Here is a 57,333-nt window from a genome sequence, read left to right on the forward strand (position 1 = left end):
CCCATCGGGGCGGCGCCGCGCAGGCGCCGCCCCGGTCGGTCCTCGGCGGGGCCACGAAACCGGGCCGCGCCCGCTAGGGTCTGCCCGTGCGTAGATCACTCGCCCCGGCCCTGCTCGGCTGCCTGACCGCCCTGCTCACCGCCTGCGGCACCACCACCACCGACACCGCCTCCGCGCCGACCACCTCGGCGTCCGCCTCCGCGCCCACCACCGCCGACGCGCCCGCCGCGATCCGCCAGGGCTTCCAGCGGAGCCTGGAGAAGACCCTCAAGATGGACGTCACCATCAAGGCGGGCAACCAGACCGTCACCATGCGGTCGGCCGTCGAACCCGCCACCGGCGCGATGACGCTCGACATGCGCACGCCCGAGCCGGTCAGCATGGTCGTCACCACCGACGCCGTCTACGTCAAGCAGGACGAGTCCGACGGCAAACCCTGGATGAAGCTCGACCGCAGCCGGCTCCGCCCCGACGGGCAGCTGGCGCAGGGCCTCGACGTCCGGGCGCAGGCCGGCATCCTCGGCGGAGTCGTCTCCGCCGAACCGGCCGGCGACGGCCGCTACACCGGCGTCGCCGACCCGGAGAAGGCCATCGCGGCGGCCTCCAGCGACGCCGAGAAGGCCACCCTGCGCAACGCGTTCAAGGTGCTCAGGACGAAGACGGTGCCGTTCGAGGCCACCCTGGACGCCGAGGGTCGACTCACCCTGCTCACCTACACGTTCGACACCGCGGCCGGGAAAATCGACAACGAGATGAAGATGCACAGCTTCGGCGAGCCGCTCAGCATCACCGCGCCGCCCGCGGCACAGACCGAGGCCGCCGCCGCGGAGGCGTACCGCTTCTTCTGACCGTCGAGTTCAGCACGGCGACGGCCGGACGGACCGCACCGCTCCGGCCGCCGCCGAGGACGGCGAACGGCGCCCGCCGGGGCCCGGCGCGCCACCTACCGTCGAAGTGCCGACTACGCTCGACGTGACGGGGACCGGGACGGCGAGCGGAGCGGGCAGGTCGATGAGCGTCAGACGGATCATGGGCACCGAGGTCGAGTACGGCATCTCCGTGCCCGGCCAGGCCGGAGCCAACCCGATGGTCACCTCCTCGCAGGTGGTCAACGCGTACGGGGCCCGACCGGAACTCAACCGGGGCGGGCGGGCCCGCTGGGACTACGAGGAGGAGTCGCCGCTGCGCGACGCCCGCGGCTTCACCTACTCCGGGGCGGCCTACGACCCGGCCGAGGCGCTCGCCGACGAGGACCTCGGACTGGCCAACGTCATACTCACCAACGGAGCGCGGCTCTACGTCGACCACGCCCACCCGGAATACTCCACCCCCGAGGTGACCACCCCCCTCGACGTGGTGCGGTGGGACAAGGCGGGGGAGCGGGTGATGGCCGAGGCGGCCCGCCGGGCGGCCACCATCCCGGGCACCCACCCCATCCACCTGTACAAGAACAACACCGACAACAAGGGCGCCAGCTACGGCGCGCACGAGAACTACCTGATGCGTCGGCAGACGCCGTTCGCCGACATCGTGGCGTACCTGACGCCGTTCTTCGTCACCCGGCAGATCGTCTGCGGCGCGGGCCGCGTCGGCATCGGCCAGGACGGCGGCCAGAGCGGCTTCCAGATCTCCCAGCGCGCCGACTTCTTCGAGGTCGAGGTCGGGCTGGAGACCACCCTCAAGCGGCCGATCATCAACACCCGCGACGAGCCGCACGCCGACGCCGACAAATACCGCCGGCTGCACGTCATCATCGGCGACGCCAACCTCTCCGAGATCTCCACGTTCCTGAAGGTCGGCACCACGTCGCTGATCCTCGCCATGATCGAGGAGAAGGCGCTCGGCGCGGACCTGGGCATCGCCGACCCGGTCGGGGAGCTGCGCGCGGTCAGCCACGACCCGTCGCTGAAGCACCTGATGCGGCTGCGGGACGGGCGCCGGCTCACCGCGCTGGACGTGCAGTGGGCCTACCTGGAGCGGGTCCGTTCCTTCGTGGACGACCGGTACGGCCAGGACGTCGACGCGCAGACGGCCGACGTGCTCGACCGCTGGGAGAGCGTGCTGGACCGGCTCGGCCGCGACGCGTTCGAGTGCGCCGACGAGCTGGACTGGGTGGCCAAGCTGCGCGTGCTGGAGGGCTACCGGGAGCGGGAGAAGCTCGCCTGGGGCTCGCACAAGCTGCAACTGGTCGACCTGCAGTATTCCGACGTGCGCCCGGAGAAGGGGCTCTACCACCGCCTGGTCCAGCGCGGCTCGATGAAGACGCTGCTGACCGACGAGCAGACCCGCACCGCGATGACCGAGCCGCCGGAGGACACGCGGGCCTACTTCCGGGGTCGCTGCCTGGCCCAGTACGCCTCCGAGGTGGTGGCCGCGAGCTGGGACTCGGTCATCTTCGACGTGGGCCGCGAGTCGCTGGTCCGGGTGCCGATGATGGAGCCCGAACGGGGCACCCGCGCGCACGTCGGGCAGCTCTTCGACCGCTGCGAGAGCGCCAAGGACCTGCTGGAGATGCTCACCGGCGGGTGACCCGGATGCCGGAAAGCCCGTCGTGCGCCGGAACCCGGCGCGCGACGGGCTTTTCGTCGTCCGGGCGAGGTAAGTTGATCGCAGGCGATCGTGGAGGAGGCACCACCATGGCGACGCAAGAGGGTGGTCAGACCCAGTCCGGCAAGTCCCACGAGGAGGTCGAGGAGGTCACCGCGCAGGCCAACCCCGAGGTGGCCGAGCGGCACGCCGAGATCACCGAGGACGTGGACGACCTGCTCGACGAGATCGACTCCGTCCTGGAGGAGAACGCAGAAGAGTTCGTGAGGGGATATGTGCAGAAAGGGGGTCAATGAGGCTTATGTCCGATTTGCCCGAGGCTTCGGACAAGCTCTGCCCCCAGTGCGGCCGCTCGCTGCCGGCGTCGGCGTTTCACCGTAACCGGCGGCGCCCGGACGGGCTGGCGTTCTACTGCAAGACGTGTGCCGCCGCTCGCTCTGAGGCGAGCCGAAGAAAGCGGGGGATCGCGCCGCAGCGGAAAGCGGCTGGGCCGGTCGCGGACGGCCTCAAGTGGTGCCCCGACTGCGAGCAGATCAAGCCCGTCGACGATTTTCCCCGAACGACCAACGCCAGCGGCCGGCACACCTACTGCAAGCCGTGCCACATCGCCCGCGGTAACGAGAGCAAGCAGCGGCTCTACGGCGGCAACCGCGAGTACCACCTGCGCCGTCGTTACGGGGTCGGGGAGAAGGAGTTCCAGGAGCTCCTGGCGGAGCAGGGCGGCGTGTGCGCGATCTGCCGCCGCCCCGATCCGGAACATCTGGACCACGATCATCGCACCGGATGGGTGCGCGGGATACTCTGCTTCAACTGCAACGGCGGTCTCGGCCAGTTCAAGGACGACCTCGACAACCTGGCCGGGGCGATCACATACCTGAGAGGAACCACGTGGCAGCGGGTTTTGATCCATCCGGGCGTCTTCCAGATGTGTTCACCAACGCGGGGACGTCCTCCTTCACAACGTTCCTGAGCAAGGTCGCCCCGGAGATGCTGCCCGGTCGTCGGCCGTTGCCGCCCGGCATGGCCGCCGACATGGCGCCGCACGCGACCACCATCGTGGCCATCGCGGCCGCCGGTGGTGTGGTCATGGCCGGCGACCGGCGCGCCACGATGGGCAACCTGATCGCCCAGCGCGACATCGAGAAGGTGCACCCGGCCGACGCGTACTCGCTGGTCGGCATCGCCGGCACCGCCGGCATCGGCATCGAGCTGATGCGACTGTTCCAGGTGGAGCTGGAGCACTACGAGAAGATCGAGGGCGCGATGCTCTCGCTCGACGGCAAGGCCAACCGGTTGGCCTCGATGATCCGCGGCAACCTGGGCGCGGCGATGCAGGGCCTGGCCGTGGTGCCGCTCTTCGCCGGCTTCGACCTGGCCGCGAGCGACCCGGCGCGGGCCGGCCGGATCTTCAGCTTCGACGTGACCGGCGGCCCCTACGAGGAGACCGGCTACGACGCGATCGGCTCCGGCTCGCTGTTCGCCAAGTCCGCGCTGAAGAAGCGCTTCCGGGCGGGCCTGTCGATCGACGACGCGACCCGGTTGGCCGTCGAGGCGCTCTACGACGCGGCGGACGACGACACCGCCACCGGCGGTCCCGACCTGACCCGGCGGATCTACCCGGTCGTGATGACCGCGACGGCCGACGGCACCCACCGGCTCACCGACGCCGAGACGGCGACGATCGCCGAGGGCGTGGTGTCCGGCCGGATGGAGAACCCCGGCGGCTGACGCCGCTCCCACGTCCATCGAGTCAGCAGTCCCGCAAGAAGGAGAACCGCCGCCGTGGCCATGCAGTTCTACGCCTCGCCCGAGCAGATCATGCGCGACCGTTCCGAGCTGGCCCGCAAGGGCATCGCCCGGGGCCGCAGCGCGGTGGTCCTGAGCTACGCCGGTGGGGTGCTCTTCGTCGCCGAGAACCTGTCCAGCACGCTGCACAAGGTCAGTGAGATCTACGACCGGATCGGCTTCGCCGCCGTGGGCCGGTACAACGAGTTCGAGAACCTGCGGCGCGCGGGTGTGCGGATGGCCGACCTCAACGGACTGAGCTACGACCGGCGGGACGTGACCGGCCTGGCGTTGGCCAACGCGTACGCGCAGACGCTGGGTGCGATCTTCACCGAGCAGTCGAAGCCGTTCGAGGTGGAGATCTGCGTGGCCGAGGTGGGCGCCACGCCGGACGACGACTCCCTCTACCGGGTGACCTACGACGGTTCGGTGAACGACGAGCCGGGCCGGATGGCGATGGGTGGCCAGTCCGAGGCGATCGCCGGGGTGCTGAAGAACGAGCACCGGCCGGAGATGTCGCTGTCCGAGGCGGTGCGCGCCGCGATGAAGGCGCTCAGCAGCGTCGGTGGTGAGGGCGGGGCGGCCCGGACGATCGCCGCGAACCAGCTGGAGGTGGCGGTCCTGGACCGGGGCCGGGTCGGGCGGACGTTCCGCCGGGTCACCGGGGCGGCGCTGACCGGGTTGCTGGAGGGTGACGCGGCTGCGGACACCGCGCCGGCGCCGGGCCGGGCGAAGACCCCGACGGTGCCGACGGAGGAGGCGAAGAAGCCGACCACGTCGGCGGGTTCGGCCGATCTGGAGGGCAACGCGGAGGACCGGCCCGCCGAGTGACGTCTGCTTGCGGACCCCGCCACCTCGCCGAGGTGGCGGGGTCTTGCGCGTACGGATGCCGCCACCTCACCGATCTGCGTGGGGGAGATCGCAAGCGGTGAGCGTCGGCGCTGCCCATCGGGGGCTCCGGGCGGCTAATGTCTCATCATGGAGCGGCGAATCTTCGGCCTCGAAACCGAGTACGGCGTCACCTGCACCTATCGCGGGCAACGCCGGCTTTCCCCCGACGAGGTCGCGCGGTACCTGTTCCGGCGGGTGGTGTCGTGGGGCCGGTCGAGCAACGTGTTCCTGCGCAACGGCGCCCGCCTCTATCTGGACGTGGGCTCGCACCCGGAATATGCGACGCCCGAGTGCGACTCGGTGACCGACCTGGTGGCCCACGACCGGGCCGGTGAGCGGATCCTGGAGGGCCTGCTCGTCGACGCGGAGAAGCGGCTGCACGACGAGGGCATCGCGGGCGAGATCTACCTGTTCAAGAACAACACCGACTCGGCCGGCAACTCGTACGGCTGCCACGAGAACTACCTGGTGTCCCGGCACGGCGAGTTCGGCCGGCTGGCCGACGTGCTGATCCCGTTCCTGGTCACCCGGCAGTTGATCTGCGGCGCGGGCAAGGTGTTGCAGACGCCGCGTGGCGCGGTCTACTGCCTGTCCCAGCGGGCCGAGCACATCTGGGAGGGTGTCTCCTCGGCGACCACCCGGAGCCGGCCGATCATCAACACCCGGGACGAGCCGCACGCGGACGCGGAGCGCTACCGCCGGCTGCACGTGATCGTCGGTGACTCGAACATGAACGAGGTCACCACGTTGCTGAAGGTCGGCACGGCCGACATCGTGCTGCGGATGATCGAGGCCGGCGTGGTGATGCGGGACCTGACGTTGGAGAACCCGATCCGGGCCATCCGCGAGGTGTCGCACGACATCACCGGCCGGCGCAAGGTGCGCCTGTCCTCCGGCAAGGAGGTGTCGGCGCTGGAGATCCAGCAGGAATACCTGGCCAAGGCGACCGAGTTCGTGGAACGCCGGGGCGGCGACCAGACCGCCAAGCGGGTGGTGGACCTGTGGGCGCGGGTGTTGCGGGCGGTGGAGACCGGCGACCTGGACCCGGTGGCCCGGGAGATCGACTGGATCACCAAGCTCAAGCTGATCGAGCGTTACCAGCGCAAGCACGACCTGCCGCTGTCGCACCCGCGGGTGGCGCAGATGGACCTGGCCTACCACGACCTGCGGCGCGGGCGGGGCCTCTACGGGTTGCTGGAGCGTCGGGGCGAGGTGGACCGGGTGGCCACCGACCCGGAGATCTTCGAGGCGAAGGAGACGCCGCCGCAGACCACCCGGGCGCGGCTGCGCGGCGAGTTCATCCGGCATGCGCAGGAGAAGCGGCGTGACTTCACGGTGGACTGGGTGCACCTGAAGCTGAACGACCAGGCGCAACGCACGGTGCTGTGCAAGGACCCGTTCCGGGCGTACGACGAGCGGGTGGAGCGGCTGATCGCGAGCATGTGAGGCCGGCGGCGGCCGGTGCCTGTGGGCGCCGGCCGCCGTCGCACCGGTACGCTGGCGTCGCCATGGACACTTCCGAACCGCAACCTCACGGCCGCGAGCCCGGCCGGACCTCCGGCCGCGAGCGGGACGGCGGCACCGAGAAGCTCAACTGGATCGACCGGCGGCGGGAGAAGATCCGCGCCGAGATCGAACGCAACCGGCGCGGGGAGTACACCGTGCCGACGTGGGTGCTGGCGGTGGCGCTGGCGCTGATCGTGGGCGTCTGGCTGGGCCTGATCTTCTTCCTGGGCTGAGGACGTTCCCGCTCAGCCCAGCAGTCCGGCGGCGTACCGGCCGGCGGCGGCCGCGGCCAGGAAGTAGGCGTGGTCGGCGTCGAGCCCGCGGCCCATCGTCGACAGTCCGACCGGGCTGGCCCGCAGCGCGGCGTCGAGGCCGTCGACGGGCACGGTGACGATCCGGTGCCGGTCGGTCAGGGGCGCGAGCGCCGCGGTCACGTCGGCGGCCAGGTCGGGGTCGAGGCCGTCGGGCACGACCAGTTCCGCGGGGGCGAGCGCCCCCCGGCCGTACGCGGTGAGGCTGTGGTGCGAGACGCCCCGGTGTCGGGGGCGGGGGTCGGCCGCGGAGATCCGCAGCGAGCCGACCGCGCGGCCGCCCAGCGTGGCGACGGCGTTGACGGCCTCGCCGACGGCCACGCCGGAGAAGCCCCAGCGGGTGCCGGTGCCGAGGTTGCCCGGCCCCTGCGCGACGATCGCCACGTCGGCGTCGAGCACGTGCCGGGCGGCGAGCAGGCCGCTGTGCAGCGTGCTGGCCTCCAGGTCACCGCCGAACGCCTGCCCCACGCTGACCGTGCCGACGAGACGGTCGGCGAGGCCGGCCAGCGTGCGGGAGAACCAGGCCGGCAGCGCGCCGCCGTCGGTGAGCAGGTAGGCGACCCGGGCGCGGGGGGCGTCGGCGTGCATGCCGGCGAGGATCGCCGGCAGCGCGGAGTGCAGGTCGGCGGTGACCACCGGCATCCCGTCGACGGACTCGGCGGCGGCCAGCCGGTCGTGGTGCGGGCTGGCTTCCTCGTCGACGCCGAGCAGGATCGGTTGCAGCGGCGTGTAGCGGGCCTTGACCAGGTGCCCGGCGTCGCGGCTGTCGCCGGCCTGCGGCGGGTCGGCGGGAAGCCGGTCGGGCAGCGCGACGACCAGGGCGTAGCCACCGGTGCCGAGGCCCATCAGCAGCGCGCCGGCGTTGAGCAGCACCCGGTCGCCGGGCTGCGGGTCGCCGACCAGGGCCGGGTAGGCCAGCGCGCGCATCCGGGCGCCGTCGGGCAGGTCGACGTCGAGTTCGACGGCGCCGGCCCACCGCCGCCGTACCGTCGTGACCGTGCCGGACCGCCATCGCACCATGCCGGCACGCTATCGGCCGGCGTCGGGGCGGCCCGAGGCCGGGTCAGCCGTCCCGGCCGGGCGGGGGCTCCTCCTGCGTGGTCCGGGCGCGCCCGCCGGGCCCGCGGGAGCGGGTGGGGTCGAGGAAGACGTACGCGATCTCCGGGAACCGGTCGGTGAGCCGGCGTTCGGCCTCGTCGGAGGCGGCCTCGATGTCGGCGCCGGTGGCGTCGTCGCGAAAGTCGACCTTGGCGGCGACGAGGATGTCCTCCGGGCCGAGGAACATGGTCATCAGGGTGTCGACGCGGTCCACCGTCGGCACCTCCGCCAGCTCCCGTTCGATCTGCCGGTGCACCCGTTCGGAGACGGCGCGGCCGACCAGCAGCGAGATGTTGCTGCGGGCCAGGATGCCGGCGACCACCAGCAGCAGCGCGCCGATGAGGATGGAGGCGATCCCGTCGTAGAGCTCGTCGCCGGTGAGGTGGGACAGGGTGAGCCCGGCGGCGGCGATGAGCAGGCCGATCAGGGCGGCGGTGTCCTCCAGGAAGACCGCCTTGACCGTGGTGTCGGCGGTCAGCCGCAGGTAGCGGCGGGGGGTGGCGCGCCAGCGGCGGGACTCCCGGCGTACCTGCCGTACCGCCCGGGCCAGCGACACCGACTCGATGGCGAACGACACCGCCAGCACCACGTACGAGATCAGGTAGTCGCCGGTGTGCTCGTGCACGAGGATCGTGGTGACGCCGTGGGTGATGGCGAAGCCGGCGCCGGCGACGAAGGTGAACAGCGCGGCGAGGAACGCCCAGACGTAGCTCTCCTTGCCGTACCCGAAGGGGTGCCGGGTGTCGGCGGGCCGCGCGCCCCGCCGCAGCGCCAGGTAGAGCAGCACCTCGGTGGTGGTGTCGGCCACCGAGTGGGCGGCCTCGGAGAGCATCGCGGCGGAACCGGAGATCAGGCCCGCGACCAGCTTGGCGACCGCGATGGCGAGGTTCGCCGCGCCGGCCACCACGACGGTGCCGACGCTCTCGGACTTGACTTCCGCATCCGCCATGCGATCACCCTAGGGCCGGCCCCGTCCGGCCGCCGGGCGGAGACGAACGGGTCGATGCCCGCGCCGCGCCCGCGCGGGTGCCCGCGTCGGACGCGCGGGCTGCTAGCGTTTGCACGTGTCCCGGACCCGTACCGAACGCCTGGTCAACCTGGTGATCTGCCTGCTGTCCACGCGGCGTTTCCTGACCGCCGCCCAGATCGCCGCGACCGTGCCCGGCTACGAGCACGACCCGGAGGACGCCAAGGACCACGAGGCGTTCCAGCGCAAGTTCGAGCGGGACAAGGCCGAGCTGCGGGAGCTGGGGGTGCCGCTGGAGACGGGCACGGCCAGCGTCTTCGACGCCGAGCCGGGCTACCGGATCGCCCACCGGGAATACGCGTTGCCCGACATCCCGCTCGAACCGGACGAGGCCGCCGCGGTGGGGATCGCCGCCCGGCTGTGGCAGCACGCCGGCCTGGCCGCCGCCGCGTCGTCCGGCCTGGCGAAGCTGCGGGCCGCCGGCATCGACGTGGACCCGCAGGCCACGCTGGGCCTGGAGCCGATGGTGACGGTCGACCCGGCGTTCGCGCCGCTGACCGCCGCCGCGCGGGACCGGCGCGAGGTCAGCTTCGACTACCGGGTGCCCGACCGGGACGCGCCGACCCGCCGCCGGGTGCAGCCGTGGGGCGTGGTCTGCTGGCGCGGCCGGTGGTATGTGGTCGGCCACGACCTCGACCGTGCGGCGACCCGCTGCTTCCGGCTGTCCCGGGTGGTCGGCACGGTCCGCGCGACCGGTGACGCCGGCGCCTACGAGCCGCCCGCCGGGGTGGACCTGATCAGTCACGTGGCCCGCTGGTCCGGGCCGGTGGAACGCACCGGCCGGGCGACAGTGCTCGCCGCGCCGGGCCGTGCCGCCGGGCTGCGCCGCTGGGCGGTGGAGAGCGAGGCCGGCCCGGACGGTGACCGGCTGGTCCTGCCGTACGCCGACGCCGACTTCCTGGCCGGCCAGATCGTCGGCTACGGCCCGGACGTGCGGGTCCTCGAACCGCCGGAGGTGCGCGAGGCGGTCATCCAGCGGCTGAAGGAGGTCGCCGCCCGGCACGACGAGCTGGCGGTGGCCGGGGGAGGTGCCCGGTGACCCGCCCCGCGGCCCGCGCCGGCCGCGCGTCGGCCGACCGGCTGGCCCGGCTGCTCAACCTGGTGCCCTACCTGCTGGCCCGCCCCGGCATCGAGATCGCCGAGGCGGCGCACGACCTCGGCGTGACCGAGCGGCAGCTCCGCGAGGACCTGGAGCTGCTCTGGGTGTGTGGGCTGCCCGGTTACGGCCCCGGTGACCTGATCGACATGGCGTTCGACGGCGACCGGGTGACGATCACCTACGACGCCGGCATCGACCGCCCGCTGCGCCTGACCCCGGACGAGGCGTTGGCCCTGGTGGTGGCGTTGCGGATGCTCGCCGAGACGCCGGGGGTGGCCAACCGGGAGGCGGTGGAGCGGGCCCTGGCCAAGATCGAGAGCGCCGCTGGCGACCTGGCCGGCGCGCCGGTCGAGGTCCGCCTGCCCGGCGACACCGCCCGGGTGCGCGAGCTGCGCGCCGCCGTCGAGCGGGGCCGGGCGTTGCGGATCACCTACTACACGCCGGCCCGGGACGAGACCACCGAGCGCACGATCGACCCGCTGCGGATGCTGATGGTCGGCGGCCGGGCGTACGTGGAGGCGTGGTGCCGCCGGGCCGAGGCGGTCCGGTTGTTCCGGGCCGACCGGATCGACGCGGTCACCGAGCTGCCGGAGCAGGCCGTGGTGCCGCCGCAGGCCCGCCCGCACGACCTCAGCGACGGCGTGTTCCGGCCCTCGGCCGACCTGCCGCTGATCACGCTGCGCATCGGCCGGGGCGAGCGGTGGATCACCGAATACTATCCGTGCGAGCGGGTCGAGGCCGACGGCGAGCAGTGGCTGGTGTCGCTGCGCGTCACCGACCTGGGCTGGGCCCGCCGGTTCGTCCTCGGCCTGGGTCCGGAGGTGACCGTGGTGGCCCCGGCCGAGCTGGCCGAGCAGGTTCGCGCCCAGGCCGTCGCCGCGCTCGACGCGTACGCCAGCCCGGCCGGCAGCGCCACCCCGGCCGGCAGCGCCGACCCGGCGGCCACCGGCGTCACCCGCTAGGCTGACCGCCGTGGTGATGTGGATCGTGCTCGGGGTCGTGGTGTTCGCGCTGGTCGTGCTGGCCTTGGCGGTCCGTCCGGTGGTGGCGCGGCTGCCCCGGTTGCGCCGTTCGGCGCTGGCGTTGCAGAGCCGGCAGGCCGAGGCGGAGTCGCTGCGGTCCGCCGCCGAGGAGTTGCAGGCGCGCGCCGAGTCGTTGCAGGAGCGGGCGGCCGTGGCGCAGGACCGGATCGCGTTGATCAAGGCCAGACGCGGCGAGTGATCGACGCCGGTCGGTCCGGTGAGCGATAGCTGCGCGATCCGGGGCGGTTGCGTGCACGAATGCGCCCCCGTGGGTGGTTGACGGGACAACTCGGGTTGGTCGAGACTTCACCGGCCGGCCCGCACCAGCAGGCCCGCCGGGGGTGGCAAGCCGCTGCGACGCACGTACGATGGGCGGCGACCCCACCCTCACCGACACAGAGCGACTGGAGCTTCCCATGGGTGCCCTCAAGCCGTGGCACATCGCCGTACTCGTGGTCGTGCTGATCCTGCTGTTCGGCGCGAAGCGGCTCCCCGACGCGGCCCGCTCGCTGGGCCGTTCGCTGCGGATCATCAAGGCCGAGACGAAGAGCCTGCACGACGACGACCGCGACCTGGCCGAGAAGGCCGACGCGCAGAACGGCTACCAGCCGCTCCCGCCGCAGCAGCCGATCCAGGGCCAGCAGCAGTACGCGCCCCAGCCGGGCTACGCGCCGCAGCCGCAGCCGGGCTACGCCCCGCAGCCGCAGCAGCCGGTCGCCCCGCCGGTCGACCCGGTGCAGCGCGTCCGCGAGAACTGATCCGGAAGGGCCCCCACCACCGTGGCCTTCGCGTTGAGGAAGCGCGGCCCGAGCACGTTCGAACGCGCCGCCGACGGCTCCATGACCCTCATGGAGCACATCCGGGAGTTGCGTAACCGGCTGTTCCGGGCGTCGCTCGCGATCCTGGTCGGCTTCGGCTTCGGCATCTGGCTGGCCACGCCGGTCCGGTTGTTGCTGTCGAAGCCCTACTGCGACCTGCCGCAGGCGATCGATCCGGAAACCGGTAAGTGCCTGTTCGTGCAGCTCGGCGTCGCCGACGTCTTCCTGCTCAACCTCAAGATCGGCCTGTGGGTCGGCCTGATCATCGCCGCGCCGGTCTGGCTCTACCAGCTCTGGGCGTTCATCGCGCCCGGCCTGCACCGGCACGAGCGGCGCTACGCGTACGTCTTCACCGCGCTGGCGGCGCCGCTGTTCGCCGCCGGTGCGGTGCTGGCGTTCTTCGTCACCACCAAGGGCCTGGAGTTCCTGCTCAACGTCTCCGGCGACGACATCTCGACGACCCTCGAGGTGACCCGCTACATCTCGTTCGTCACGAACCTGGTCCTGCTGTTCGGCGTCGCGTTCGAGTTCCCGCTGATCGTGTTGATGCTCAACTTCGTCGGCCTGGCCAGCGCCAAGCGGCTGCTGAGCTGGTGGCGGGTGGCGATCTTCGTGTTCTTCGCGTTCTCCGCGGTGGTCACGCCGACGCCCGACCCGTTCGGCATGACCGCGCTGGCCCTCTGCCTCTCCGCGCTCTACTTCGCCGCGGTCGGGGTGGCGTTCCTCAACGACCGGCGGCGCGGGCGTGGGCAGGAGGTCTACGCGGGCATCGCCGACGACGAGGTCTCGCCGCTGGACCTGTCGAGCGAGCCGGTACCGACCGGTGCCCGGATCGAGGCGTCCGACCCGATCGCGGCGCCCGAGCCGGTCGCCGCGCCGGCGCCGATCGAACGCCGCTACGACGACATGACCTGACCGGTCCCCGTCGCGCCGCATCACGAACGCCGTCCCCGGCAACGGGGACGGCGTTCGCGCATCCCGGTCCGCGAGCAGGCGCCTCACGGTGCCCCCTCCCGGCATCGATCAGCCCTCGTGCAGCCGATCGTGGACCTGTGGCGCCTCGAAGGATCTCGTAGGTGCACGTTGCTCCCTGCCGCAACCCCCAGGTCAACGCGTCGGCGGGCCGATGTGCGGTTGCCGGGTCGGTGACGGCGGGCGGGAGGGATGCGAGTTCGTGACAGGGGACTGGCTGGGCCGGGGGCGGAGCCAGATCGGCGAAGTGGCGGCATTAGGGGCGCGGTGATGCCACCACTTCGGGGACCTGGTGCTGATCATCACTCCGAACCGAACCGAACCGAACCGAGCCGAGCCGAACCGGGCTGGGCAGGCTGGGGCGGGGCTCGGTCGACGGAGCGAGGCGGGGTGGGCGGTCAGGCGATGCGGCGGGCCGCGTCGGGTCGGGCGGCGGGGACGGCGTCGGGGTGCAGGATCGCGGCGATCGTCTCCGCGCCGTCGACGAGCCGCGGGCCGGCCCGCACGATCAGCCCGTCCGCGTCCAACGCCCACACCTCCGCGTCCGGGAAGTGCCCGGCGACCGAGGCCGCCTGGTCGGCCGCCCCGTCGAGGTGGAAACCGCACGGCGCGACGAGCACCACCTCGGGGCGGGCCGCCCGCAGGTCGGCCCACGTGGTCGGCGCGGACCGGGCCCCGGGGTGGGTGGCCACCGGCTCGCCGCCGGCGACGTCGACCAGGTCCGGGATCCAGTGGCCGGCGCCGAACGGTGGGTCCACCCACTCGACGACGGCGACCCGCCGACGGGGTCGGCCGGCCACCGCCGCGCGGATCGCCGCCAGCCGGGCGCGCAGCCCGTCCACCAGGGCCTCCGCGCGGTCGGGCACCCGGGCGGCCGTACCCACCGCGCGGATCGAGTCCAGCACGTCGTCCAGGGTGTACGGGTCGAGCGACAGCACGTCGGCCTCACAGCCGAGATGCTCGACGGCGTCGGCGACCGTGCCGGACGGAAGCGCGCAGACGCGGCACAGGTCCTGGGTGAGGATCAGCTCCGGGTCCAGTTCGGCCAGCGCGCCGGCGTGCAGCGTGTAGAGGTCGGCGCCGGCCGCGAGCTGCTCCTTGACGTACGCGTCGATCGCACCGGGGCTCATGCCCCGGGTGTCCCGGCCGCCCACGACCACGGTGACGCCGGCCCGGTACGCCGGGGGCACCTCGCACTCGAACGTGACCCCGACCAGGTCGTCGCCGAGGCCCAGGGCGTACACGATCTCGGTGGCGGAGGGGAGCAGGGAGACCAGCCGCATGCCGCCCATCATGCCCGCTCGGCGTGGAGGCGGACATTCGGCTGCCCTCGGGCCTTGCCGGGACGCCGCGCCCGCTTAGACTCTGCTGACTCCGCCGAGTCCCCCGGGGCGGTGTCCCGGGGTGGCGTCGGCGCCCCACCCCCGGTCAGCACGCTGACCTCCGCTCCGGAGAGCCCGATGAAGAGCCGTACCGCCGCCGTCCTTGTCACCCTCTGCGCCGCCACCGCGCTCACCGCCTGCGGTGACGACGAGCCCGCGCCGAAGGGCGAGCAGGTCCCGGTGACCGCCACCGACACCAGCTGCGAGGTCACCACCACGCTGTTCACGCCGGGCACGGTCACCTTCACCGTGACCAACCGGGGGCAGCAGGCCACCGGGGTCTACCTCTACGGCCGGGAGGGTGCGGGCTTCACCAAGGTGGTCGCCGAGGTGGCCGACGTGCCGGCGGGTCGCACGGGTGACCTGCGGGCCCAGCTGGAGACCGGCTCGTACGAGGTGGCCTGCAAGCCGGGCCGGCAGGGCGACGGGGTGCGGACCCGGATCACCGTCTCCGACGACGGCACGGTGGCCAGCGCCGCGGCCGAGACCGCGTACGATCGGGCGCTCACCATCGAGCTGTCCGGTGACACGCTCAGCGGCGTCGACGACGGGCTGATCGCCGAGCCGGGCGAGAAGCTCGCGCTGAAGGTGGCCAACAAGACGGCCGGCGCGCGGACGCTCTACCTGCTCAACCCGGACGGCAAGCGAGTCGCCGAGCTGAAGGCGGAGCCGAACGGCACCGCCGAGACGGTGGTGACGCTGGGCGCGGCCGGGAACTGGACGCTCAAGGTCAAGGGCGACGGGGTCGCCTCGCTGAGCAAGCGGCTGCTGGTCCGCTGATCGGGTGAGCGCCACCACCGGTTCCGGGCGGTGGGGCGGGGGCGGGCGACGCGCGGTCTAGTGTTCGCGCGAAGCCACCCGCCCGCACCGCCCGGAGGAACCACCGATGCGCGCCACCGTCATCCACGGCCCGAACGACGTCCGCGTCGAGGAGGTGCCGGACGCCGCCGTCCGGGAACCCGGCGACGCCGTGGTGCGTACCGTGCTCGCGTGCATCTGCGGCAGTGACCTGTGGGCGTACCGGGGGGTGGTGCGGCGGACGCCGGGGCAGCGGATCGGGCACGAGTTCCTCGGCGTGGTCGAGGAGGTCGGCGCGGACGTCACCTCGGTGCGGGTCGGTGACCTGGTGGTCGCGCCGTTCGTCTGGTCCGACGGCACGTGCGAGTTCTGCCGGGAGGGGCTGCACACGTCCTGCCCGCGGGGCGGGTTCTGGGGGACGCCGGGCTCCGACGGCGGGCAGGGCGAGGCGGTTCGCGTCCCGTACGCCGACGGCACCCTGGTGCGGCTGCCCGCCGAGGCGGCCGGCGACGACCGATTGCTGACCGCGCTGCTGGCCCTGTCGGACGTGATGGCCACCGGTCACCACGCCGCGCTGGCGGCCCGGGTGCGTCCGGGCGCGACGGTGGCCGTGGTCGGTGACGGCGCGGTCGGCCTGTGCGGGGTGCTGGCCGCGCGGCGGCTCGGCGCGGAGCGGATCGTCGCGTTGGGCCGGCACCCGGCCCGCACCGACATCGCCCGGCGGTTCGGCGCCACCGACGTGGTGGCGCAGCGCGGTGAGGCGGCGGTCGAGGCGGTCCGCGAGCTGACCGGCGGTCACGGCGCGCACGCGGTGCTGGAGGCGGTGGGCACGGAGGAGTCGATGCGTACCGCGATCTCGATCGCCCGTGACGGCGGCGCGGTCGGCTACGTCGGGGTGCCGCACGGCGGCAGCGCCGGGGTGGACGTCCGACAGATGTTCAACCGCAACGTGACGCTCGCCGGCGGGGTGGCGCCGGCCCGGGCGTACCTGCCGGAACTGCTGGCCGACGTGCTGGCCGGCGTGATCGACCCGGCGCCGGTGTTCGACCGCTCGGTGCCGCTTTCCGGCGTGCCGGAGGGCTACCGGGCGATGGACGAGCGGACCGCGCTGAAGGTCCGCGTCACGTTCTGAGGTTCGGGTGCATCCACCGGGGACGGTCGGGGCGAAGCAAGGGTCGTGACGACAGTCACGGACCCGGTCGCCTCGACGAAAGGCTCCCCGATGAACATCGCTCGTCTCGCCGCCCGCCTGGCCGTCGGCGCCACGGCCGCGGCGGTGGCCACCACCGCCGTCGCCGCTCCCGCCCAGGCCGGCGCGAAGCAGCCGGGCACGCGGTCGCTGGCCGCCGTGCTCACCGCCGACAAGAGCGGCTTCGACCGCAACTCGCGGGACTTCGACGTGCTCACCAAGGCGGTCCTGACGGTGCTGCAGGCCAAGCCGGACTCGCCGGTGAAGGTGCTCACCGACGGCACGGTCGCGCTGACCGCGTTCGTGCCGAACGACTACGCCTTCCGCGAGCTGGTCCGCGACATCACCGCCGCGAAGAAGCTGCCGGGTGAGAAGGCGGCCTTCGACGCGGTCGCCGGCCTGGGCGTGGACACCGTGGAGGACGTGCTGCTCTACCACGTGGTGCCGGGCGCGACGATCGACCGGAAGGCGGCGCTGAAGGCCGACGGCGCGGAGCTGGCGACCGCGCTCGGCGCCTCCGTCGAGGTCGACGTGAAGCACTGCTGGTACGGCCGGCAGGTCCGCCTGGTCGACGCCGACACCAGCGACCGCGACGCGCGGGTGGTGCGCTACGACATCAACAAGGGCAACAAGCAGATCGCGCACGCGGTCGACCGGGTGCTGCGCCCGATCGACCTGCCCTGACGCACCGGCCCCCGACGGCGCCCGGCACCTTCCCGTGCCGGGCGCCGTCAGCGTTCGCGGCGGCCGAATTGACTGCTCAGGGCCAGCCCGGCGGAGCAGCTCAACTCGCCGGGGGCGAGTTGGGTGTGCGACGGCCGCCAGGTCTGCGCGCCCGTCGCGTCGACGCGGGCCAGCAGGCAGTCGTACCGGCTCGCGCGCAACGCGACACCGACCGTGCCTCCCCGGACGGCGATCTCCTGCCGGACGGCCGGGTCGAGCTTCAGGCCGGCCACGGCGGCGCGCACCGCCGCCTCGTCTCCGCCGGCCTTGCCGAGCGCCCGGCGGAGACGGTCGTCGACGCCGTCCAGCGACGGGTCCTGCGGGACGGGCACCGGATTGCCGGCCGGGCAGTCGATGTCGTCGTCGCGGTCGTCCCGCTCGGGACCCAGACGCAGGCGGAAGCAGACCGTCTCGGTGCCCTCGACCGTCTCGCCCCGCCCGTTGACCCCCGCGCCGTGCCCGGTCACCCGCAGCACCAGCGTCACCCCGGTCTGCCAGTGCGTCTCGCCGCGCACCTGCAGCACGGTGACCGCCGGTTCCTGCCCGGCGGCGTGCACGAACTCCGCGGCCGTGTAGAGGTGGTCGCGGGCGAACCTCGCCTCGACCCGGTCGACGACGTCGGTGGCGTCGGCGACGGCGTTGTCATGCCAGGCCGGCTCGACCGGGCGCTGCGCCCACCAGAGCCCGCCGGCCAGCAGGAGCGGGGCGAACGCCACCGGGGCGAGGACGGCGATCAACGTGCGTGGTCGCATGGCGGGCAGTATTGCGCACCGCCGCCGGCACCGTGGCCCCGTGGCGACGTCGCCCCTGGTGAGGGGCGCGGCTCGTGCCGTACGGTGCTCGCCGTGACCGCGCACGATCATGTCCCGCCCGGCCCCGTCGCCGTGCTCGCCAACCCGACCGCCGGCCGGGGACGGCACCGGGGCCTGCTGCCCCGGATCCTGGAGCGCCTCGGTGGCTCCGGCCGCCCGGTGGAGCTGCTGACCGCCCGTACCCCGGTGGAGGCGGAGGCGGCGTGCCACGCCGCGGTGGCCGGCGGCGCCGGGGCGCTGGTGGCGGTGGGCGGCGACGGCACGGTGCACCGCGCGGTGCAGGCGGTCGCCGGCACGGCCGTGCCGTTCGGGCCGGTCCCGGCGGGCACCGGCAACGACTTCGCGGTGGAGACCGGCTTCCCGGCCGACCCGCTCGCGGCGGTCGAGACGATCGCCGCCGCGCTGGCCGCCGGCCGGTCCCGCCCGGTCGACCTGGCCCGGCTGTCCCGCCCCGGCGGCGACGACCGCTGGTACGGCGCGGTGCTCGCGGCCGGCTTCGACGCGATCGTCAACGAGCGGGCCAACCGGATGCGCTGGCCGCGCGGGCCCCGCCGCTACGACCTGGCGATCCTGGTGGAGCTGGCCCGGCTGCGCCCGCGCCGCTACCGGCTCACCCTCGACGGGGTGCCGCAGGAGGTGGACGCGGTGCTGGTCGCGGTCGGCAACGCGGCCAGCTACGGCGGCGGGATGCGGATCTGCCCGGACGCCGACCCGACCGACGGGCTGCTGGACGTGGTGGTGGGCGGGCGCTTCGACCGGCGCACCCTGATGCGGGTGAAGCCGCGGATCTACCAGGGCACCCACGTGACGCACCCGCTGGTGCGCGCGTACCGGGCGCGGACCGTGGAGCTGGCCGCCGAGGGCATCACCACCTACGTCGACGGGGAACGGTCGTTCGACCTGCCGGTGACGGTCAGCGCCGTGCCGTCGGCGCTGCGGCTGCTCCGCTGACCGCCGGCGCCGGGGTGACCGGTGGCGGTGGCGGGGGCGTGGCGGCCCGGACCGCGCCGGCGCTCGCCGCGACCACCAGCCCGATGGCGACCACCTCGACCGGGTGCAGCGCCTGACCGAGCACCAGCCACCCGGCCAGCGCAGCGATCGCCGGCCCGAGGCTCATCAGCACCGCGAACGTCGCCGTGGGCAGCCGCCGCAACGCCGCCAGCTCCAGGCTGTACGGCAGCACGGAGGCGAGCAGCGCCAGCCCGGCGCCGAGCCCCAGCACCGCCGGGTGGAACAGCCGGCCGCCCGCGTCGGCCAGCCCGATCGGCAGGGTGACCAGCGCGGCCACCGCGAGGGCCAGGGCCAGCCCGTCGGCCCGGGGGAACCGCGCGCCGACCCGGGCCGAGCAGACGATGTACGCGGCCCACATCGTGCCCGCCAGCAGCGCCAGCGCAACGCCGAGCGGGTCCAGCCGGTCGAAGCCGCCCTGCCCGAGCAGGGCCACCCCGGCCAGCGCCAGCCCGGCCCAGCACCAGGCGGCGAGCCGGCGCGTGCCGACCACCGACAGCGCCAGGGGGCCGAGCACCTCCAGCGTGACGGCCGGACCGAGCGGGATCCGCCCGATCGCCTGGTAGAAGATCGAGTTCATGCCGGCCAACGCCAGGCCGAACGCGATCACCGCCGCCCAGTCGCCGCGCCCGTGCCCGCGGAGCCGGGGCCGGCACACCACCAGCATCAGCAGCGCGCCGAGGGTCAGCCGCAGCGTGACCGCACCGGCCACCCCGGTACGGGGGAACAGCAGCGCGGCCACCGCGGAGCCGAACTGCACGGACAGCGCCCCGCCGAGCACCAGCGCGACTCCGCCGAGCCGGCCCGGCGCGCGCGACGGTACGGGGCGGTCGGCGGTCACGCCCCTGACCCTAACCGGGGCGCCCGGTCAGCCGACCCCGGCCAGGTCGAGCACCGCGCCCAACCCGTTCGGCCGGCCGGCGTCGGCGCACGGCAGCACCAGCACACCGCACCCGGCCGCCACCGCGCCCGCGTCGGCCGGCGTGTCACCCACCATCAGCGTGTGTTCCGGGTCGACGCCGAGCATCCCGCAGGCGCGCAGGAAGATGCCCGGGTCGGGCTTGCAGCGCCCCACCTCGTACGACAGCGCGTACGCGTCGACCAGGGCGTCGAGGTCCCAGGCGGCGAAGAGCGGGCGCAGGTCGAAGCCGATGTTGCTGACCACCGCCACCTTCACCCCGGCGGCCCGCAGCGCGCCGAGCACCGGCCCGGTGTCCGGGTAGGGCACCCAGCCCTCGGGCACGAGCACCCGCTCGTAGAGCGCGTCGGCGAACCCGTCGATGCCGGTGTCGACGGTCTCGGCCAGCCCGGTGTAGGCGCCCCGGTGGGCGTGCGGGTAGAGGTCGCGGTCGGCCCACAGCTCGGCCAGCCGGGGCGGCACCCGGGCCGGCAACGGCCCGCCCGCGCGGCCGGCGGTGAGCAGGCGGTCGGCCAGCGAGGTGGCCCGGATCCGGTCCAGCTCGACCCCGCAGGCGGTCGCGGCGGCCCGTACCCAGGCCAGCGGCTCCTCCACCTGGGCGAGGGTGCCGTGGAAGTCGAAGAGCACCGCCTCCACGGGCCGGCGGGACGGGCTCGGGCGGACGGCGTCGTCGGCGCCGCTCGAGGCGTGGGGCAGTTCGGTACGGTCCGGCACGTCGTGCACCCTACCGACCCGCCCCGACCGTCCTGCCGGACGGCCTTGACCGGTGGTCGTCGGCGGCACCGATTAATCTTGGGTTCATGTCGAGCCCCGCCGAGCGGTACGCCGCGGCGCGCCGCCGGGCCGCGCAGGCCTCCGCCTTCCCGGCCCTGGACGAATTCGCCCGTGACCTCGGGTTCGATCTCGACGACTTCCAGCGTGAGGCGTGCGAGGCCCTGGAACGGGGCAGCGGGGTGCTGGTCTGCGCGCCGACCGGCGCGGGCAAGACCGTGGTCGGGGAGTTCGCGGTGCACCTGGCGCTGCGCGGCGCGCCCGGCGCGCCGGCGGGCGGCGACGCGCCGGCCACCCGGCGCAAGTGCTTCTACACCACCCCGATCAAGGCCCTGTCCAACCAGAAGTACCACGACCTGGTCGACCGCTACGGCGCCGAGCACGTCGGCCTGCTCACCGGTGACAACGCGATCAACGGCGACGCGCCAGTGGTGGTGATGACCACCGAGGTGCTGCGCAACATGCTCTACGCCGGCTCGGCCACGCTCGACGGCCTGGCCTACGTGGTGATGGACGAGGTCCACTACCTCGCCGACCGGTTCCGCGGCGGGGTCTGGGAAGAGGTGATCATCCACCTGCCGGAGTCGGTCACGCTGGTCTCGCTGTCGGCGACCGTCTCCAACGCCGAGGAGTTCGCCGACTGGCTGGTCACCGTGCGCGGCGAGACCGCCGTGGTGGTCTCCGAGCACCGCCCGGTGCCGCTGTGGCAGCACATGCTCGTCGGCAAGCGGATGTTCGACCTGTTCCACGACGCGGACGCGGCCCGCAAGCACGACGTCCACCCCGAGCTGCTGCGCTACACCCGCGACACGATGCGCCGGCTGGAGCTGGGCGAGGGCCGCAGCGCCGGCCCGGGCGGCGGCCGGCGTGGCCCGCGCTGGCGCGGCCCGATGCGCCCGGACATCGTCGACCGGCTCGACCGGGAGGGGCTGCTGCCGGCGATCCTGTTCATCTTCAGCCGGGCCGGCTGCGACGCCGCCGTGCAGCAGTGCCTCGCCGCCGGGCTGCGGCTGACCTCGCCGGAGGAGCGCGCGGAGATCCGCCGGGTGGTGGAGTCGCGGGTCACCGCCATCCCCGGCGAGGACCTGTCCGTGCTGGGCTACTGGGAGTGGCTCGACGGGTTGGAGCGCGGCCTGGCCGCCCACCACGCCGGCATGCTCCCGGCGTTCAAGGAGGTCGTCGAGGAGCTGTTCGTCCGCGGCCTGGTCAAGGCGGTCTTCGCCACCGAGACCCTCGCGCTGGGCATCAACATGCCGGCCCGGTGCGTGGTGCTGGAGCGGCTGGTCAAGTTCAACGGCGAGGCCCACGTCGACCTCACCCCGGGCGAATACACCCAGCTCACCGGCCGGGCCGGTCGGCGGGGCATCGACGTCGAGGGGCACGCGGTGGTGGTCTGGTCGCCGGAGACCGACCCCCGGCACGTGGCCGGGCTCGCGTCCACCCGCACCTACCCGCTGCGCTCCAGCTTCCGGCCGTCCTACAACATGGCCGTCAACCTGGTCGGCAGCGTCGGCGCGGCGCCGGCCCGCGAGCTGCTGGAGTCCTCGTTCGCGCAGTTCCAGGCGGACCGGTCGGTGGTCGGCCTGGCGCGGCAGGTGCAGCGCAACACCGAGACGATCGAGGCGTACGGCGCGGACGCCGCCTGCCACCAGGGTGACTTCGACGAATACTTCGCGCTGCGGGTGGCGATCGCCGACCGGGAGCGGGCCATCGCCCGGCAGGGGCAGACCCAGCGCAAGGCGGCGGCCGTGGCCTCGCTGGAGCGGCTGCGGGTCGGTGACGTGATCCGGGTGCCGTCCGGGCGCCGGGCCGGGCTGGCCGTGGTGCTCGACCCGGCCACCGGCGGCTTCGGTGAGCCCCGCCCGCTGGTGCTCACCCAGGACCGGTGGGCCGGGCGGGTCAGCCCCGGCGACTTCACCACCCCGGCCGAGGTGCTGACCCGCATCCGGGTGCCGAAGCACTTCAACCACCGCTCCCCGGCCGCCCGGCGCGACCTGGCCGCGGCGGTCAGCGGCACCGGGCTGGACCGGCACGCCGGCCGGCGTGGCGGGCGATCCCGCCAGGCGGTGGGGGAAGACCATCAGCTCGGCCAGCTCCGGGTCGAACTGCGCACCCACCCCTGCCACGCCTGCCCGGACCGGGAGGAACACGCCCGCTGGGCGGAGCGCCGCCGCCGGCTGGAGCGCGACACCGACGAGCTGCGCCAGCGGGTGTCCGGGCGGACCGGCTCGCTGGCCCGCACGTTCGACCGGATCGTCGCGCTGCTGACCGCGCGCGGCTACCTCGCCGCCGACGGCGAGGTCACCGACGCCGGCCGGATGCTGGCGCGGATCTGGACCGAGGCGGACCTGCTGGTCGCCGAGTGCCTGCGACGCCGGGTGTGGGACGGGCTCTCCCCGGCCGAGTTGGCCGCCGCCGTGTCGGTGGTGGTCTTCGAGGCCCGGCGGGACGTCGACGAGCGGGCCTCGCTGCCGCGCAACGCGGTCGCCGACGCGGTCGACGAGACGCTCAAGCTGTGGAGCGACATCGAGGCGGACGAGGCGGCGCGTGGGCTGACCGTCACCCGGGAGCCGGATCTGGGCTTCGCCTGGCCGATCTACCGCTGGGCGCGCGGGGAGGCGCTGGCCAAGGTGCTCGCCAGCGGGCACCAGGTCGACGGCGAGATGCCGGCCGGCGACTTCGTCCGGTGGGCGCGGCAGGTGGTCGACCTGCTCGGCCAGCTGGCCGACTCGGGTGGCGCCTCGACGGAGCTGCGGGCCACCGCGCGGCAGGCCATCGCGGCCGTCAACCGGGGTGTCCTGGCCTACCACGCCTCGGCCTGACAATCACTTTCGGTCACCGTCGGCGGGAAATCGACGCATCGTTCCGTCACTGTGACACCACCCCCCGAACATTCGGGGGGTCGGTGTCATGCCTGGTCAACGCCTGTCCGATCATGTCCGAGGCGCGCTGGTTACGCGTCGGTAGCAGATCGGGGGGAAGGTCGCCGTGGGCGAGATCAATCACTTTGAGTACGGGTGGATCACGCCCGCGCTCAGCTACGCGCTGTCCGTGCTCGGCTCGGCGCTCGGCCTGGTCTGCGCCGGCCGGATCCGGACCGCCACCGGCGCCGGCCAGCGGGCGTGGTGGGGCCTGCTCGCGGCCTGGGCCCTGGGCGGCACGGCCATCTGGGCGATGCACTTCATGGCGATGCTCGGCTTCGCCGTCGGCGGTACCCGGATCCGCTACGACGTGCCGCTGACCGCCGCCAGCACGGCCATCGCGGTGGCCGCCGTCGGCATCGGCCTGGCCATCGTGGGCACCGGCCGGCTCACCGGTCTGCGGCTGCTCGCCGGCGGGTTCTTCACCGGCGCCGGCGTGGCCGCCATGCACTACACCGGGATGGCCGCCATGCGGCTGGACGGCTCGCTCGCCTACGACCCGCTGCGGGTGGCGCTGTCCGTCGTCATCGCGCTGGTGGCCGCCACCGTGGCGCTGTGGCTGGCGATGACCGTCCGGCGGGCGCTCGCCATCATCGCCTCCGCGCTGGTCATGGGCATCGCGGTCAACGGCATGCACTTCACCGGCATGAGCGCGCTGTCGGTGCACCTGCACGAGGGGCGCGGCGCGGCCACCGGCACCGAGGTGAGCGGCCTGCTGGTGCCGATCGTGCTTGCCGTGGTCTTCGGGGTGGTCGGGCTGGTCTACGCGCTGCTCGCGGCGCCCTCCGACGACGACCGGGCCGGCGCCGCATACGTGGCCGCGCGGCTCGACGGCGCGCCGTCGGCGGCCCCGGCCGAACCGGCGCCGGACCCGGTGGGCCTGCGCGGCCGCTCCACTTTGGCCCAGCCCGGCGCCCCGTTCCCGTCGCGCCGGAGCACCGACCGCCGCTCGTGATCAACTGATCACGACCGGTCACACTTCCCGGGCCTTATCCTGGGCCATGATCGACACCAGGTCGGGGAGGTGGCGGGGTCTGGTGGCCGCGGATGCCGCCACTCCGCCGAGGTGGAGGCGATCAGCCTGCGGCGCGGCTCGGCCGGTCAGGTGCGAGGGGCGGCAAGGGCGTCGACCAGCCGGCGGCAGGAGCCGGCCAGGTTCCACCGCTGCGCCAGGTCGAGCAGCCGGTCCGGATCCGCCGGGGACGTCGGCAGCGCCGGGCTCAGCTCGGGCAGCGGCACGTCGGTGGCGACCCGCACCACCGTGGGCGCCACCGCCAGGTAGTCGCGGGCGGCGTCGAGCTTGCCGCGCAGCCCGGGCGCGAAGCCGGACCCGGGGTCGTCCAGCGCGGCCAGGATGCCGTCGAGCCCGCCGTAGCGGTCGATCAGCCGGGCGGCGGTCTTCTCGCCCACGCCGGGCACCCCGGGCAGGCCGTCGCTCGGGTCGCCGCGCAGGGCGGCGAAGTCGGCGTACCGGTCGGCGGGCACGCCGTAGCGCCCCCGGACCGCCGCGTCGTCGCAGTCGTCGAGCTTGGCCACGCCTCGGCCGACGTAGAGCAGGCGCACCTGCCGGTCGTCGTCGACGAGCTGGAACAGGTCGCGGTCGCCGGAGACCACCTCGGCCGGGCCGGGCTGGGTCACCGACAGCGTGCCGAGCACGTCGTCGGCCTCGTAGCCGTCGGCGCCCACGGCGGGGATGCCGAGCGCGTCCAGGACCTCCAGGATCATCGGGACCTGCGGGGAGAGCGTGTCCGGCACGACCTCGCCGCCCTCGGGCGCGACCCGGTGCGCCTTGTACGACGGCAGCAGCTCCACCCGCCACGCCGGCCGCCAGTCGTGGTCGAGCGCGCAGACCATCCGGTCGGGCCGCCGGGTGCGCACCAGCTGGGCGAGCATGTCGAGGAAGCCGCGCACGGCGTTGACCGGCTGGCCGTCGTCCGTCTTCGCCGCCGACTCGGGGATGCCGAAGTAGGCGCGGAAGTAGAGGCTGGGGGAGTCGATCAGGAGGATCGGGGGTCGGTGTGCCACGCCGACCAGCGTGGCATAGCCCTCCGACGAGATGGGGGAGGCCGGCACGGCGCCGGGAAACCCGGGGGCGCGGGCGGTCCGGGGTGCGCAGACTGACGGGGTGAGCTTCGTACCCGGTCTGACCCTGGCCCGCCGGTTCCACGACGAGGTGGTGGCCCCGCTGCTGGCCCGGCGGCTGCCCGGCCTGCGCTACTCCGCCGGGCTGCTCGACGGCGGTTCCGAGCTGCTCGGCCTCGACACGGCGCGCTCCACCGACCACGACTGGGGTCCGCGTACCCAGATCTTCGTCGCCGTCGCGCCGGACGCGGCGACGGTGCGGGCGGTGCTCGACGCGGAGCTGCCGGCGCGGTTCCTCGGCTGGCCGACCCGGTTCGCCGGCGGGCCGACGGTGCGGATCGGCACGGTCCGGGCCGACGGCGACCGGCACGGTGTGAGCGTCGACGAGCTGGGCGCGTGGCTGCGCGACCGGCTGGGAGTCGACCCGCGCGCCGGTCTGACGGCGGCGGACTGGCTGGCGACGCCCACCCAGCGGCTGGCGGAGCTGACCGGCGGGGCGGTGTTCCACGACGGGTTGGACGGCGCGCTCACCGCCGTCCGGGCGCGGCTGGCCTGGTATCCGGACGACGTCTGGCGGCACGTCCTGGCGGCGTGCTGGCAGCGGGTGGCGCAGGCCGAGCACCTGGCCGGCCGCTGCGCCGAGGTCGGTGACGACCTGGGCAGCCGGGTGGTGGCCGCCGGGCTGGCCCGGGACCTGATGCGACTGGGCCTGCTGACGCACCGCCGCTGGCCCCCGTACGCGAAGTGGCTCGGCACGGTCTTCGCCGCGCTGCCGGCGGCGACGCCGGTGGTGGACGCGCTGACCACCGCGCTCGGGCCGGGCGACTGGCCGGCCCGACAGTCCGGGCTGGTCCGCGCGCTGGAGACGGTGGCCGGCTGGACCAACGGCACCGGCCTCACCGCGCCCGTGAAGCCGACCGCACGGCCGTTCCACGACCGGCCCTTCCTGGTGCTCGACGCCGGGCGGTTCACCGAGGCGCTGCGCGCCGCAATCACCGACCCGCACCTGCGCGACCGGCCGCCGCTGGGCGCGGTGGACCAGTACCTCGACAACGTCGACGTGCTCACCCGCCCGGGCCGGGCCCGCCGGGTGGCCGCGGCGGTGCTGCCGGACCGGCCGCCGGTTGTCGACTCCGGGCCGGGGGCCTAGACTCCGACTCGGTCGCATCGATCCGCGACCGTCTATCTCGTCTCCGAGGGTCCGGGCCGCCCTTCGCAGGCGCCTCGTCGGCGACCACGCCGCGACGCGCCACCGCGCGGTGTCCCCACCACCGAGGAGAACCCATGCTGTCCATAAGGAGCAGACTCCGACTGCTCGGCGCGGCCCTGGCCGCGGCCGGACTCGCCGCCGTGGCGGCGCTGGCCGCCCCGAGCCCGGCCGCAGCCGCGTCGCTGACCGAGGTGACGAACTTCGGCGCCAACCCGAGCAACCTGCGGATGTACCTGTACGTCCCGAACACCGTCGCGGCCCGGCCGGGGCTGCTCGTGGTCAACCACTACTGCACCGGCAGCGGACCGGCCATGTACTCCGGCACCCAGTTCGCGGCGCTCGCCGACCGGTACGGCTACGTCGTCGTCTACCCGTCGGTCACCCGCAGCAGCAAGTGCTTCGACGTCTCCTCGCCGCAGGCGCTGCGCCGCGACGGCGGGAGCGACCCGGTGGGCATCAAGTCCATGGTGGACTACGTGCGGCAGCGGTACCCGGTCGATCCGGAGCGGATCTTCACCACCGGCACCTCGTCCGGGGCGATGATGACCAACGTGCTGCTCGGCGTCTACCCGGACGTGTTCCGCGCCGGCGCGGCCTTCGCCGGGGTGCCGTTCGGCTGCTTCGCCACCACCAACGGCTCCGAGTGGAACAGCGAGTGCGCCAACGGGCAGGTCCTGAAGACCCCGCAGCAGTGGGGCGACCTGGTGCGCAACGCCTATCCCGGGTACTCCGGCCCGCGCCCGCGGATGCAGCTCTGGCACGGCACCAACGACGAGACGCTCCGCTACCCGAACTTCGGCGAGGAGATCGACCAGTGGACCAACGTCAACGGGCTGAGCCAGACGCCCGCGTACACGGACAGTCCGCAGCCGGGCTGGACGCGCACCCGCTACGGCGGCACCGGCGGCACCGCGACCGTCGAGGCGATCAGCATGCAGGGCGTCTCGCACAACCTGCCGGTCGACGCGGCCCAGGCGGTCCGCTTCTTCGGCCTGGACAGCACCACGCCGCCGACGACCACGCCGCCGACCAGCGCCCCGCCCACCACGCCGCCGCCGACCACGCCGCCGCCGACCACGGCCCCGCCGACGACGCCGCCGCCGTCGGGCGCGTGCCGGGTCGGGTACGTGGTGAACGCCTGGAACACCGGGCTGACCGCGTCCGTGACGATCACGAACACCGCCACCTCGCCGGTCAACGGCTGGAGTCTCGCCTTCACCCTGCCGGGCGGGCAGACGATCACCGGTGGCTGGAACGCCACGTACGCGCCGACCAGCGGGACGGTGACCGCCCGCAACGTCTCCTACAACGGCGCCGTCGCGCCGGGCGGCTCGGTGACCATCGGTTTCCAGGCCACCCACACCGGCAACACCGGTAGTCCGGCCGCATTCACGCTCAACGGCAGCCCCTGCGCCGTGGCCTGAACCCGCTGCCCCGGGGCCACCGGCCGGGGTGGCGGCGTCGCGCCGCAGCGATGCCGCCACCCCGGCGCACCGGATCCGATCATGGCCCGAGGCTTTGTTCCGGACTTTTCACAAGGCGCGAAAAAAGGAGTCGACAGGGCGTCCGGGAATTGACATGCGCCACTGCGCGCGGGGATGGTCCACCGCACGGACGGGCACCGGTCATCCGGCCGGAACCCGTCCGCCGCACCGGAACCGCCGCCCCCGCCCCCGCACTCCACCCGTCCCGGAGATGCCCATGTCACCCGTACGACTCCTGCTGTCCCCACCCCGTCGGTCCGCCCGGCGGACCCTCGCCGCGCTGACCGCCCTGCTCGCCGCCGTGGCGCTGGTCGGCCCGCCCGGTCCGGCCCGCGCCGCCGACCCGCTGCTGTCGCAGGGGCGGCCCACCACCGCCTCCTCGACCGAGAACGCCGGCACCCCGGCGTCCAACGCCACCGACGGCAACTCCGGCACCCGCTGGTCCAGCGCGTTCGCCGATCCCCAGTGGATCCAGGTCGACCTCGGCGCGACCGCCACCGTCTCCCGGGTCAGCCTGGCCTGGGAGGGTGCCTACGCGCGGGCGTACCAGGTGCAGACCTCGACCGACGGCGCCACCTGGACCACCGTGTTCAGCACGACCACCGGTGACGGTGGCACCGACGACCTGACCGTCAGCGGCACCGGCCGCTACGTGCGGGTGTACGGCACCGCCCGCGCCACCGGCTACGGCTACTCGCTCTGGGAGTTCCAGGTCTACGGCAGCACCGGCGGCGGCAGCGGCTGCGACACCGCGACGAACGCGGCCCAGGGCCGGCCCGCCACCGCCTCCTCGACCGAGAACGCCGGCACCCCCGCCGGTGCGGCGGTCGACGGCAACCCGGGCACCCGCTGGGCCAGCGCCGCCGCCGACCCGCAGTGGCTCCAGGTCGACCTGGGCAGCGTCCGTACCGTCTGCCGGGTGGTGCTGAGCTGGGAGGCGGCCTACGGGCGCGCGTACCAGATCCAGACCTCGACCGACGGGGCCACCTGGACCTCCGTCTACAGCACCACCAGCGGCGACGGCGGCACCGACGCCCTGACGGTCAACGGCTCCGGTCGCTACATCCGCGTCCACGGGACCGCCCGGGCCACCGGCTGGGGCTACTCACTGTGGGAGTTCACCGTGCACACCACCGGCGGCGGCACCGTGCCGGGCGGCGGGTCGCTCGGACCCAACGTCATCACGTTCGACCCGTCGATGTCGGCCGCCAGCATCCAGGCCCAACTCGACTCCGTCTTCCGCACCCAGGAGTCCAACCAGTTCGGCACCCAGCGGTACGCGCTGATGTTCAAGCCGGGCGACTACTCCGGGATCAACGCGCAGATCGGCTTCTACACCTCGATCATGGGGCTCGGCCGGAACCCCGGCGACGTGCGGATCCACGGTGACATCACGGTGGACGCCGGTTGGTTCAGCGGCAACGCCACCCAGAACTTCTGGCGCTCGGCGTCGAACATGCAGGTCTTCCCGTCGGCGGGGTTCACCCGCTGGGCGGTGTCGCAGGCCGCGCCGTTCCGTCGGATGGACATCCAGGGCGACCTGAACCTGGCCCCGAACGGCTACGGCTGGGCCAGCGGCGGCTACATCGCGGACAGCCGGGTGACCGGCGTGGTGCAGCCGTACTCGCAGCAGCAGTGGTACACCCGGGACAGCAACGTGGGCGGCTACCTCAACGCGGTGTGGAACGTGACCAACTCCGGGGTGGTCGGCGCGCCCGCGACCAGCTTCCCGAACCCGCCGTACACCACGCTGGCGCAGACCCCGGTCAGCCGCGACGTGCCCTACCTCTACCTCGACGGGAGCGGCACCTACCAGGTCTTCGTGCCCTCCACCCGGACCAACGCCAGCGGGGCGTCCTGGCTCGGCGGCGCCACCCCGGGCACGTCGATCCCGCTGAGCCAGTTCTACGTGGCCAAGCCCGGCGACTCGGCGGCCACCATCAACGCCGCCCTGACCCAGGGCCTGAACCTGCTCTTCACCCCCGGCGTCTACGCCGTCGACCAGACCATCGCGGTCAACCGGGCCGGCACCGTGGTGCTCGGCATCGGCTACCCGACGCTGGTGCCGCAGAACGGCGTGGTGCCGATGACGGTCGCCGACGTCGACGGCGTCCGCCTCGCCGGGCTGCTCTTCGACGCCGGCGCGGTGAACTCGCCGGTGCTGCTCCAGGTCGGCCCGGCCGGGTCGACCGCCAGCCACGCCACCAACCCCACCTCGATCCAGGACGTCTTCTTCCGCATCGGCGGCGCCCACGCCGGCAAGGCCACCACCAGCCTGGTGGTCAACCAGGACGACGCGCTGATCGACCACATCTGGGCCTGGCGGGGCGACCACGGCACCGGCATCGGCTGGACCGTCAACACCGCCGACACCGGCCTGATCGTCAACGGCGACAACGTCACCGCGCTCGGGCTCTTCGTCGAGCACTACCAGAAGTACGAGGTGATCTGGAACGGCGACAACGGGCGGACGATCTTCTTCCAGAACGAGTTGCCGTACGACCCGCCGAACGCGGCCTCCTGGATGAACGGTTCCCGGGTGGGCTACGCCGCGTTCAAGGTCGCCGACGCGGTCACCACGTTCGAGGGATGGGGCATGGGCAGCTACTGCTACTTCAACGTCGACCCCACCATCGCGGCCTACCACTCCTTCGAGGCCCCCACCCGGTCGGGCGTCCGGTTCCACGACCTGCTCACCGTCTCGCTGGGCGGGAACGGGTCGATCACCCACGTCATCAACGACACCGGCGGCACCGCACAGGGCACGAACACCGTGCCGGTGAACGTGGTCAGCTACCCCTGACCGGAGCCCGGGGGCGGCCGGCCGCACGTGCCGGCCGCCCCCGGGGCATGACCGCCACCCCGGCGGGTACCCGCGCCGGAGGAGACACCGCGGGAACGGGAGGGGCGCAGATGAAGGTCCGGAGCTCGCTGCGCGCGTTGAAGCGCAAGGCCAACTCGATAGTGGTCCGCCGCCGCGGCAAGCTGTTCGTGATCAACAAGGCCGACCGGCGGCAGAAGGCCCGGCAGGGCTGAGCCCCGGTGGTCAGGGGGTTCGAGTCACCGGTGTGGGACGCGCGGGCGTGACGCCCTCCACCGGAGGGTGCGGCTGCGGCGGCGTGGGGGAGAGCAGGCGGGCGGCGGCGAAGCCGACCAGCGGCCGGTAGATCCGCACCGAGTCGGCGAGCGCGGAGAAGTGCGAGCCCGAGTTGCCGGCGTGGTACCGGGTGGCGATGTCGACCTGCTCGATCGGCAGCCCGTCCCGCACGGCGTGCAGCAGCACGTTCATCTCGTACTCGAAGCGGTCGCCGGGGACGGTGCCGAGCCAGCCGAGCATTCCCGCCGGATAGGCGCGCAGCCCGGTCTGGGTGTCCCGCACGTCCCGGCCGGTGGCCAGCCGGAACGCCGCCCGGGTGGTCGCGTTGCCGAACCGGCTGCGGGCCGGGACCTCGCCGTCGAACCGGCGTACGCCGAGGGTCGCCGCCCCGGTGGCGCGCATCCGGTCGGCCACCCTTACTACGTCGTCCACCCGGTGCTGGCCGTCAGCGTCCACACACACCACGTCGTGCCCTGGACGGTCGGTCAGGGCGTACCGGAAGCCGGTGCGCAGCACCACGCCCTTGCCCCGGTTGACCCGGCGCCGCAGCACCGTCGCGCCCCGGGCGCGGGCCTCGGCGAGCACCGCGGCGGCGGTCGGGCCGCTGCCGTCGTCGACGACCAGCACGCAGACCCCGGGCAGCGCCGCGACCAGGTCGGCGACGAGCGGCGGCAGACGGTCACCCGGTCGGTACACCGGCACGAGCGCGATCACGGAACCTCCCGGGGACTCGCCCGTCGGCACGTCCGCCGGGTCGATCGACGAGCGTTCTACCCCGGCCGTCGGCCGACGAATCCCCGCCCGCCGAGCAGCCGGACCGCCCGGGTCAGTCCGCGCTCGCGGCGCAGCAGCGCCTCCGGGGTACGCAGGCCGAGATAGCCGAGCCGGCACGCGACCCGGGCGGCCCGCTCCCGTCGCGCCGGCACCGGATCCGGCCCGGTCACCGGCACGTCCCGCAGCGCCGGGCCGGACAGCCCGAGCGCACGCCCGGCGAGCAGCCGGACGCGGGGCAGGTGCCAGGGATGGGTGACCAACCCGAGTGGACGGTCCACGCCGAACTCGGCCGGATCGAGCAGCCCGTCCTGCACGGCGTGCGCCAGGTTCTGCAACGTGGTCCGGGACCGGGTCTCCACGGCCGACCGGACGTACGCGTCGAGACCGGCGTCGCGGGCGAGCGCGCGCATCAGCTCGCCCTCCCGGAAGCCGTCCGGCGGGCCCGGCGCGCCGGCCGGCCCGTGCGGCCAGCCGCCGGTGAACACCACCCGCGCGGCGGGGTCGCGGCGGAACGCGGCGGCGTGCGCGCGGACGTACGCCACGGCGGCGTCGGTGCGCGCGGCGCTCTCGGCGGTGAGCCGGTAGCCGTCGTCGTCGGCCACCACCCCGCGACCGAAGACCAGCAGCACGGTGGCGGTCGGCGTCATCCCCCCACGGTACGTGCGGCTCAGTCCTCCTCCGCCGGCCAGGGGGCAGCGCCGACCCCGGTGACCCGGACGCCGCCCCACGGGTCCACCTCGGTCAGCCGGGCCCGGGTGACCCGGTCGCCGACGCGGACCTCCACGTCCCGCCGGCCGGAGCGCAGCAGCCGCACCAGGCGCGGCTCCGGGTCGGTGCGCCCGGCCCAGTGGTAGCGGCCGTCGACGGGTTCCCACCGGCCGCCGGCGTGCAGCCGGACCGGGGTGCCGGCGATCTCGGCGCGGCCCTGCCAGCTCACCTGTCGATCCGCTCGTGCGCGCGGGTCAGCTCCGGCGGCAGGTCCGCCCCGCGTCGGACCCCCTCGATGCCGCTCCACAGCAGGGTGGTCAGGTAGTCGGTGAGCGCGGCCCGGCGGATCGGCTGGCCGTGCGTGGTCCACCAGTCGCCGACCGCCTGGACGAACCCGACCAGCCCGTACGCCCACGGCTCGGCCGGGCCGGCGTCGAGGCCGAGCGCGCGCAGCCGGTCGCCGATCACCCGGGCCAGCCCGGTGGCGACCTGCCGGCTGGTGCCGCTGACCACCTGCTGGAGGCCGGGGAGGCCGGACTCGTGCACCAGGAACCGGTAGAGCGTCGGTTCGGACTCGATGACGCTCAGGTACGCGTCGATGGTCGCCTCGACCAGGGCCCGCTCCTCGCGTACCTGCTCCACCGCGGGCGCGATGGCGTCCACGACCCGCGCCGCGACCACCTCGCCGACCGCCAGCCAGAGCTGCGCCTTGTCGGCGAAGTAGCGGTAGAGCACCGGTTTGCTGACTCCGGCGGTGGCCGCCACCTGGTCCATGTCGACGCCGGGGCCGTGCCGCAGCAACGCCTGCACGGCGGCGGCGACCAGTTCCTGGCGTCGCTGCTCGCGGTGGTCGGCCCAGCGGTCGCGCCGGCCGCCGGACCGGGGCGGGGGCGGCGCCGGCGGGGCGCCGGAGCCATTGACATCGGTGGAGGTGCGTCGCATGCTACCACTCGTAACAGTTACTCGAAGTTACGTCAACCTGGAGGGGTCATGGAGCGGACGTCGGCCGGATTCCCGCGGGAGGCGGTCGCCGACCGCCTGCTCACCGCCTCGGTGCGGACCAGCTACGACCCCCTCGTCGACCTCGACTGGTCGGCGCCGCCGGTGCCCGGGGCCTACTGGCTGCCGCCGCGGCGCAGCAGCCTCTACGGCACCCCGCTGTGGGACGACCTGACCGAGGAGCAGCGCGTCGAGCTGACCAAGCACGAGGTGGCCAGCGCCGCCAGCGCCGGGCTGTGGTTCGAGACGATCCTCATGCAGATGCTGATCCGGCACTACTACGACGCCGATCCGACCAGCCGGCACGCCCAGTACGCGCTCACCGAGGTCGCCGACGAGTGCCGGCACTCCATCATGTTCGGTCGGCTCATCGAGGCGATCGGCACCCCGGTCTACCGGGCCGCCCCGGTCGACCACCTGCTCGGCCGCTGGCTCAAGGCCACCGCGACCGGCCCGCAGATGTACGCCGCCATCCTCATCGCCGAGGAGATCCTCGACTCGTTCCAGCGGGAGATCATGGCCGACGAGTCGTTGCAGCCGCTGATCCGGATGGTCTCCCGGATCCACGTGGTGGAGGAGGCCCGGCACGTACGCTTCGCCCGCGACGAGCTGGGCCGCCAGGTGGAGGCGGCCGGCCCGGTGGCGCTCGGCTACGCGCGCCTGGTGATCGGCCGGGCGGCGTACTCGATCACCCGACGCCTGGTGAACCCGCGGGCGTACGCGGCGGTCGGCATCGCGCCGGCGGTCGGCCTGGCCGCGGCCCGCGCGAACCCGCACTGGCAGGCCACCCTGCGGTGGTCCGCCCAGCGGATCGCCGAGCACCTCACCGAGCTGGGGCTGATCGCCGGCCCGGGACGTCTGCTGTGGCGCCGGTCCGGGCTGATCGAGGGCTGACCGGCGGCGGCCCGAAGGGGATGGACCGCCGCCGGCCGCCCGGTCAGGAGGTGGGGAAGCTGTCGGGGGTGCGGATCCGGTTGCGCATGAACGCGCCGGACTCGGTGAGCACCGAGGTGCCGGTGAAGGTGCCCGCCGCGCAGGTGCCCGGCCGCAGCGCCGCGCTGCCCTCGGGCGCGTCCGAGTACGTCCAGTTGGCGTAGCTGATCTTCAGCCGATCCAGCAGGTCCAGCCACGCGTTGCTGCTGGCCGTGTCCACCGCGCCGTCACCGGTGTAGGTGACCGTGCCGAACTCGGTGACGAACAGCGGCAGCCGGGCGGCGGCCCGCTCGACCTCGTTGCGGTAGTTGTCCCGGTGCGAGGCGGCGTAGAAGTGGAACGTGTACATGATGTTCTGCGCCCGCACCGGGTTGTTGACGATCTCGTCGGAGTTGCCGCCCTCGGAGACGCCCAGCGAGGACCAGCCCCGGGTGCCGACGATGACCACGGCGTCCGGGTCGTTGGCCCGGATCACCGGGATGACCTGCTCGGCGTAGGTGCGGATGGTCGACCAGCTCACGCCGTTCGGCTCGTTGGTGATCTCGTAGATCACGTTCTTCTTGGCCGCGTTGCGCGCCGACACGGTGGCGAAGAAGGTCTTCGCCCGCTCCAGGTTGTACATCGGGTCGCCGGGGGTCAGCGTGTGGAAGTCGATCAACGCGTACATGCCCCGCGCCTCGGCCTTGTCCACCAGCGAGTTGACCTGGTTGGTGAACCCGGTCGGGTTGGTCTCGTAGCCCTGCTCCTGCACGTACATCGAGATGCGCAGCAGGTCGGCCTGCCAGTCGTTCGCCAGCGCGTCGAGCGAGGCGTCGGGGTAGCAGTTGGCGAACCACTGCAACCCGTGCGTGCTCATGCCGCGCAACTGGATCGGCCGGCCGTACTGGTTGCAGAGGTTGACCCCGCAGACCCGCAGCTGACCGTTGATCGCGACCGGCGTGCTGCCGGTGGGCGGCGGGGTCGTCGGCGGCGCGGTGGTGGGCGGGGGAGTGGTCGGGGGCGGTGTGCTCGGCGGCGGGGTGCCGGTGCCGCCGGTGCAGGCCGTGCCGTTGAGCGTGAACGAGGTCGGGCTCGGGTTCGACCCGGTCCAGGACCCGTTGAAGCCGACGGTCGTGCTGGCCCCGGTGCCGAGCGCGCCGTTGTAGTCCAGGCTGCGCCCGGTGACCGCGGACCCGCTCTGTTGCCAGGTGGCCGACCAGCCCTGCACCACGCGCTGGCCGCCGTCCGGGAAGGTGAAGCCCAGGGTCCAGCCGTTCACCGGGTCACCGAGGTTCTTGACCGTCACGGTGGCGGTGAAGCCGCCCTGCCAGGAGTTGGTGGTGTAGGTGACGGCGCAGCCGGTCGCCGCCATCGCGTTCGTCGACGGCAGGACGGCGGTCGCCGCCAGGGCGAGCGCGCCGACGGCGGCGCCGACGAACAGGTGCCGCCGGGACGGCCGGGGGATGGAGAACATGCGGGAAGGTCCCATCTGGTGGGTGGTGATCGGAGGGTGCCCGACGTGAACCTGCCCGGAAGGTCGACGCGGTGCCCGGGGGAGCGCTCCCACGCAGAGGGTAGAGGCGGATGCCGATGCGTGCAACCGCCGGGGCGTCGCGGCGGGGTCAGCGCCGGGCGCGCCGGCCGCCGTAGAGCCGCAGCGCGTTGCAGACGTCGAACACGCCCGGTACGTCCCAGGCCAGCTCGGCGGCGACGCGACGGGTCTCCGGGTCGGCGACCATTCCGGCGAGGATGACCACCCGGTTCTGCACGGTGACCGTGATCTGCTGGCGCCGGGTGGTCCAGTCGGTGCTCAGGCGCTGCGCGACCAGCGACGCGAGCGCCACGTCCGCGCCGTCGGGCTCGGGCCCGCCGCCGGTGAACGGAAAGTCCGGGTACGGCCAGGGCATCATCACGGGGAGGGGCTCCTTCTGCTCGGTCAGGACCGGGGGGCGGGCGCGACGCCCGACGCCGGGGCGTGGTCGTCGACGACGGCGAAGACGCCGTCGAGCCGCATGGTGTGCAACACGGTGAGCACGAACCGGGACGGCGCCACCAGGCACAACCGTCGACCGTCCCGCCGGGCCTCCTGGTGTGCCCGGACCAGCAGACCCAGCCCGGCGGAGTCGATCACCTCCAGCCCGGCGAGGTCGACCAGCTCCCGGTCGGCCCGGATCGACCGGTCGGCCAGCGCCCGGCGTACCGCCTCGGCGGCGTCGGCGTCGGGGGTGGGCCGCGGCCCGGCCACCGCCTCCACGTCGTCGAGGCCCAGGCCGTCGTCGGCGACCGCCGCCCGGGCGCTGCACCGGGGGCAGTGGTGTGGCCCGGAGGCGAAGGGCGAGCCGACCCAGTCGTGCTCGAAGACCAGCGTCCACACGACCTCGGCGTCGGGCAGCGTGGCGCCCGTGCCGGTGACGCTGTCACCGCAGCCGTCGCAGATGAGCATCATCAGGTGTTCCGCCGGTACGACCGTCACACCTCCTCCTTCCGCCGGGCGGCCGGGTCGGACGACGTCTGCCGGCCGGCGGCGACCACCGCCAGCACGACCGCGACGGCGGCGAACCCGGTCTGCACCACCAGGGGCAGCAGCGGGGAGCCTCCCGGACGCCGGTCGACCAGCCCGACCACGATCGCGCCGAGCAGCGCCGCGGCCACGCCGAGCGCGAGGGTCAACCAGACCGGGACGGCCTTGCGCCCCGGCAGGACGAGTCGTCCCACCGCACCGACGGCGAGGCCCACGACGAGCGCTCCGACGAGCGTGCTGCCGGTCACCACTCCTCCTCAGCGTCGCGTGGACGGGACCCGGGCGCGGCCGCGGGCGGCCGGGCGGGGCGTGTCGACGACGGGTACCGACGCGCCCAGACCGGCGGTGGCCAGGATCCGCCGGATCCGGGGGTGCGGATTGCCCAGGCTCAGGACCGCGTCCCGTCGGGCCAGGCGGCGGTGCACGTCCAGCAGCAGCGCGATCGCGGCGGCGTCCACGTGCCGGCACTGCGCGAGGTCGATGGTCACCTGCCGGGGCCGTAGCGCCAGGACGCGGTCCAGGACGTGCGCGACCTCGGACAGCCCGGCGAGGTCCAGCTCGTCGGTGATCTCCACCCGGACGTGCGGCACGGTGGACTCCGGCGGGGCGGACGGCAGGGTGCTGGTCATCTGGTCGCTTCCGTGACGGGATTCCGGTTCGGCTCCCACTCTGGTCAGCGACCTTGGAGGTCGCCGGACGGTTGTATGACGGTTCGGTGACAAAAACCGCGAACGGCCGACGCGATTGGGCGACCCGCGGCCTGCCGGTCATGATGCCCATATGACGGCCGTACTGGTGATCGAGGACGACGACCGCATCCGGCTCGCGCTGCAGCTCGCCCTGGAGGAGGAGGGCTACGAGGCCTACGGCGCGGCGACCGCCGAGGACGGGTTGCGCCGGCAGCGGGAGAACCCGGCCGACTACGTGCTGATGGACCTGATGCTGCCCGGCATGGACGGTTTCACTGGTATCCGGCAGCTACGTCGCGACGACGACGTTCCGGTCGTGGTGATCAGCGCCCGTGACGACACCCACGACATCGTCGCCGCGCTGGAGGCCGGGGCGGACGACTACGTGGTCAAGCCGGTCGCGATCAAGGAGCTCTCGGCCCGGTTGCGGGCCCTGCGCCGCCGGGCCCGGACCGTTGCCGGCCCCGCGCCCGCGCAGTTCTTCGGCGACCTGGAGATCAGCGCCGAGGCCGGCGAGGTGCGACGGTCCGGCCGGCCGGTGCCGGTGACCCGGACCGAGTTCCGGCTCCTCTGCGAGCTGGCCGAGCACGCCGGCAAGGTGCTGTCCCGCCAGCAGCTGCTCAGCCGCGTCTGGGGCTACGAGACCGGTGACGAGCGGTTGGTCGACGTGCACGTCGGCCGGCTCCGGCAGAAGATCGAGTCGGATCCGGCCAACCCCCGCCACCTGGTGACCCTGCGGGGTCTCGGCTACAAGCTCCAGCGATGAGCCGTCCCGGACTGCGCGCCCGGGTGACCGCCGCGTTCGCCGTGGGCGCCCTGCTGCTCGCCGCGCTGATGGCCCTGTTCTCCTACGACCTGACCCGCCGTTCGCTGCTCGACGAGCGGGAGCGCACCGCCGTCCGCGCCGCCTACTACGACGCCGCGGTGGTCCGGTCCGGCCTCGACACCGGCACCCCGGACGTGGTGGCCGTGCTGCGCTCGCTGGACACCGGCAGCGCCCGACGCCCGCTGCTGCACCTGCGCGACGGCTGGTACGCCCGTACCGCGGACGTGGGCGCCAGCTCGGTGCCGGTCGAACTGCAACGGGTGGTCGCCGACGGTCGGCCCGCCGTGCAGCGGATCCGCCTGGACGGGCAGCCGACGCTGCTCGTCGGGGTGCCGCTCCCCGGTGAGCTGGGTTACTACGAGTTGACCTCGCTGCGCGAGGTGGAGGACACGTTCCAGGTGGTCGGGCTGACGCTGACCGCCGTCGCGATCATGATCGCGGGAGCCGGCGCGGCGCTGGGCTGGTACGCCACCCGGCACAGCCTCCGGCCGCTCACCGCGGTGGCCGACGCGGCCGAGCGGATCGCCGCCGGCGACTTCGCCACCCGGCTCGACCCGACCACCGACCCGGACCTGACCCGCCTGTCCAGCTCGTTCAACGAGATGGTCGACAAGCTGGTCCGGCGGATCGACCGGGACCGGCGCTTCGCCGCGGACGTCAGCCACGAGCTGCGCTCGCCGCTGCAGACGCTGGCCGCCGCCGCGAGCGTCCTGACCCGCCGCCGGGAACACCAGGACGAGCGCACCGCCACCGCGGCGGGCCTGGTGGCGGACGAGGTGGCCCGGTTCCAGCGCCTGGTGGACGACCTGATCCAGCTGGCCCGCACCGAGCAGCCGGCGCACCGGGAGACCGTCGACGTGGTCGACCTGGCGCGGTCCGCCTGCCGCGAACGGTCGTTGCCGGAGAGCCTGGTGGAGACGTCGGCCGGTGCGCCGCACCGGTGGTGGGTCGACCGTCGCCGGTTCGCCCAGGTGCTGCTGAACCTGCTGGAGAACGCCGAACGGTACGGCGGCGGTCCGGTCGCCGTCCGGCTCTATTCGGAGGACGGCGTGGGCGTCGTGGAGGTCGACGACGACGGTCCGGGCGTGCCGGCGGCGGACCGGGAGGCGATCTTCGACCGGTTCGTCCGGGGCCGGGCGGCGCACGCCCGGGCCGACACCGACGGCACCGGGCTCGGGCTCGCGCTGGTGGCCCAGCACGCGGCGGCGCACGGCGGGACGGCGGCCGTGCTGGAGCGGGACCGGGGCGCCCGGTTCCGGGTCGAGCTGCCGGGAGCGGTCCGATGAGGCGCCGGCTGGTCCCTGCGCTGCTCGCGGCAGCGCTGCTCGCCGGGTGCGGCGTGCCGGTCGACGACGAGCCCCGGCTGGTGCAGCCGCCGCCCGGCCGGTTCCCGACGCCGGCCGGCACCACGACCGCCGACCCGGAGGGTCGGGCGGACGAGCCGTTCTGCTTCGTCCGGGAGGACGGGCTCGCGGTGGTCACCCGCCCGGCGGACCGGCTGCCGGACGTGGACGCCCACCTCCAGCACCTGCTGGCCGGGCCGGACCGCTGGGAGCGGGGTCGCGGGCTGGCCACCGCGTTGCCGGGCACGGTGGCGGTCGCGGGGGCCACGCTGGCCGGCTCGGTCGCCACGGTCGACGTGCGCCAGGCCGGCGAGGAGACCGGGCGCAGCGACGAGGTGCTCGCCTTCGGGCAGATCGTGTGCAGCCTCACCCAACGGCCGGACGTGGACAGTGTGGCGTTCCGCCGGGACGGGCAGCCGCTGGAGGTGCCCCGCGCAGACGGGAGCGTCTCGGCGCTCCCGCTCACCGCCGCCGACTACCGGCCGCTGCTACCCCGCTGACCGGATTCCACGCCAGGTTGTCCGGTATAGGCCCAAATCTCCATCGTCCGTTCGGTTGATTTGGCGGTGACCTTTGGTCTAGTGTGACTGGCACGACCGGTGTGGGAGGCCACCCGTTCTCCGAGGACAGGAAGGGCAGCATGACCACGATGACCATGGCACCGTCCGCCACCGAGGTGCACCGCGCGCCGCAGACCGGTGAGGAGTCCCGCGCCAGCGAGCTGATCGGGGCGCTCGCCGCCCTGCCCGCGGACCACCCGCAGCGGGCGAGCCTGCGCAATCAGGTCATCGAGGCGTGGCTGCCGCTGGCCAACCACCTGGCCGCCCGCTACAGCGGTCGCGGCGAGCCGGCCGGCGACCTGGCCCAGACCGCGGCGCTCGGCCTGATCAAGGCGGTCGACCGGTTCGACGCCTCCCGCGGGGTCGACTTCGCCGGCTTCGCCATCCCGACCATCCTCGGCGAGATCAAGCGGCACTTCCGTGACCGCACCTGGAACATCCGGGTCCCGCGTCGCCTTCAGGAGCTGCGGCTGCGCATCTCCGAGGCGAACAGCACGCTGACCCAGACCCTCAACCGGGCCCCGACCGTGGCCGACATCGCCACCCACCTCGACGTCACCGAGGAAGAGGTGCTGGAGGGCCTGGAGGGTGCCCGCGCCTACAACGCGGTGTCGCTCTCCACCCCGATCGGCGACGGCGACAGCGCCACCGAGCTGGGTGACACGCTCGGCACCGAGGACAACGAGTACGAGCTGGCCGAGCTGCGCGCCTCGCTGGGCCCGGCGCTGGCCACGCTCGACGAGCGCGAGCAGAAGATCCTCACGCTGCGCTTCTACGGCAACCTGACCCAGAGCGAGATCGCCGCCCGGGTCGGCGTGTCCCAGATGCACGTGTCGCGGCTGCTCGCCCGCGCCCTGACCAAGCTGCGGGGTCAGCTCACCGAGGCCTGATCCACCCCGTTCTCCCCGTCCGCGACCGCCACCGGTGTCCTCGACCGGTGGCGGTCGCGTCGTTCTGACCACCCGTCGGGTACCGTCGCGGGCCGCCCCGCCAGCTCGGGGAGGTGGCGGCATCGACGGCGCCTGGACCACGCCACTTCCCCGACGTGGTGTGGATCATGCGGGAGTGCCCACTTGACAACGCGGTGGGATCTCCGCCACTGCGGGGAAGTGGTGGGGTCGCCCGTCACCAGGAGGACGGTGGGGGCGGCGGCACGACCGGAGGTCGGTCGTCGCAGGTGATGGTGTTCGGCAGCAGCCACGGGGCCAGCCAGCCGCCGTCGTTGCCGCCGAGGTCGGTGAGGCCGAACTCGGATCCGGCCGGGGTGAAGTGGAACGAGCCGCAGTTGTTCACCCCGACCGCGCCCACGTTGCGCGCGTCGACGTCGGCGAAGCTGGCCCCGCCGGCGGTGCGGGCGCTCACCACCGAGGTGCCCGTGCCGTCGACCCGGATGTCGCGGAACCGCACGTTGTCGATCCGGACGCGGTCCTTCACCGGCCAGTCGCTGACCAGCATGATCGCGTTGTAGGTGCTGTCCAGGTAGGCGTCGCCGGTGACCTGGATGTCGGCGTCGATGCTGCGGTCCAGCGCGTAGAACCAGATCGCGCCGAGGCCGATGTTCCAGTTGAGGTCGTAGGTGCCGGCCCGGACCGTGGTGTTGCCGGTGATCCGGATCCGGCCGGCGAACGGCTCGGCCCCGAAGCGGGAGCCGATCTGGATGGCGCTGCCCTCGCGGACCGGGTCGGCGACCAGATTGTGCGCGACGGTCAGGTCGGCGCCGCCGTAGAGCGCGATGCCGTTGGCCAGCACCGGCGACTGCACGGTGTTGTACGCGAACGTGTTGGACGCGTTCGCGGTCCCCTCCGACCACATGGCCAGGGCGTCGTCGCCGCTGTTGCGGACCACCGAGTTGGTGACCGAGGAGTGCGTGACGCCGGTGTGGAAGTTCACCCCGTCGGCGATCTGGTCGGCGATCACGGTGTCGGTGACCCGCAGACCCGTCATCGGACCGTCGAACCACATGCCGACCTTGGTGTGGTGCAGGTAGAGGCCGTCGACGGTGCTGTGGTTGAGCGCCCCGCCGATGGCGTTGACCTGGTCGGTGTCGACGCGCTCGCGGACGTCGCCCTCGATCGCGAAGCCGGAGAGGTGGACGTGGCGGCTGCCGCCGTCCGCGGCGTCGCGGCCGTAGAAGCCGACGCCGGTGTGCCGGGACCCGTCCGGCGCCGGGGTGTCGAGCGCGACCTCGCGTCCCTTCACGACGGTGTACCAGCTGCCGGCGCCCACGATCGTCACGTCGTCGACGATCACGTGCCGGTTGACCTGGAAGACGCCCGGCGGCAGGTACAGCGGCCGGTCCACCCGGCGGGCGTGCGCCACGGCCCGGTCGAACGCGTCGGCGGACTCGCGCCGCCCGGTCGGGTCGGCGCCGAAGGCGAGCACGTTCACCGCGCGGGGAACCACCCGGGGCGGGGCGACCAGGTGCGCGTCCAGCAGGTCGATCACGGTCCAGGCGGCGGCCGTGCCGGTCGGCGCGGTCAGCCGGACCACCTCGCCGGCCCGGTGGGTCCGCCCGAGCAACATCCGCTGCTCGTCGTAGAAGTGGTGCGGCCGGAACGGCTTGGCGACGACCGGGGTCGGTGTGGTGGCCGCCGGCACGCACGAGCACTCGGTGATCCACCAGTCCGGGTGCAGCAGGTCCGCGTCGGGGTCGTTGGTGAACGGGTACTGGTTGTAGAGCCAGGCGTACTGCGAGGTGAGCGTCATGGTGCGCGCGGGCGCCCGGCCGACGGCGACCCGCAGCGGCGCGGTGATGCCGCCGCCGCGCGGCGCGTCGGGGATGCTGTAGCGCACGGTCAGCGCGTTGGTGGCCCGGGGGAGCGTGAACTCGACGTACTGACCGGGCAGCAGGCGGACGGCCCGGCGACCGGACGCCTCGCCGGCCAGGGTGTAGGCGGACCGGTCGGGGCCGATGACGGCGCCGGTGGTGCGGGCGTTCTCGGCCTCCTGCTCGACGTAGTCGACGGCGGCGCCGCGCCCGGCCACCAGTGCCGGGTCGAGTGCGGCCCGGGTGACCGCCGGCGCCGGGCCGGGGGGCGCGGTCGCCGCGGCGGCGGAGCCGGGCGGCACGACCAGGGCGGCGGCGGTGACCGCCGCCGCGAGGATCCGCGGCACGTACGGGCGGCGGCCCGTGGTGCCTTCCACGCTCCGTTGCATCGGAGCACCCACTTTCGCGAGGAGGGGACGGTGGTGGCCTCGGCGCGGGTGAGGGGCGCCCGTCGACAAGGTGCCTCATGTTATTCCTGCTCCCTGCTCTCTTTCAAGCATTGCCATGTTTGAATCTTTCACTGCTGCTGCGGGTAGGGACGTCAAGAATCGGGCGGTCCGGCTGTTCTTTTCTTGCAAGAAACCGACGTAGGATTGCCGCCGTGACGAAACGCTTGACGGAGGTGGCCCGCAAGGCGGGCGTCAGCGAGGCGACCGTGAGTCGTGTGCTCAACGGCCGCGGCGGCGTGTCCGAGGCGACCCGGACGGCCGTGCTGACCGCCCTCGACGTGCTCGGCTACGAGCGCCCGACCAAGTTGCGCGGGGAGCGCGCCCGGCTGGTCGGTCTGGTGCTGCCCGAGCTGCAGAACCCGATCTTCCCGGCCCTGGCCGAGGTGGTCACCGGCTCGCTGGCCCAACGCGGGTTCACCCCGGCGCTCTGCGCCCGCACCATCGGCGGCGTGCCCGAGTCCGGCTACGTGGAGATGCTGCTGGACCACCAGGTCAGCGGCGTCATCTTCGCCGGCGGCTCGTACGCGCTCGCGGACGCCTCGCACGAGCACTACCGGCGCCTGACCGATCGCGGACTGCCCGTGGTGCTGGTCAACGCCGGCGTCGAGGAGCTGGGCTTCCCCCGGGTGTCCACCGACGACGCGGTCGCCGTCGAGCAGGCGTACGGGCACCTGCGCTCCCTCGGCCACGAGCGGATCGGCATCGTGCTCGGCCCGGGCGACCACGTGCCGTCGCGCCGCAAGCTCGACGCCATGGTCCGCGCCGCCGGCTGGGGCGAGGACCGGTCCCTCGTGGAGCGGTCCAGCTTCTCCATGGAGGGCGCGCGGGTCGCCGCCACGAAGCTGATCGAGCGCGGCGCCACCGGCATCGTCTGTGCCAGCGACGTGCTGGCGCTGGGCACCATCCGGGCCGCCCGGCGGCTCGGCTGCGCGGTGCCCGCCGACGTCTCGGTGGTCGGCTTCGACGACTCCGCGTTCATGACCTGCACCGACCCGCCGCTGACCACGGTGCGCCAGCCGATCGAGACGATGGGCCAGGCCGCCGTCGACCTGCTGGTCACCCAGATCGAGGGGGCCGGCGTGCTGCACGACGAGCTGCTCTTCGAGCCCGAGCTGGTGGTACGCGGCTCCACCGCCCCCGCTCCCCGTACCTGACCCGGCGCGCCACCCGGCCGCCGACCGCTACCCGCGGTCGGCGGCCTTTTTTGTGCCCCCGAACGCCTCCGTCGTGATCAGCCGTTGCAAAGTCGTGTTCTTTCGTCTTCGAGTCGACACCTTGCTGTAAAGAGTCGGCGTCGCTACATTGACTCCACTTCCACCGGACCCCGGGGCGCGGCAGCCGCGCGGTCACCGCAGATCAGTGCAAACCATCGATACACCCGTTCCCGAAGGGATGGACACATGTCCGTACCGCAGTATCGGAAGGTCGCGGCGGTCGCCCTCGCGGCCGGCCTCGGGCTCAGCCTCGCGGCGTGCTCCACCAAGAGCGACGACTCCGGCGAGGCCGGCGGCAAGGTCACCATCACCGTCGACTGCCAGCCGGTCGGCGCGCAGAAGGAACTGCTGAAGAACTGGAACGACGACGTCGCCGAGTTCCAGCGGCAGAACCCGACCATCGTGATCAAGAGCGTCAGCGTCGGCGAGCAGTGCAACAACCCGCCGGACTTCACCGCCCGCCTCGCCGGCGGCACCGTCACCGACGTGTTCTACGGCTACATGACCGACCTCCAGCAGGTGCTGGACTCCGGTCAGGCGATGGACATCACCGAGTACGCCACCAAGGACACCATCCCCACCTGGGACAGCGTGGACCCGGCGCTCAAGGAGGTCTTCACCGACGGCGGCAAGCTCTACGGCGTACCGGTGAAGAACTACTCGATGGGCCTGATCTACAACAAGGCGCTCTTCCAGCGGGCCGGCCTCGACGCGGCCAACCCGCCGAAGACGTGGTCCGAGGTGCGGGCCGCGGCCAAGAAGATCTCGGCGCTCGGCGGCGGCGTCGCCGGCTACTCCGAGTACAGCGCCGGCAACACCGGCGGCTGGCACTTCACCTCGCTGCTCTACTCGCAGGGCGGCCAGGTACTCAGCGCCGACGGCAAGAAGGCCGACTTCAACAACCCGATGGGCAAGCAGGTCCTGCAGAACCTCAAGGACATGCGCTACGGCGACAACAGCATGGGCAGCCGCCAGCTCCTGCAGTGGGGCGACCTGCTGACCAACGCCGGCGCCGGCAAGGTCGGCATGTTCATCGGCGCGCCCGACGCCACCCAGGCGATCGTCAGCCAGTTCCAGGGCAAGTACCAGGACTGGGCGATGGGCCCGCTGCCCGGCCAGGACGGCCCGGCCAAGGCGACCCTCGGCGGCGGCGAGGGCTACTTCTTCAAGAAGGGCCTCACCCCGGAGCAGGTCAAGGCCGGTCTGAAGTGGATCGCCTACCAGAAGCTCACCCCGGGCAAGGGGCAGTTCGACTACGTCCGCGCCAAGCCGCAGAACTACCCGGTCGGCCTGCCCCAGCCGCTGCTGTTCACGAACGGCAGCGACGCGCAGAAGCAGGAACTCGACCTGCGCAAGGCCAACGCCAACGTCGACACCACCAACTTCGCGGTCTTCGAGGCCAACCCGGTGCCGATCAAGGGTGAGCCGCGCAACGCGCAGGCCATCTACGCGGTGCTCGACGCGGCGATGTCCGGGGTGCTGACGAACCCGAACGCGAACATCGACGCCCTGCTCAAGACCGCCGAGGACAAGGTCAACCAGCTCCTGGCCGCCGGCAGCTGACCCGACCGGGTGGGGGTCGGCCCCGACCGGCCCCCACCCCCTACCGCAGGAGTTGCCTTGGCGCTCACCACCGCCCCGGGTGCCACCCGCCGCCCCGGCCGTTCCGCACCGACACCGCCGCGCGTCGCCGCGCGCCGGGCCGGTCTCGGCCGCAGGGTGCGGGACAACCTCACCGGGCACACGTTCCTCATCGGCGCGGTCGCCTGCTTCGCCGTCTTCTCCTGGTACCCGATGGTCCGCGGCGTCGTGATGAGCTTCCAGCGCACCCGGCGCGGCGAGACCAGCTGGGTCGGCTGGGACAACTACACCCGGATCATGGCCGATCCGAGCTTCTGGACGGCCTGGAAGAACACGTTCGTCTTCACCGGCCTGGCGCTCGTGCTCGGCTACGCCGTGCCGTTCCTCGTGGCGATCCTGCTCAACGAGTTGCGCCACGCGAAGGGCTACCTGCGGGTGCTGGTCTACCTGCCGGTGATGCTGCCGCCGGCGTCCGCGCTGTTCCTGTTCAAGTTCTACGCGTACGACCCGAGCGAGGCGGGACTGTTCAACGCGATCCTCACCGCGGTGGGCCTGCCCACGTCGGAGTGGATGCAGTCGCCGACCATGACGATGCCCGCCATGGTGCTGGCGTCGACCTGGATGAACATGGGCGGCGCGGTGCTGATCTACCTGGCCGCGTTGCAGAACATCCCCGGCGAGCTGTACGAGGCCGCCGAGATCGACGGCGCCGGGGTGTGGCGGCGGATCGTGCACGTGACGATCCCGCAGACGCGGCTGATCCTGGCGCTGCTGGCGATGCTCCAGATCGTGGCCACCATGCAGGTGTTCACCGAGCCGCTGATCCTCGCCAACGGCGCCGGCACCCAGGACTCCGCGACCTCGGTGGCCTACCTGATCTACCAGCACGGGTTCTTCCAGAACGACCTCAACGGCGCCGCCGCGCTCGGCGTGATCATGCTGGTCGTGCTGGCCGGGTTCTCCGCCGTCTACGTGCGACTGACCGCGAGACAGGACTAGGACATGGCAGCCGACACCACCACCCGGACCCTCATCTCCCCGGCCCAGCTGCGGCGCGGTCGCGGCCGGGTCCTCTACTGGACCGTGCTGACCGTCGTCGTGGTGGTGTTCACGCTGGTCTTCCTCGGCCCGCTCTACTGGATGGTCACCGGCGCGCTCAAGAGCGGCCAGGAGATCGCGCAGACCCCGCCGTCGCTGTTCCCTCGTGACCCGCAGCCGCAGAACTACGTCGACGCCTGGCACAACCTCGCCCTGGCGAAGCTGCTGTTCAACACGTTCTACTACGCGATGGGCGCGGTGCTGTTCCAGTTGGTGTTCGACACCGCCGCCGCGTACGCGCTGTCGAAGCTGCGCCCGGTGCTGGGCGGGCTGATCCTCGGTCTGATGCTGGCGACGCTGATGATCCCGGCGATGGTGCTCATCGTCCCGCAGTACGTGACCGTGCTCGACCTGCCGATCGTGCACGTCAACCTGCTCGACTCGCCGTTCGCCATCTGGCTGCCGCTGGTCGCCAACGCGTTCAACATCTTCCTGCTCAAGCGGTTCTTCGACTCGATCCCCGAGGATCTGATGGCCGCCGCGGTGATGGACGGCGCCTCGCCGCTGCGCACGCTCTGGTCGATCGTCCTGCCGATGTCCCGCCCGATCCTCGGCGTGGTGGCGATCTTCGCGGTGACCGCGGTGTGGAAGGACTTCCTCTGGCCGAAGCTGGTCATGCCGTCGCCGGAGACGCGGACCGTCAGCGTCGGCATCTACACCTTCGCCGGCGGCACCCCGATGAACGTGGTGATCGCCGCCTCCGTCATCGCCGCGATCCCCACCGTCGTGCTGTTCCTGATCTTCCAACGGAACATCATGTCCGGCCTGACCACCGGCGGCCTCAAGGGCTGACGGGCGCACCGCCCGCCGCATCAGAACCGACCCGCAGAAAGCAGGTGCCCGTGTCCATGGTCGACAGCAGCCCGTGGTGGCGATCAGCGGTGATCTACCAGGTCTACCCACGCAGCTTCGCCGACGGCAACGGCGACGGGATCGGTGACGTCGCCGGCATCCGCTCCCGCCTGGACCACCTCGCCGCGCTCGGTGTCGACGCGATCTGGTTCAGCCCCTGGTACCCGTCCCCGATGGCCGACGCCGGCTACGACGTGTCCGACTACCGTGACATCGACCCGGTCTTCGGCACCCTCGGCGAGGTCGAGGCGCTGATCGACGAGGCACACGCGCTCGGCATCCGGACCATCGTCGACGTGGTGCCCAACCACTGCTCGGACGCGCACCCGTGGTTCCGGGCGGCGCTGGCCGGCGGGCCGGACGCCCCCGAGCGGGAGCTGTTCTGGTTCCGCGCCGGACGCGGTCCCGGCGGTGACCTCCCGCCCACCGACTGGACCGGCGAGTTCGGCGGCCCGACCTGGACCCGCACCACCGATCCGGACGGCACCCCCGGCGACTGGTACCTGCACCTGTTCGCCCCGCAGCAGCCCGACTTCAACTGGGACCACCCCCGGGTACGCGCCGAGTTCTCCGACATCCTGCGGTTCTGGTTCGACCGGGGCGTGGACGGCATCCGGATCGACTCGGCCGGCCTGCTGGTCAAGGACGGCACGCTGCCCGAGGTCCACCCGGACCGGCCGCACCCGTTCCGCGACCAGGACGGCGTGCACGACGTCTACCGGGCCTGGCGGCGCATCGCCGACGGCTACCCGGGCGACCGGGCGCTGGTCGGCGAGGTGTGGCTGCCGGACCGGCAGCGCTTCGCCAACTACCTGCGGCCGGACGAGCTGCACACCGCGTTCAACTTCGACTTCCTCGGCTGCGCCTGGGACGCCACCTCGCTGCGCGAGAGCATCGACGGCACGCTCGCCGCGCACGCGCCGGTCGGCGCGCCGGCCACCTGGGTGCTGTCCAACCACGACGTCACCCGGCACGTCACCCGCTACGGCCGGGCCGACACCCGGTTCAGCTTCGCCGCCAAGCGCGAGGGCATCCCCACCGACCTGGAACTCGGCACCCGCCGGGCCCGGGCCGCCGCGCTGCTGTCGCTCGCGCTGCCCGGCGCCGCCTACGTCTACCAGGGCGAGGAGCTGGGTCTGTGGGAGGTCGAGGACATCCCGTACGAGCTGCGGCAGGACCCGATGTGGGAGCGTTCCGGGCGGGTCGACCCCGGCCGCGACGGCTGCCGGGTGCCGCTGCCCTGGCAGGGCGACGACCCGCCGTTCGGGTTCAGCCCCGAGGGCGCGTCCGCCGCGCCGTGGCTGCCGCAACCGGCCGACTGGAAGGACCGCACGGTCCGGGCCCAGACCGGCGACCCGCACTCGATGCTGGAGCTGTACCGGGCCGCGCTGGCGCTGCGTCGGGCCGACCCCGCGCTGGGTGACGGCCCGCTGAGCTGGCTGCCCGCTCCCGACCGGGTGCTGGCCTTCGCCCGCGAGCCCGGGTTCGCCTGCCTGGTCAACCTCGGTGACCGGGCCGTGGCGCTGCCCGCGCACGAGAAGCTGCTGCTGGCCAGCGGCCCGCTCGACGACGACCGGCTGCCACCGGACACCGCGGTCTGGCTGCGTACCCGGACGAACTGACCCGCGGCGCCGGCGGCATCGTCCCGCCGCCGGCGCCGCGGCATCCGGCGGCCCGTCCCGGCCGCCGCAGAAGCACCTGGGGAGGACAGGAAGGAGACAGGAGCACCGCCGCACGGGGGACCTGGCCACCGACGAAAGGGAGCACACCCCGCATGGCCGAGCACCGCACCCCGCACCGCCACCGCACCACCGGGCTCGCGGCCCTGGCCGCCGCCACGCTCGCCGCCTCGACACTGACCGTCGTGGCGCTCACCTCCACGGCCACCCCGGCGCACGCCGCCGGCCTGTCCCCGTTCGACATCTCCGGCCGCGGCGCCACCGTGCCGTTCCGCGAGCAGGAGGCGGAGCAGGCCGCCCACACCGGCACGAAGGTCGGCCCCGACCGGCGCTACGGCACGCTGCCGTCGGAGGCGTCCGGCCGGGAGGCGGTCACCCTCGACGCCGTCGGCGAGTACGTCGAGTTCACGCTCGCGGCCCCGGCGAACGCGGTCACCTTCCGCTACAGCCTGCCGGACAGCGCCGCCGGCACCGGCCGGGACGCCAGCATCGACCTGCGCGCCAACGGCACCCTGGTCAAGGCCGTGCCGGTCACCTCCCGGTACGGCTGGTACTACGGCGGCTACCCGTTCAACAACAACCCGGGCGACACCAACCCGCACCACTTCTACGACGAGACCCGGGCCATGTTCGGCACCACCTACCCGGCCGGCACCACGATCCGCCTCCAGGTCTCCTCAACCGCGCAGTCGCCCACCTTCATCATCGACCTGGCCGACTTCGAGCTGGTCGGAGCGCCGATCAGCAAGCCGTCCGGCGTGCTGGACGTGGTCACCGACTTCGGCGCGGACCCGACCGGCGCCACCGACTCGACCGCGAGGTTCCAGGCGGCGGTGGACGCCGGCAGGGCGCAGGGGAAGGCGGTGTGGATCCCGTCCGGCACGTTCACGCTCTGGGACCACGTGGTGGTCGACGGCGTGACGCTGCGCGGCGCCGGGCCGTGGTACTCGGTGCTCGGCGGCCGGCACCCCACCGACCGCAAGCGCGCCGCCGGCATCTACGGCAAGTACGTGCCCGGCGGCGGCTACTCCGGTGAGATCCGCTCGCACGAGGCCGGCGGGCCCAGCCGCAACGTCACGCTGCGGGACTTCGCCATCATCGGCGACATCCGCGAGCGCGTCGACGAGGACCAGGTCAACGCGCTCGGCGGCGCGATGACGAACTCGGTGGTGGACAACCTCTGGTTGCAGCACACCAAGGTCGGCGCCTGGATGGACGGCCCGATGGACAACTTCACCATCCGCAACAGCCGCATCCTCGACCAGACCGCCGACGGGGTGAACTTCCACTGGGGCGTCACCAACTCCACGGTGACCAACACGTTCGTCCGCAACACCGGCGACGACGCGCTGGCCATGTGGGCGCAGAGCGTGCCGAACGTCGGCAACTCCTTCACCCACAACACCATCGGCGTGACGGTCCTGGCGAACCACCTGGTGACGTACGGCGGGCGCAACATCACCATCGCCGACAACGTGACCGCCGACTCGGTGACCAACGGCGGCGGCATCCACGTGGCGAACCGCTATCCCGGCGTCACCGGGTCGACGGCCGTCGCGGGCACCATCACGGTCGCCCGCAACACGCTGATCCGCAACGGCAACTCCGACTACAACTGGCAGTTCGGGGTGGGCGCCATCTGGTTCTCCGCGCTCAACGAGCCGATCCAGGGCGCGGCGATCAACGTCACCGACACCGACATCCTGGACAGCTCCTACGCGGCGCTGCACTGGATCGAGGGGCAGACCAGCGGCATCTCGTTCACCAACGTCCGGATCGACGGCGCGGGCACGTACGCGCTCCAGGTCCAGGCGCCCAGCCAGGTCAGCTTCACGAACGTGCGGGCCACGAACATCGCCCAGGCCAACCCGATGCACAACTGCGTGGGCAGCGGCTTCCAGATCACCCAGGGCGCCGGCAACTCCGGCTGGTACACGCCCACCCCGTACTGCGGGCCGTGGCCGCAGCCGCAGTGGGGCAACGGGCCGTCCAGCCCGCCGCCCACCAGCACGCCCCCGACCACCACGCCGCCCACCACCACGCCCCCGACCACGCCGCCGCCGACCACCCCGCCGCCGACCGGCGGGAACCTGGCCCTGGGCCGGCCGGCGACCGCCACCAGCGTCAACCAGACGTACGCGTCCGGCAACGCGGTCGACGGCAACGCGGCCAGCTACTGGGAGAGCGCCAACAACGCGTTCCCGCAGTCGCTGACGGTCGACCTCGGCGCGTCGCGCACCGTCGACCGGGTGGTGCTCAAGCTCCCGGCCGGCTGGGAGCGCCGCACCGAGACGCTGTCCGTGCTCGGCTCCACCGACGGCTCGTCGTTCTCGACGCTGGCCGCGTCGGCGGGCCGCGTGTTCGACCCGGCGGCCGGCAACAGCGTGTCGATCGTGCTGCCGTCCGGCGCCCGCCGGTACGTCCGGGTCACCGTGACCGGCAACACCGGCTGGCCGGCGGCCCAGCTCTCCGAGTTGGAGGTGTACGGCGACGGCACGACGACCACCCCGCCGCCCACCACCACCCCGCCGACCACCACCGCGCCCCCGACCGGCAACCTCGCCGCCGGGCGGCCGGTCGCCGAGACCAGCCACGCCGACGTCTACGGCGCCGGCAACACGGTCGACGGCAACGCCACCACCTACTGGGAGAGCGCCAACAACGCGTTCCCCCAGTCGGTCACCGTCGACCTGGGCAGCGCCCGCCCGGTGTCCCGGGTGGTGCTCAAGCTGCCGCCGTCGACGGCCTGGCAGACCCGCACCCAGACGGTGGCCGTGCTCGGCTCCACCGACGGCTCGTCGTTCGCTACCCTCAAGGCGGCGGCCGGGTACACGTTCGACCCGGCGGGCGGCAACAGCGTGTCGATCGCGCTGCCCTCCGGCGACCGCCGCTACGTGCGGCTGACCTTCACCGGCAACACCGGCTGGCCGGCCGGCCAGCTGTCCGAGTTCGAGGTCTACGCCTCCTGACCGGCGCGGCGGGGACCCGCCCCGGGTCCCCGCCGTACCACACCCCCCACCCCCGTCAACGCCTCTCCACCTCCCCCGGAAGAAGGTGTCCGTCCACCATGTCCAGACTCCGTACCAGAGTCGTCGCGGTGCTCGCCGCGGTCGGCCTGGCCGTCACCGCGGCGCCGGCCCCGCCGGCCCTCGCCGCCGGCGGCCCGAACCTCGCCGCCGGCCGCACCGCCACCGCCAGCAGCGTCAACGGCCCCTACGTCGCGGCCAACCTGACCGACGGCAACCAGGGCAGCTACTGGGAGAGCAGCGGCACGCTGCCCCAGTGGGCCCAGGTCGACCTCGGCACCAGCCGCGCCGTCGACCAGGTGGTGCTCGAGCTGCCGGCCGCCTGGGAGGCGCGCAACCAGACGCTGTCCGTGCAGGCCAGCGCCGACGGCAGTGGCTTCACCACGGTCGTCGCGTCCGCCGCCCGGTCGTTCAGCCCGGCCGCCGGCAACACGGTGACGCTCGGCTTCACCGCCACCGACGCCCGCTACCTGCGGGTCGTGATCACCGCGAACACCGGCTGGGCCGCCGCCCAACTCGCCGAGCTGGAGGTCTACGGCACGGCCTCCTCGTCGACCAACCTGGCGCTCGGCAAGACCATGACCGAGAGCGGCCACTCCGACGTCTACACCGCCGGCAACGCCAACGACGGCAACGCGGCCACCTACTGGGAGAGCCCGAACAACGCGTTCCCGCAGTGGATCCAGGCCGACCTGGGCGCCGCGACCAGCGTCAACCGGCTGGTGCTGCGGCTGCCCACCGGCTGGGGCGCGCGCAACCAGACGCTGACCGTGCAGGGCAGCACCACCGGCTCCTCCTTCGGCACCCTGGTCGGGTCCGCGTCGTACGCGTTCGACCCGGCCGGCGGCAACACGGTGACCGTCACCGTGCCCACCGCGTCCACCCGCTACCTGCGGCTGCTGTTCACCGCGAACAGCGCCTGGCCCGCCGGGCAGCTCTCCGAGCTGGAGATCTACGGCCCGGCCACCGGGGACACCCAGGCGCCCAGCGCGCCGGGCAACCTGGCGTTCACCGAGCCGGCCACCGACCAGGTCCGGCTGACCTGGACCGCGTCGACCGACAACGTCGGCGTCACCGGCTACGACGTCTACGCCAACGGCGTGCTGCGCACCAGCGTCGCAGGTACCACGCTGGCGTACACCGACACCCAGCCGGCCGGGACGACCGTGTCCTACTACGTCCGGGCCCGGGACGCCGCCGGCAACGTGTCGGCGAACAGCAACACGGTCACCCGTACCGGCAACACCGGCGACACCACCGCGCCCACCGCGCCCGCCAACCTCGCCTACACCCAGCCGGCGAGCGGGCAGATCCGGCTGACCTGGACCGCGTCCACCGACAACGTCGGCGTCACCGGCTACGAGGTGTGGGCAAACGGGTCGCTGCGCACCACCGTCGGCGGCTCCACGCTGATGTTCACCGACAGCCAGCCGGACAGCGCCACCGTCTCCTACCACGTGCGCGCCCGCGACGCGGCCGGCAACGTCTCCGCCAACAGCAACACGGTCACCCGCACCGGCAGCACCACCGGCGGCACCAACCTGGCGGTCGGCAAGCCGGCCACCGCCTCGTCCGTGGTGCACGTGTTCAACGCCGCCAACGCCGTCGACAACGACGTCGCCACCTACTGGGAGGGCGCGCCGGGCGCGTACCCGAGCACGCTCACCGTCGCGCTGGGCGCCAACGCGAGCATCAGCGCGGTCGTGGTGAAGCTCAACCCGGACCCGGCCTGGGGCGCGCGCACCCAGACGTTCCAGGTGCTCGGCCGGGAGCAGTCCGCCTCCGGGTTCACCAGCCTGGTCGGCTCCGCCACCTACTCCTTCAACCCGAACAGCAGCAACACGGTGACCGTCCCGGTCTCGGCCACCGCCGCGGACGTCCGACTCCAGTTCACCGCGAACTCCGGCTCGTCCAACGGCCAGGTCGCCGAGCTCCAGGTGATCGGCGTCCCGGCCCCCAACCCGGACCTCACCGTCACCGGCGTCACCGCCTCGCCGTCCGCGCCGGTGGAGACCGACGCGATCACCCTGTCGGCCACCGTGCGCAACGCCGGCAGCGCGGCGTCCGCCGCCACCGACGTCAACCTCTACCTGGGTACGACGAAGGTCGGCACCGCCGCCGTCGGCGCGCTCGCGGCCGGCGCGTCGAGCACCGTCTCGGCGAACATCGGCGCACGCAACGCCGGCAGCTACCAGCTCACCGCCAAGGTCGACGAGTCGAACGCGGTGATCGAGCAGAACGAGGCGAACAACTCCTACACCAACCCGACCGCGTTGACGGTCAGCCCGGTGGCCAGCTCCGACCTGGTGGCCTCCGCGGTGACCTGGTCGCCGGGCACGCCGGCCGCCGGCGCCACGGTCAGCTTCGCGGTGACGCTGCGCAACCAGGGCACGATCGCCTCGGCGAGCGGGTCGCACGGCATCACGCTCACCGTGCTCAACGACTCCGGGTCCGTGGTCCGCACGCTGACCGGCGCGTACTCCGGCACGATCGCCGCCGGGGCCACCGCCGGCCCGGTGTCGCTCGGCACCTGGACCGCCGCCAACGGCCGTCACACCGTCCGGGTGGTGCTCGCCGACGACGCCAACGAGCTGCCGGTGAAGCGGCAGAACAACACCAGCGACCGGGCGCTGTTCGTCGGTCGCGGGGCCAACCTGGGCTACGACATGTACGAGGCCGAGGACGGCTCGGTCGGCGGCGGCGCGCAGGTGATCGGCCCCAACCGCACGATCGGGGACCTGGCCGGCGAGGCGTCCGGCCGGCGGGCGGTCACCCTCAACACCACCGGCGCGTACGTCGAGTGGACCACCAAGTCGGCCGCGAACGCCCTGGTCACCCGCTTCTCCATCCCGGACGCCGCGGGCGGCGGCGGGATCGACTCGACGTTGAACGTCTACGTCAACGGGGTGCTGCACAAGCCGATCAGCCTCACCTCGAAGCACATCTGGCTCTACGGCGCCGAGGCCGGCCCGAGCGACTCACCGAGCGCGGGCGCACCCCGGCACCTGTACGACGAGGCGAACGTGCTGCTCAACTCCACCGTCCCGGCGGGCAGCCGGATCCGGCTCCAGAAGGACCCGGCGAACAGCACCACGTACGCGATCGACTTCGTCAACACCGAGCTGGTGTCGCCCCGGGCCAACCCGGACCCGACGCGTTACCGGGTGCCCACCGGGTTCAGCCACGCCGACGTGCAGAACGCGCTCGACGCGGTCCGGATGGACACCACCGGCACGCTGGTCGGCGTCTACCTGCCCGCCGGCACCTACGAGACCGCGCAGAAGTTCCAGGTGTACGGCAAGGCGGTGAAGGTCGTCGGCGCCGGCATGTGGTACACCCGCTTCCAGACGCCGACGAACCAGCAGAACACCGACGCGGGCTTCCGGGTGGAGTCCTCGGCCAGCGGGTCGACCTTCTCCCACCTCGCCTTCTTCGGCAACTACACCAACCGGATCGACGGTCCGGGCAAGGTGTGGGGCGAGCTGAAGGACGTGGACAACCTCACGCTGGACAGCGTCTGGGTCGAGCACACCGTCTGCGCCTACTGGGGGGTGAGCGTGGACGGGCTGACCATCCGGGACAGCCGGTTCCGCAACACCTTCGCCGACGCGGTGAACATGACCAACGGGAGCACCAACGCCCTGGTCACCAACTCGGAGGGCCGCTCCAACGGCGACGACGCGTTCGCCTTGTTCTCCGCCACCGACCAGGGCGGTTCCGGCGGCAACCACGGCAACGTGTTCGAGAACCTGACCGCGACGCTGACCTGGCGGGCGGCCGGCATCGCCGTGTACGGCGGCTACGACAACGTGTTCCGCAACCTCTACATCGCCGACCAGCTGACGTACTCGGGCATCACCATC

The 57,333-nt window shown here is 73.3% G+C and carries 52 protein-coding genes (1 of these 52 cut by a window edge); 35 read left to right on the forward strand and 17 right to left on the reverse strand.

Annotated elements, in window-relative coordinates; all coding sequences use genetic code 11:
- Positions 1-86 precede the first annotated feature (86 nt).
- The 8 genes from ACN27B_RS23555 to ACN27B_RS23590 all read left to right on the forward strand — a co-directional run bounded on the left by ACN27B_RS23555 (position 87) and on the right by ACN27B_RS23590 (position 6,962).
- Positions 87-848 (forward strand): hypothetical protein, encoded by a 762-nt coding sequence (locus ACN27B_RS23555; RefSeq protein ID WP_422741542.1) that lies wholly within the window; start codon positions 87-89, stop codon positions 846-848.
- 163 nt (positions 849-1,011) lie between these two features.
- On the forward strand, positions 1,012-2,529 hold the full coding sequence (gene dop / locus ACN27B_RS23560) for a depupylase/deamidase Dop (protein ID WP_091575175.1): 1,518 nt from the start codon (positions 1,012-1,014) through the stop codon (positions 2,527-2,529).
- A gap of 107 nt (positions 2,530-2,636) precedes the next feature.
- Positions 2,637-2,843 carry a ubiquitin-like protein Pup gene (locus ACN27B_RS23565; RefSeq protein WP_073836803.1) on the forward strand — a complete coding sequence of 69 codons (207 nt, stop codon included), beginning with the start codon at positions 2,637-2,639 and terminating at the stop codon, positions 2,841-2,843.
- 5 nt (positions 2,844-2,848) lie between these two features.
- Positions 2,849-3,517 carry an endonuclease VII domain-containing protein gene (locus ACN27B_RS23570; protein WP_099164606.1) on the forward strand — a complete coding sequence of 223 codons (669 nt, stop codon included), beginning with the start codon at positions 2,849-2,851 and terminating at the stop codon, positions 3,515-3,517.
- The gene (prcB, locus tag ACN27B_RS23575) at positions 3,436-4,275 is read left to right on the forward strand and encodes a proteasome subunit beta (RefSeq protein ID WP_172967792.1); all 840 of its coding nucleotides are present in this window, start codon (positions 3,436-3,438) and stop codon (positions 4,273-4,275) included. The genes ACN27B_RS23570 and prcB overlap by 82 nt, the downstream gene beginning before the upstream one ends.
- 54 nt (positions 4,276-4,329) lie before the next feature.
- Positions 4,330-5,163: a proteasome subunit alpha gene (gene prcA, locus ACN27B_RS23580; RefSeq protein WP_091575169.1), complete on the forward strand. Its 834-nt coding sequence runs from the start codon at positions 4,330-4,332 to the stop codon at positions 5,161-5,163.
- Positions 5,164-5,310: 147 nt separating this feature from the next.
- A complete protein-coding gene (gene pafA / locus ACN27B_RS23585; protein WP_091575167.1) occupies positions 5,311-6,669 on the forward strand; it encodes a Pup--protein ligase in 1,359 nt (452 codons plus the stop codon).
- Between the two features lie 62 nt (positions 6,670-6,731).
- On the forward strand, positions 6,732-6,962 hold the full coding sequence (locus ACN27B_RS23590) for a hypothetical protein (RefSeq protein WP_099161215.1): 231 nt from the start codon (positions 6,732-6,734) through the stop codon (positions 6,960-6,962).
- A 12-nt stretch (positions 6,963-6,974) separates the two neighbouring features.
- Here ACN27B_RS23590 and ACN27B_RS23595 read toward each other — a convergent pair whose 3' ends face one another.
- Both ACN27B_RS23595 and ACN27B_RS23600 read right to left on the reverse strand, forming a co-directional pair.
- Positions 6,975-8,060: a DUF3866 family protein gene (locus tag ACN27B_RS23595; protein WP_422741543.1), complete on the reverse strand. Its 1,086-nt coding sequence runs from the start codon at positions 8,058-8,060 to the stop codon at positions 6,975-6,977.
- A gap of 43 nt (positions 8,061-8,103) precedes the next feature.
- Positions 8,104-9,087, reverse strand: a complete 984-nt coding sequence (locus ACN27B_RS23600) for a cation diffusion facilitator family transporter (RefSeq protein ID WP_099161213.1) — start codon at positions 9,085-9,087, stop codon at positions 8,104-8,106.
- Positions 9,088-9,202: 115 nt separating this feature from the next.
- Here ACN27B_RS23600 and ACN27B_RS23605 point away from each other — a divergent pair, with 115 nt between their 5' ends.
- The 5 genes from ACN27B_RS23605 (at position 9,203) to tatC (ending at position 13,019) form a co-directional block, all read left to right on the forward strand.
- Positions 9,203-10,204, forward strand: a complete 1,002-nt coding sequence (locus ACN27B_RS23605; RefSeq protein WP_099161212.1) for a helix-turn-helix transcriptional regulator — start codon at positions 9,203-9,205, stop codon at positions 10,202-10,204.
- Positions 10,201-11,226 (forward strand): helix-turn-helix transcriptional regulator, encoded by a 1,026-nt coding sequence (locus tag ACN27B_RS23610; protein WP_099161211.1) that lies wholly within the window; start codon positions 10,201-10,203, stop codon positions 11,224-11,226. The genes ACN27B_RS23605 and ACN27B_RS23610 overlap by 4 nt, the downstream gene beginning before the upstream one ends.
- Positions 11,227-11,242: 16 nt before the next feature.
- Positions 11,243-11,485, forward strand: coding sequence for a hypothetical protein (locus ACN27B_RS23615; protein WP_371682291.1), 243 nt, complete (start codon positions 11,243-11,245; stop codon positions 11,483-11,485).
- A 217-nt stretch (positions 11,486-11,702) separates the two neighbouring features.
- The gene (tatA, locus tag ACN27B_RS23620; RefSeq protein WP_091575150.1) at positions 11,703-12,044 is read left to right on the forward strand and encodes a Sec-independent protein translocase subunit TatA; all 342 of its coding nucleotides are present in this window, start codon (positions 11,703-11,705) and stop codon (positions 12,042-12,044) included.
- Between the two features lie 21 nt (positions 12,045-12,065).
- The gene (tatC, locus tag ACN27B_RS23625; protein ID WP_422741544.1) at positions 12,066-13,019 is read left to right on the forward strand and encodes a twin-arginine translocase subunit TatC; all 954 of its coding nucleotides are present in this window, start codon (positions 12,066-12,068) and stop codon (positions 13,017-13,019) included.
- A 455-nt stretch (positions 13,020-13,474) separates the two neighbouring features.
- On the opposite strand, the gene ACN27B_RS23630 is transcribed toward tatC, so the two are convergent.
- Positions 13,475-14,359 (reverse strand): ABC transporter substrate-binding protein, encoded by an 885-nt coding sequence (locus tag ACN27B_RS23630; protein WP_422741545.1) that lies wholly within the window; start codon positions 14,357-14,359, stop codon positions 13,475-13,477.
- Positions 14,360-14,536: 177 nt separating this feature from the next.
- Here ACN27B_RS23630 and ACN27B_RS23635 point away from each other — a divergent pair, with 177 nt between their 5' ends.
- The 3 genes from ACN27B_RS23635 to ACN27B_RS23645 all read left to right on the forward strand — a co-directional run bounded on the left by ACN27B_RS23635 (position 14,537) and on the right by ACN27B_RS23645 (position 17,129).
- On the forward strand, positions 14,537-15,238 hold the full coding sequence (locus ACN27B_RS23635) for a hypothetical protein (protein ID WP_099161207.1): 702 nt from the start codon (positions 14,537-14,539) through the stop codon (positions 15,236-15,238).
- Positions 15,239-15,344: 106 nt separating this feature from the next.
- Complete coding sequence (locus ACN27B_RS23640; protein ID WP_098745029.1) at positions 15,345-16,388, forward strand: zinc-dependent alcohol dehydrogenase family protein; 1,044 nt, start codon at positions 15,345-15,347, stop codon at positions 16,386-16,388.
- Between the two features lie 90 nt (positions 16,389-16,478).
- Complete coding sequence (locus ACN27B_RS23645) at positions 16,479-17,129, forward strand: fasciclin domain-containing protein (protein ID WP_099161206.1); 651 nt, start codon at positions 16,479-16,481, stop codon at positions 17,127-17,129.
- A gap of 47 nt (positions 17,130-17,176) precedes the next feature.
- Here ACN27B_RS23645 and ACN27B_RS23650 read toward each other — a convergent pair whose 3' ends face one another.
- Positions 17,177-17,920: a hypothetical protein gene (locus ACN27B_RS23650; RefSeq protein ID WP_422741546.1), complete on the reverse strand. Its 744-nt coding sequence runs from the start codon at positions 17,918-17,920 to the stop codon at positions 17,177-17,179.
- Positions 17,921-18,004: 84 nt separating this feature from the next.
- Here ACN27B_RS23650 and ACN27B_RS23655 point away from each other — a divergent pair, with 84 nt between their 5' ends.
- Complete coding sequence (locus ACN27B_RS23655; protein ID WP_099161204.1) at positions 18,005-18,931, forward strand: diacylglycerol kinase family protein; 927 nt, start codon at positions 18,005-18,007, stop codon at positions 18,929-18,931.
- Here the strand turns inward: ACN27B_RS23655 and ACN27B_RS23660 are convergent.
- Positions 18,894-19,829 (reverse strand): EamA family transporter, encoded by a 936-nt coding sequence (locus ACN27B_RS23660; protein WP_099161203.1) that lies wholly within the window; start codon positions 19,827-19,829, stop codon positions 18,894-18,896. The two genes, ACN27B_RS23655 and ACN27B_RS23660, sit on opposite strands and share 38 nt — an antisense overlap.
- Positions 19,830-19,856: 27 nt before the next feature.
- On the reverse strand, positions 19,857-20,621 hold the full coding sequence (locus ACN27B_RS23665) for an HAD family hydrolase (protein WP_099164605.1): 765 nt from the start codon (positions 20,619-20,621) through the stop codon (positions 19,857-19,859).
- Between the two features lie 86 nt (positions 20,622-20,707).
- Between ACN27B_RS23665 and ACN27B_RS23670 the strand changes: the two genes are divergently transcribed.
- On the forward strand, positions 20,708-23,500 hold the full coding sequence (locus ACN27B_RS23670; protein ID WP_099161202.1) for a DEAD/DEAH box helicase: 2,793 nt from the start codon (positions 20,708-20,710) through the stop codon (positions 23,498-23,500).
- 166 nt (positions 23,501-23,666) lie between these two features.
- Entirely contained in the window at positions 23,667-24,554 is an 888-nt protein-coding gene (locus ACN27B_RS23675; protein WP_099161201.1) for an MHYT domain-containing protein, read from the forward strand.
- Positions 24,555-24,700: 146 nt separating this feature from the next.
- On the opposite strand, the gene ACN27B_RS23680 is transcribed toward ACN27B_RS23675, so the two are convergent.
- A complete protein-coding gene (locus ACN27B_RS23680; RefSeq protein WP_099164604.1) occupies positions 24,701-25,624 on the reverse strand; it encodes a 5'-3' exonuclease in 924 nt (307 codons plus the stop codon).
- A 100-nt stretch (positions 25,625-25,724) separates the two neighbouring features.
- Between ACN27B_RS23680 and ACN27B_RS23685 the strand changes: the two genes are divergently transcribed.
- The 4 genes from ACN27B_RS23685 to ACN27B_RS23700 all read left to right on the forward strand — a co-directional run bounded on the left by ACN27B_RS23685 (position 25,725) and on the right by ACN27B_RS23700 (position 31,411).
- Positions 25,725-26,831, forward strand: coding sequence for a DUF4037 domain-containing protein (locus ACN27B_RS23685; RefSeq protein ID WP_422741547.1), 1,107 nt, complete (start codon positions 25,725-25,727; stop codon positions 26,829-26,831).
- 134 nt (positions 26,832-26,965) lie between these two features.
- Positions 26,966-28,315: a PHB depolymerase family esterase gene (locus tag ACN27B_RS23690; protein ID WP_099161200.1), complete on the forward strand. Its 1,350-nt coding sequence runs from the start codon at positions 26,966-26,968 to the stop codon at positions 28,313-28,315.
- A 277-nt stretch (positions 28,316-28,592) separates the two neighbouring features.
- The gene (locus ACN27B_RS23695; protein WP_422741548.1) at positions 28,593-31,178 is read left to right on the forward strand and encodes a discoidin domain-containing protein; all 2,586 of its coding nucleotides are present in this window, start codon (positions 28,593-28,595) and stop codon (positions 31,176-31,178) included.
- 110 nt (positions 31,179-31,288) lie between these two features.
- Entirely contained in the window at positions 31,289-31,411 is a 123-nt protein-coding gene (locus tag ACN27B_RS23700) for a 50S ribosomal protein L36 (protein ID WP_091575115.1), read from the forward strand.
- Between the two features lie 10 nt (positions 31,412-31,421).
- On the opposite strand, the gene ACN27B_RS23705 is transcribed toward ACN27B_RS23700, so the two are convergent.
- Genes ACN27B_RS23705 through ACN27B_RS23720 form a run of 4 tightly spaced genes read right to left on the reverse strand, consistent with a single transcriptional unit; the run spans position 31,422 to position 33,896 of the window.
- Positions 31,422-32,186 carry a glycosyltransferase family 2 protein gene (locus ACN27B_RS23705; protein WP_422741549.1) on the reverse strand — a complete coding sequence of 255 codons (765 nt, stop codon included), beginning with the start codon at positions 32,184-32,186 and terminating at the stop codon, positions 31,422-31,424.
- 56 nt (positions 32,187-32,242) lie between these two features.
- Entirely contained in the window at positions 32,243-32,893 is a 651-nt protein-coding gene (locus tag ACN27B_RS23710; RefSeq protein WP_099161197.1) for a YdcF family protein, read from the reverse strand.
- Positions 32,894-32,913: 20 nt separating this feature from the next.
- The gene (locus tag ACN27B_RS23715; protein WP_099161196.1) at positions 32,914-33,183 is read right to left on the reverse strand and encodes a DUF4873 domain-containing protein; all 270 of its coding nucleotides are present in this window, start codon (positions 33,181-33,183) and stop codon (positions 32,914-32,916) included.
- Positions 33,180-33,896 carry a TetR family transcriptional regulator gene (locus tag ACN27B_RS23720; RefSeq protein WP_091575099.1) on the reverse strand — a complete coding sequence of 239 codons (717 nt, stop codon included), beginning with the start codon at positions 33,894-33,896 and terminating at the stop codon, positions 33,180-33,182. The genes ACN27B_RS23715 and ACN27B_RS23720 overlap by 4 nt, the downstream gene beginning before the upstream one ends.
- Before the next feature lie 48 nt (positions 33,897-33,944).
- On the opposite strand from ACN27B_RS23720, the gene ACN27B_RS23725 reads away from it, so the two are divergent.
- The gene (locus tag ACN27B_RS23725) at positions 33,945-34,847 is read left to right on the forward strand and encodes an AurF N-oxygenase family protein (RefSeq protein ID WP_099161195.1); all 903 of its coding nucleotides are present in this window, start codon (positions 33,945-33,947) and stop codon (positions 34,845-34,847) included.
- Between the two features lie 43 nt (positions 34,848-34,890).
- On the opposite strand, the gene ACN27B_RS23730 is transcribed toward ACN27B_RS23725, so the two are convergent.
- The 5 genes from ACN27B_RS23730 to ACN27B_RS23750 form a co-directional block, all read right to left on the reverse strand.
- Positions 34,891-36,339 (reverse strand): cellulase family glycosylhydrolase, encoded by a 1,449-nt coding sequence (locus ACN27B_RS23730; protein ID WP_422746053.1) that lies wholly within the window; start codon positions 36,337-36,339, stop codon positions 34,891-34,893.
- 148 nt (positions 36,340-36,487) lie between these two features.
- Positions 36,488-36,778, reverse strand: a complete 291-nt coding sequence (locus tag ACN27B_RS23735) for a BON domain-containing protein (RefSeq protein WP_091575089.1) — start codon at positions 36,776-36,778, stop codon at positions 36,488-36,490.
- 23 nt (positions 36,779-36,801) lie between these two features.
- Entirely contained in the window at positions 36,802-37,338 is a 537-nt protein-coding gene (locus ACN27B_RS23740) for an STAS domain-containing protein (RefSeq protein WP_099161193.1), read from the reverse strand.
- Positions 37,335-37,634 carry a hypothetical protein gene (locus tag ACN27B_RS23745; RefSeq protein ID WP_099164602.1) on the reverse strand — a complete coding sequence of 100 codons (300 nt, stop codon included), beginning with the start codon at positions 37,632-37,634 and terminating at the stop codon, positions 37,335-37,337. The genes ACN27B_RS23740 and ACN27B_RS23745 overlap by 4 nt, the downstream gene beginning before the upstream one ends.
- A 9-nt stretch (positions 37,635-37,643) precedes the next feature.
- Positions 37,644-38,015, reverse strand: a complete 372-nt coding sequence (locus tag ACN27B_RS23750; RefSeq protein WP_099161192.1) for an STAS domain-containing protein — start codon at positions 38,013-38,015, stop codon at positions 37,644-37,646.
- Between the two features lie 151 nt (positions 38,016-38,166).
- Between ACN27B_RS23750 and ACN27B_RS23755 the strand changes: the two genes are divergently transcribed.
- The 4 genes from ACN27B_RS23755 (at position 38,167) to ACN27B_RS23770 (ending at position 41,694) form a co-directional block, all read left to right on the forward strand.
- Complete coding sequence (locus ACN27B_RS23755; protein ID WP_099161191.1) at positions 38,167-38,841, forward strand: response regulator transcription factor; 675 nt, start codon at positions 38,167-38,169, stop codon at positions 38,839-38,841.
- Positions 38,838-40,187: a sensor histidine kinase gene (locus ACN27B_RS23760; RefSeq protein WP_099161190.1), complete on the forward strand. Its 1,350-nt coding sequence runs from the start codon at positions 38,838-38,840 to the stop codon at positions 40,185-40,187. The genes ACN27B_RS23755 and ACN27B_RS23760 overlap by 4 nt, the downstream gene beginning before the upstream one ends.
- Entirely contained in the window at positions 40,184-40,744 is a 561-nt protein-coding gene (locus ACN27B_RS23765; RefSeq protein WP_099161189.1) for a GerMN domain-containing protein, read from the forward strand. The genes ACN27B_RS23760 and ACN27B_RS23765 overlap by 4 nt, the downstream gene beginning before the upstream one ends.
- A gap of 140 nt (positions 40,745-40,884) precedes the next feature.
- Complete coding sequence (locus ACN27B_RS23770) at positions 40,885-41,694, forward strand: SigB/SigF/SigG family RNA polymerase sigma factor (protein WP_099161188.1); 810 nt, start codon at positions 40,885-40,887, stop codon at positions 41,692-41,694.
- A gap of 235 nt (positions 41,695-41,929) precedes the next feature.
- Here ACN27B_RS23770 and ACN27B_RS23775 read toward each other — a convergent pair whose 3' ends face one another.
- A complete protein-coding gene (locus ACN27B_RS23775) occupies positions 41,930-43,960 on the reverse strand; it encodes a glycosyl hydrolase family 28-related protein (RefSeq protein ID WP_099161187.1) in 2,031 nt (676 codons plus the stop codon).
- A 212-nt stretch (positions 43,961-44,172) separates the two neighbouring features.
- On the opposite strand from ACN27B_RS23775, the gene ACN27B_RS23780 reads away from it, so the two are divergent.
- The 7 genes from ACN27B_RS23780 to ACN27B_RS23810 form a co-directional block, all read left to right on the forward strand.
- The gene (locus ACN27B_RS23780) at positions 44,173-45,174 is read left to right on the forward strand and encodes a LacI family DNA-binding transcriptional regulator (RefSeq protein ID WP_099161186.1); all 1,002 of its coding nucleotides are present in this window, start codon (positions 44,173-44,175) and stop codon (positions 45,172-45,174) included.
- Between the two features lie 246 nt (positions 45,175-45,420).
- Entirely contained in the window at positions 45,421-46,797 is a 1,377-nt protein-coding gene (locus ACN27B_RS23785; protein ID WP_422741550.1) for an ABC transporter substrate-binding protein, read from the forward strand.
- Between the two features lie 57 nt (positions 46,798-46,854).
- Entirely contained in the window at positions 46,855-47,814 is a 960-nt protein-coding gene (locus ACN27B_RS23790) for a carbohydrate ABC transporter permease (protein WP_099161184.1), read from the forward strand.
- A gap of 3 nt (positions 47,815-47,817) precedes the next feature.
- Positions 47,818-48,705 (forward strand): carbohydrate ABC transporter permease, encoded by an 888-nt coding sequence (locus ACN27B_RS23795; protein ID WP_099161183.1) that lies wholly within the window; start codon positions 47,818-47,820, stop codon positions 48,703-48,705.
- 56 nt (positions 48,706-48,761) lie between these two features.
- A complete protein-coding gene (locus ACN27B_RS23800) occupies positions 48,762-50,387 on the forward strand; it encodes a glycoside hydrolase family 13 protein (RefSeq protein WP_422746055.1) in 1,626 nt (541 codons plus the stop codon).
- 152 nt (positions 50,388-50,539) lie between these two features.
- Entirely contained in the window at positions 50,540-53,413 is a 2,874-nt protein-coding gene (locus ACN27B_RS23805) for a discoidin domain-containing protein (RefSeq protein WP_422741551.1), read from the forward strand.
- Positions 53,414-53,511: 98 nt separating this feature from the next.
- Positions 53,512-57,333, forward strand: partial view of a discoidin domain-containing protein gene (locus tag ACN27B_RS23810; protein ID WP_422741552.1) — the 5' portion only. 465 nt of this gene lie beyond the right edge of the window; the window shows 3,822 of its 4,287 coding nt (coding positions 1-3,822); its start codon is at positions 53,512-53,514; its stop codon lies off the right edge, out of view.

Source organism: Micromonospora sp. WMMD754 (assembly GCF_049315235.1).
GTDB classification, from domain to species: Bacteria; Actinomycetota; Actinomycetes; order Mycobacteriales; family Micromonosporaceae; genus Micromonospora; species Micromonospora sediminicola.

Excerpts from the sequence above, each read along its gene's own strand:
- ACN27B_RS23565 (WP_073836803.1), top strand. The coding sequence starts at position 2,637 with ATGGCGACGCAAGAGGGTGGTCAGACCCAGTCCGGCAAGTCCCACGAG.
- ACN27B_RS23570 (WP_099164606.1), top strand. The coding sequence starts at position 2,849 with ATGTCCGATTTGCCCGAGGCTTCGGACAAGCTCTGCCCCCAGTGCGGC.
- ACN27B_RS23700 (WP_091575115.1), top strand. The coding sequence starts at position 31,289 with ATGAAGGTCCGGAGCTCGCTGCGCGCGTTGAAGCGCAAGGCCAACTCG.
- ACN27B_RS23755 (WP_099161191.1), top strand. The coding sequence starts at position 38,167 with ATGACGGCCGTACTGGTGATCGAGGACGACGACCGCATCCGGCTCGCG.
- ACN27B_RS23635 (WP_099161207.1), top strand. The coding sequence starts at position 14,537 with ATGAAGAGCCGTACCGCCGCCGTCCTTGTCACCCTCTGCGCCGCCACC.
- ACN27B_RS23730 (WP_422746053.1), bottom strand. The coding sequence starts at position 36,339 with ATGTTCTCCATCCCCCGGCCGTCCCGGCGGCACCTGTTCGTCGGCGCC.
- ACN27B_RS23590 (WP_099161215.1), top strand. The coding sequence starts at position 6,732 with ATGGACACTTCCGAACCGCAACCTCACGGCCGCGAGCCCGGCCGGACC.
- ACN27B_RS23805 (WP_422741551.1), top strand. The coding sequence starts at position 50,540 with ATGGCCGAGCACCGCACCCCGCACCGCCACCGCACCACCGGGCTCGCG.
- dop (WP_091575175.1), top strand. The coding sequence starts at position 1,012 with ATGAGCGTCAGACGGATCATGGGCACCGAGGTCGAGTACGGCATCTCC.
- ACN27B_RS23595 (WP_422741543.1), bottom strand. The coding sequence starts at position 8,060 with ATGGTGCGATGGCGGTCCGGCACGGTCACGACGGTACGGCGGCGGTGG.
- ACN27B_RS23670 (WP_099161202.1), top strand. The coding sequence starts at position 20,708 with ATGTCGAGCCCCGCCGAGCGGTACGCCGCGGCGCGCCGCCGGGCCGCG.
- ACN27B_RS23725 (WP_099161195.1), top strand. The coding sequence starts at position 33,945 with ATGGAGCGGACGTCGGCCGGATTCCCGCGGGAGGCGGTCGCCGACCGC.
- ACN27B_RS23615 (WP_371682291.1), top strand. The coding sequence starts at position 11,243 with ATGTGGATCGTGCTCGGGGTCGTGGTGTTCGCGCTGGTCGTGCTGGCC.
- ACN27B_RS23690 (WP_099161200.1), top strand. The coding sequence starts at position 26,966 with ATGCTGTCCATAAGGAGCAGACTCCGACTGCTCGGCGCGGCCCTGGCC.
- ACN27B_RS23640 (WP_098745029.1), top strand. The coding sequence starts at position 15,345 with ATGCGCGCCACCGTCATCCACGGCCCGAACGACGTCCGCGTCGAGGAG.
- ACN27B_RS23765 (WP_099161189.1), top strand. The coding sequence starts at position 40,184 with ATGAGGCGCCGGCTGGTCCCTGCGCTGCTCGCGGCAGCGCTGCTCGCC.
- ACN27B_RS23650 (WP_422741546.1), bottom strand. The coding sequence starts at position 17,920 with ATGCGACCACGCACGTTGATCGCCGTCCTCGCCCCGGTGGCGTTCGCC.
- ACN27B_RS23645 (WP_099161206.1), top strand. The coding sequence starts at position 16,479 with ATGAACATCGCTCGTCTCGCCGCCCGCCTGGCCGTCGGCGCCACGGCC.
- ACN27B_RS23800 (WP_422746055.1), top strand. The coding sequence starts at position 48,762 with ATGGTCGACAGCAGCCCGTGGTGGCGATCAGCGGTGATCTACCAGGTC.
- ACN27B_RS23710 (WP_099161197.1), bottom strand. The coding sequence starts at position 32,893 with ATGACGCCGACCGCCACCGTGCTGCTGGTCTTCGGTCGCGGGGTGGTG.
- tatA (WP_091575150.1), top strand. The coding sequence starts at position 11,703 with ATGGGTGCCCTCAAGCCGTGGCACATCGCCGTACTCGTGGTCGTGCTG.
- ACN27B_RS23775 (WP_099161187.1), bottom strand. The coding sequence starts at position 43,960 with ATGCAACGGAGCGTGGAAGGCACCACGGGCCGCCGCCCGTACGTGCCG.
- ACN27B_RS23785 (WP_422741550.1), top strand. The coding sequence starts at position 45,421 with ATGTCCGTACCGCAGTATCGGAAGGTCGCGGCGGTCGCCCTCGCGGCC.
- ACN27B_RS23760 (WP_099161190.1), top strand. The coding sequence starts at position 38,838 with ATGAGCCGTCCCGGACTGCGCGCCCGGGTGACCGCCGCGTTCGCCGTG.
- pafA (WP_091575167.1), top strand. The coding sequence starts at position 5,311 with ATGGAGCGGCGAATCTTCGGCCTCGAAACCGAGTACGGCGTCACCTGC.
- ACN27B_RS23795 (WP_099161183.1), top strand. The coding sequence starts at position 47,818 with ATGGCAGCCGACACCACCACCCGGACCCTCATCTCCCCGGCCCAGCTG.
- ACN27B_RS23600 (WP_099161213.1), bottom strand. The coding sequence starts at position 9,087 with ATGGCGGATGCGGAAGTCAAGTCCGAGAGCGTCGGCACCGTCGTGGTG.
- ACN27B_RS23630 (WP_422741545.1), bottom strand. The coding sequence starts at position 14,359 with ATGCGGCTGGTCTCCCTGCTCCCCTCCGCCACCGAGATCGTGTACGCC.
- ACN27B_RS23770 (WP_099161188.1), top strand. The coding sequence starts at position 40,885 with ATGACCACGATGACCATGGCACCGTCCGCCACCGAGGTGCACCGCGCG.
- ACN27B_RS23720 (WP_091575099.1), bottom strand. The coding sequence starts at position 33,896 with ATGCGACGCACCTCCACCGATGTCAATGGCTCCGGCGCCCCGCCGGCG.
- ACN27B_RS23695 (WP_422741548.1), top strand. The coding sequence starts at position 28,593 with ATGTCACCCGTACGACTCCTGCTGTCCCCACCCCGTCGGTCCGCCCGG.
- ACN27B_RS23750 (WP_099161192.1), bottom strand. The coding sequence starts at position 38,015 with ATGACCAGCACCCTGCCGTCCGCCCCGCCGGAGTCCACCGTGCCGCAC.